Annotated in this window: 56 protein-coding genes (2 of these 56 only partly in view); 29 read left to right on the top strand and 27 right to left on the bottom strand. The window is 36.4% G+C overall.

The genetic code is table 11. From position 1 onward, the window contains the following. Window positions 1-2161, bottom strand: partial view of a bifunctional UDP-N-acetylmuramoyl-tripeptide:D-alanyl-D-alanine ligase/alanine racemase gene (locus B0I22_RS10295; protein WP_133944570.1) — the 5' portion only. It extends 284 nt beyond the left edge of the window; only the first 2161 of its 2445 coding nucleotides appear in the window; the start codon lies at window positions 2159-2161; its stop codon lies off the left edge, out of view. 18 nt (window positions 2162-2179) lie between these two features. Then, complete coding sequence (locus B0I22_RS10290) at window positions 2180-2767, bottom strand: thymidine kinase (RefSeq protein WP_063969741.1); 588 nt, start codon at window positions 2765-2767, stop codon at window positions 2180-2182. A 125-nt stretch (window positions 2768-2892) separates the two neighbouring features. Between B0I22_RS10290 and B0I22_RS10285 the strand changes: the two genes are divergently transcribed. Genes B0I22_RS10285 through fabG form a run of 3 tightly spaced genes read left to right on the top strand, consistent with a single transcriptional unit; the run spans window position 2893 to window position 5720 of the window. Beyond that, complete coding sequence (locus tag B0I22_RS10285) at window positions 2893-4260, top strand: hypothetical protein (RefSeq protein ID WP_133944569.1); 1368 nt, start codon at window positions 2893-2895, stop codon at window positions 4258-4260. Then, complete coding sequence (gene rsmI, locus B0I22_RS10280) at window positions 4261-4932, top strand: 16S rRNA (cytidine(1402)-2'-O)-methyltransferase (RefSeq protein ID WP_133944568.1); 672 nt, start codon at window positions 4261-4263, stop codon at window positions 4930-4932. 44 nt (window positions 4933-4976) lie between these two features. Further along, window positions 4977-5720, top strand: coding sequence for a 3-oxoacyl-[acyl-carrier-protein] reductase (gene fabG / locus B0I22_RS10275; RefSeq protein WP_133944567.1), 744 nt, complete (start codon window positions 4977-4979; stop codon window positions 5718-5720). Between the two features lie 363 nt (window positions 5721-6083). Here the strand turns inward: fabG and B0I22_RS10270 are convergent, their stop codons facing one another. Continuing rightward, on the bottom strand, window positions 6084-8381 hold the full coding sequence (locus B0I22_RS10270; RefSeq protein WP_133944566.1) for a T9SS type A sorting domain-containing protein: 2298 nt from the start codon (window positions 8379-8381) through the stop codon (window positions 6084-6086). 101 nt (window positions 8382-8482) lie between these two features. After that, the gene (locus tag B0I22_RS10265; RefSeq protein ID WP_166668217.1) at window positions 8483-10084 is read right to left on the bottom strand and encodes a tetratricopeptide repeat protein; all 1602 of its coding nucleotides are present in this window, start codon (window positions 10082-10084) and stop codon (window positions 8483-8485) included. A gap of 179 nt (window positions 10085-10263) precedes the next feature. Between B0I22_RS10265 and B0I22_RS10260 the strand changes: the two genes are divergently transcribed. Together B0I22_RS10260 and B0I22_RS10255 are read left to right on the top strand one after the other, a co-directional pair. Continuing rightward, complete coding sequence (locus tag B0I22_RS10260) at window positions 10264-11271, top strand: quinone-dependent dihydroorotate dehydrogenase (RefSeq protein ID WP_133944564.1); 1008 nt, start codon at window positions 10264-10266, stop codon at window positions 11269-11271. Window positions 11272-11361: 90 nt separating this feature from the next. After that, the gene (locus B0I22_RS10255; RefSeq protein ID WP_133944563.1) at window positions 11362-11586 is read left to right on the top strand and encodes a putative signal transducing protein; all 225 of its coding nucleotides are present in this window, start codon (window positions 11362-11364) and stop codon (window positions 11584-11586) included. Window positions 11587-11665: 79 nt separating this feature from the next. Here the strand turns inward: B0I22_RS10255 and B0I22_RS10250 are convergent, their stop codons facing one another. The 5 genes from B0I22_RS10250 to B0I22_RS10230 form a co-directional block, all read right to left on the bottom strand. Further along, window positions 11666-12109: a hypothetical protein gene (locus B0I22_RS10250; protein WP_133944562.1), complete on the bottom strand. Its 444-nt coding sequence runs from the start codon at window positions 12107-12109 to the stop codon at window positions 11666-11668. A 33-nt stretch (window positions 12110-12142) separates the two neighbouring features. Further along, on the bottom strand, window positions 12143-14473 hold the full coding sequence (locus B0I22_RS10245) for a TonB-dependent receptor domain-containing protein (RefSeq protein ID WP_133944561.1): 2331 nt from the start codon (window positions 14471-14473) through the stop codon (window positions 12143-12145). Window positions 14474-14494: 21 nt separating this feature from the next. Next, window positions 14495-14887 carry a heavy-metal-associated domain-containing protein gene (locus B0I22_RS10240; RefSeq protein ID WP_133944560.1) on the bottom strand — a complete coding sequence of 131 codons (393 nt, stop codon included), beginning with the start codon at window positions 14885-14887 and terminating at the stop codon, window positions 14495-14497. A 97-nt stretch (window positions 14888-14984) separates the two neighbouring features. Next, window positions 14985-15329: a hypothetical protein gene (locus tag B0I22_RS10235; protein WP_133944559.1), complete on the bottom strand. Its 345-nt coding sequence runs from the start codon at window positions 15327-15329 to the stop codon at window positions 14985-14987. A 114-nt stretch (window positions 15330-15443) separates the two neighbouring features. Further along, complete coding sequence (locus B0I22_RS10230; RefSeq protein WP_133944558.1) at window positions 15444-16328, bottom strand: DUF4349 domain-containing protein; 885 nt, start codon at window positions 16326-16328, stop codon at window positions 15444-15446. A gap of 345 nt (window positions 16329-16673) precedes the next feature. Here B0I22_RS10230 and B0I22_RS10225 point away from each other — a divergent pair, with 345 nt between their 5' ends. The 5 genes from B0I22_RS10225 (at window position 16674) to tsaB (ending at window position 20663) form a co-directional block, all read left to right on the top strand. Next, window positions 16674-18032 (top strand): acyl-CoA dehydrogenase family protein, encoded by a 1359-nt coding sequence (locus B0I22_RS10225; protein ID WP_133944557.1) that lies wholly within the window; start codon window positions 16674-16676, stop codon window positions 18030-18032. A 144-nt stretch (window positions 18033-18176) separates the two neighbouring features. After that, window positions 18177-18623 (top strand): peptide-methionine (R)-S-oxide reductase MsrB, encoded by a 447-nt coding sequence (gene msrB / locus B0I22_RS10220; RefSeq protein ID WP_246022192.1) that lies wholly within the window; start codon window positions 18177-18179, stop codon window positions 18621-18623. A gap of 137 nt (window positions 18624-18760) precedes the next feature. Beyond that, a complete protein-coding gene (locus tag B0I22_RS10215) occupies window positions 18761-19513 on the top strand; it encodes an SDR family NAD(P)-dependent oxidoreductase (protein ID WP_133944556.1) in 753 nt (250 codons plus the stop codon). A 117-nt stretch (window positions 19514-19630) separates the two neighbouring features. Continuing rightward, window positions 19631-19951, top strand: coding sequence for a nuclear transport factor 2 family protein (locus B0I22_RS10210; protein ID WP_166668216.1), 321 nt, complete (start codon window positions 19631-19633; stop codon window positions 19949-19951). A gap of 25 nt (window positions 19952-19976) precedes the next feature. Continuing rightward, entirely contained in the window at window positions 19977-20663 is a 687-nt protein-coding gene (gene tsaB / locus B0I22_RS10205; RefSeq protein ID WP_133944554.1) for a tRNA (adenosine(37)-N6)-threonylcarbamoyltransferase complex dimerization subunit type 1 TsaB, read from the top strand. A gap of 20 nt (window positions 20664-20683) precedes the next feature. Here tsaB and B0I22_RS10200 read toward each other — a convergent pair whose 3' ends face one another. Further along, window positions 20684-21883 (bottom strand): PQQ-dependent sugar dehydrogenase, encoded by a 1200-nt coding sequence (locus B0I22_RS10200; RefSeq protein WP_133944553.1) that lies wholly within the window; start codon window positions 21881-21883, stop codon window positions 20684-20686. A gap of 100 nt (window positions 21884-21983) precedes the next feature. On the opposite strand from B0I22_RS10200, the gene B0I22_RS10195 reads away from it, so the two are divergent. From B0I22_RS10195 to uvrB, 4 genes are all read left to right on the top strand, one after another. After that, window positions 21984-22355, top strand: a complete 372-nt coding sequence (locus B0I22_RS10195) for a BlaI/MecI/CopY family transcriptional regulator (RefSeq protein ID WP_133944552.1) — start codon at window positions 21984-21986, stop codon at window positions 22353-22355. Between the two features lie 80 nt (window positions 22356-22435). After that, complete coding sequence (locus B0I22_RS10190) at window positions 22436-23716, top strand: M56 family metallopeptidase (RefSeq protein WP_166668215.1); 1281 nt, start codon at window positions 22436-22438, stop codon at window positions 23714-23716. Continuing rightward, a complete protein-coding gene (locus tag B0I22_RS10185; RefSeq protein WP_133944550.1) occupies window positions 23717-24157 on the top strand; it encodes a hypothetical protein in 441 nt (146 codons plus the stop codon). A gap of 60 nt (window positions 24158-24217) precedes the next feature. Next, complete coding sequence (gene uvrB, locus B0I22_RS10180) at window positions 24218-26209, top strand: excinuclease ABC subunit UvrB (RefSeq protein WP_133944549.1); 1992 nt, start codon at window positions 24218-24220, stop codon at window positions 26207-26209. Here uvrB and B0I22_RS10175 read toward each other — a convergent pair. The 6 genes from B0I22_RS10175 to B0I22_RS10150 form a co-directional block, all read right to left on the bottom strand. Beyond that, a complete protein-coding gene (locus B0I22_RS10175; protein WP_133944548.1) occupies window positions 26206-26973 on the bottom strand; it encodes a lipopolysaccharide kinase InaA family protein in 768 nt (255 codons plus the stop codon). The genes uvrB and B0I22_RS10175 overlap by 4 nt on opposite strands. 14 nt (window positions 26974-26987) lie before the next feature. Continuing rightward, window positions 26988-28028 carry a glycosyltransferase family 9 protein gene (locus B0I22_RS10170; RefSeq protein ID WP_133944547.1) on the bottom strand — a complete coding sequence of 347 codons (1041 nt, stop codon included), beginning with the start codon at window positions 28026-28028 and terminating at the stop codon, window positions 26988-26990. 3 nt (window positions 28029-28031) lie between these two features. Continuing rightward, window positions 28032-28286 (bottom strand): DUF3820 family protein, encoded by a 255-nt coding sequence (locus B0I22_RS10165; protein WP_133945161.1) that lies wholly within the window; start codon window positions 28284-28286, stop codon window positions 28032-28034. A gap of 12 nt (window positions 28287-28298) precedes the next feature. Then, a complete protein-coding gene (locus B0I22_RS10160) occupies window positions 28299-29387 on the bottom strand; it encodes an AI-2E family transporter (protein ID WP_133944546.1) in 1089 nt (362 codons plus the stop codon). Window positions 29388-29403: 16 nt separating this feature from the next. Beyond that, on the bottom strand, window positions 29404-30147 hold the full coding sequence (locus tag B0I22_RS10155) for a hypothetical protein (protein WP_133944545.1): 744 nt from the start codon (window positions 30145-30147) through the stop codon (window positions 29404-29406). A 69-nt stretch (window positions 30148-30216) separates the two neighbouring features. Continuing rightward, the gene (locus B0I22_RS10150) at window positions 30217-30924 is read right to left on the bottom strand and encodes a hypothetical protein (RefSeq protein WP_133944544.1); all 708 of its coding nucleotides are present in this window, start codon (window positions 30922-30924) and stop codon (window positions 30217-30219) included. 97 nt (window positions 30925-31021) lie between these two features. Between B0I22_RS10150 and B0I22_RS10145 the strand changes: the two genes are divergently transcribed. After that, entirely contained in the window at window positions 31022-31993 is a 972-nt protein-coding gene (locus B0I22_RS10145) for an aminodeoxychorismate synthase component I (RefSeq protein WP_246022190.1), read from the top strand. Beyond that, a complete protein-coding gene (locus B0I22_RS10140) occupies window positions 31977-32603 on the top strand; it encodes an aminotransferase class IV (protein ID WP_133944543.1) in 627 nt (208 codons plus the stop codon). Before B0I22_RS10145 ends, B0I22_RS10140 begins: the two co-directional genes overlap by 17 nt. A gap of 5 nt (window positions 32604-32608) precedes the next feature. On the opposite strand, the gene B0I22_RS10135 is transcribed toward B0I22_RS10140, so the two are convergent. The 5 genes from B0I22_RS10135 to B0I22_RS10115 form a co-directional block, all read right to left on the bottom strand. Further along, entirely contained in the window at window positions 32609-33049 is a 441-nt protein-coding gene (locus tag B0I22_RS10135; protein ID WP_133944542.1) for a hypothetical protein, read from the bottom strand. Further along, the gene (locus B0I22_RS10130) at window positions 33049-33627 is read right to left on the bottom strand and encodes a Panacea domain-containing protein (RefSeq protein ID WP_246022188.1); all 579 of its coding nucleotides are present in this window, start codon (window positions 33625-33627) and stop codon (window positions 33049-33051) included. The genes B0I22_RS10135 and B0I22_RS10130 overlap by 1 nt, the downstream gene beginning before the upstream one ends. A gap of 83 nt (window positions 33628-33710) precedes the next feature. Beyond that, entirely contained in the window at window positions 33711-35375 is a 1665-nt protein-coding gene (menD, locus tag B0I22_RS10125; RefSeq protein WP_133944541.1) for a 2-succinyl-5-enolpyruvyl-6-hydroxy-3-cyclohexene-1-carboxylic-acid synthase, read from the bottom strand. A 61-nt stretch (window positions 35376-35436) separates the two neighbouring features. After that, window positions 35437-36477 carry a PA0069 family radical SAM protein gene (locus tag B0I22_RS10120; protein ID WP_133944540.1) on the bottom strand — a complete coding sequence of 347 codons (1041 nt, stop codon included), beginning with the start codon at window positions 36475-36477 and terminating at the stop codon, window positions 35437-35439. A 198-nt stretch (window positions 36478-36675) separates the two neighbouring features. Next, complete coding sequence (locus tag B0I22_RS10115; RefSeq protein WP_133944539.1) at window positions 36676-36870, bottom strand: hypothetical protein; 195 nt, start codon at window positions 36868-36870, stop codon at window positions 36676-36678. 188 nt (window positions 36871-37058) lie between these two features. Between B0I22_RS10115 and B0I22_RS10110 the strand changes: the two genes are divergently transcribed. The 5 genes from B0I22_RS10110 to B0I22_RS10090 are packed head-to-tail and all read left to right on the top strand — an operon-like array spanning window position 37059 to window position 40052. Then, window positions 37059-38387, top strand: a complete 1329-nt coding sequence (locus tag B0I22_RS10110) for a 2TM domain-containing protein (RefSeq protein ID WP_133944538.1) — start codon at window positions 37059-37061, stop codon at window positions 38385-38387. Window positions 38388-38394: 7 nt separating this feature from the next. Further along, complete coding sequence (locus B0I22_RS10105) at window positions 38395-38661, top strand: 2TM domain-containing protein (protein WP_133944537.1); 267 nt, start codon at window positions 38395-38397, stop codon at window positions 38659-38661. A gap of 17 nt (window positions 38662-38678) precedes the next feature. Further along, window positions 38679-38978 carry a 2TM domain-containing protein gene (locus tag B0I22_RS10100; protein WP_133944536.1) on the top strand — a complete coding sequence of 100 codons (300 nt, stop codon included), beginning with the start codon at window positions 38679-38681 and terminating at the stop codon, window positions 38976-38978. After that, window positions 38965-39267 (top strand): 2TM domain-containing protein, encoded by a 303-nt coding sequence (locus tag B0I22_RS10095; RefSeq protein ID WP_133944535.1) that lies wholly within the window; start codon window positions 38965-38967, stop codon window positions 39265-39267. Before B0I22_RS10100 ends, B0I22_RS10095 begins: the two co-directional genes overlap by 14 nt. Window positions 39268-39308: 41 nt before the next feature. Continuing rightward, window positions 39309-40052, top strand: a complete 744-nt coding sequence (locus B0I22_RS10090; protein WP_133944534.1) for a LytR/AlgR family response regulator transcription factor — start codon at window positions 39309-39311, stop codon at window positions 40050-40052. A gap of 61 nt (window positions 40053-40113) precedes the next feature. Here B0I22_RS10090 and mnmA read toward each other — a convergent pair whose 3' ends face one another. Beyond that, entirely contained in the window at window positions 40114-41301 is a 1188-nt protein-coding gene (mnmA, locus tag B0I22_RS10085) for a tRNA 2-thiouridine(34) synthase MnmA (RefSeq protein ID WP_133944533.1), read from the bottom strand. Between the two features lie 177 nt (window positions 41302-41478). On the opposite strand from mnmA, the gene B0I22_RS10080 reads away from it, so the two are divergent. Continuing rightward, the gene (locus B0I22_RS10080) at window positions 41479-41940 is read left to right on the top strand and encodes a hypothetical protein (RefSeq protein WP_342772855.1); all 462 of its coding nucleotides are present in this window, start codon (window positions 41479-41481) and stop codon (window positions 41938-41940) included. A 111-nt stretch (window positions 41941-42051) separates the two neighbouring features. Here B0I22_RS10080 and B0I22_RS10075 read toward each other — a convergent pair whose 3' ends face one another. Together B0I22_RS10075 and B0I22_RS10070 are read right to left on the bottom strand one after the other, a co-directional pair. Continuing rightward, window positions 42052-42636 carry a Crp/Fnr family transcriptional regulator gene (locus tag B0I22_RS10075; RefSeq protein WP_133944531.1) on the bottom strand — a complete coding sequence of 195 codons (585 nt, stop codon included), beginning with the start codon at window positions 42634-42636 and terminating at the stop codon, window positions 42052-42054. Between the two features lie 50 nt (window positions 42637-42686). Further along, window positions 42687-45221: an ATP-dependent Clp protease ATP-binding subunit gene (locus B0I22_RS10070; RefSeq protein WP_133944530.1), complete on the bottom strand. Its 2535-nt coding sequence runs from the start codon at window positions 45219-45221 to the stop codon at window positions 42687-42689. Window positions 45222-45387: 166 nt separating this feature from the next. Here B0I22_RS10070 and B0I22_RS10065 point away from each other — a divergent pair, with 166 nt between their 5' ends. The 3 genes from B0I22_RS10065 (at window position 45388) to B0I22_RS10055 (ending at window position 47305) form a co-directional block, all read left to right on the top strand. Then, window positions 45388-45603, top strand: a complete 216-nt coding sequence (locus tag B0I22_RS10065) for a uroporphyrinogen decarboxylase (RefSeq protein WP_133944529.1) — start codon at window positions 45388-45390, stop codon at window positions 45601-45603. Between the two features lies 1 nt (window position 45604). After that, window positions 45605-46711: a glycosyltransferase gene (locus B0I22_RS10060; RefSeq protein WP_133944528.1), complete on the top strand. Its 1107-nt coding sequence runs from the start codon at window positions 45605-45607 to the stop codon at window positions 46709-46711. 69 nt (window positions 46712-46780) lie between these two features. Next, entirely contained in the window at window positions 46781-47305 is a 525-nt protein-coding gene (locus B0I22_RS10055; RefSeq protein ID WP_166668214.1) for a DUF4251 domain-containing protein, read from the top strand. Here B0I22_RS10055 and meaB read toward each other — a convergent pair. Continuing rightward, window positions 47302-48288 carry a methylmalonyl Co-A mutase-associated GTPase MeaB gene (meaB, locus tag B0I22_RS10050; RefSeq protein ID WP_133944526.1) on the bottom strand — a complete coding sequence of 329 codons (987 nt, stop codon included), beginning with the start codon at window positions 48286-48288 and terminating at the stop codon, window positions 47302-47304. The genes B0I22_RS10055 and meaB overlap by 4 nt on opposite strands. Window positions 48289-48379: 91 nt before the next feature. On the opposite strand from meaB, the gene B0I22_RS10045 reads away from it, so the two are divergent. Further along, window positions 48380-48688, top strand: coding sequence for a hypothetical protein (locus tag B0I22_RS10045; protein WP_133944525.1), 309 nt, complete (start codon window positions 48380-48382; stop codon window positions 48686-48688). 247 nt (window positions 48689-48935) lie between these two features. On the opposite strand, the gene scpA is transcribed toward B0I22_RS10045, so the two are convergent. Next, window positions 48936-51056 (bottom strand): methylmalonyl-CoA mutase, encoded by a 2121-nt coding sequence (gene scpA, locus B0I22_RS10040; protein WP_133944524.1) that lies wholly within the window; start codon window positions 51054-51056, stop codon window positions 48936-48938. A 480-nt stretch (window positions 51057-51536) separates the two neighbouring features. Between scpA and htpG the strand changes: the two genes are divergently transcribed. Beyond that, window positions 51537-53426: a molecular chaperone HtpG gene (gene htpG, locus B0I22_RS10035; RefSeq protein WP_133944523.1), complete on the top strand. Its 1890-nt coding sequence runs from the start codon at window positions 51537-51539 to the stop codon at window positions 53424-53426. Between the two features lie 136 nt (window positions 53427-53562). Here htpG and B0I22_RS10030 read toward each other — a convergent pair whose 3' ends face one another. Next, window positions 53563-55683 (bottom strand): carboxy terminal-processing peptidase, encoded by a 2121-nt coding sequence (locus B0I22_RS10030; protein WP_133944522.1) that lies wholly within the window; start codon window positions 55681-55683, stop codon window positions 53563-53565. Window positions 55684-55854: 171 nt separating this feature from the next. Between B0I22_RS10030 and surE the strand changes: the two genes are divergently transcribed. Together surE and B0I22_RS10020 are read left to right on the top strand one after the other, a co-directional pair. After that, window positions 55855-56619: a 5'/3'-nucleotidase SurE gene (gene surE, locus B0I22_RS10025; protein WP_133944521.1), complete on the top strand. Its 765-nt coding sequence runs from the start codon at window positions 55855-55857 to the stop codon at window positions 56617-56619. A gap of 6 nt (window positions 56620-56625) precedes the next feature. After that, a protein-coding gene (locus B0I22_RS10020) for a Crp/Fnr family transcriptional regulator (RefSeq protein ID WP_133944520.1) crosses the window boundary here: on the top strand, window positions 56626-57166 show its 5' portion. 29 nt of this gene lie beyond the right edge of the window; the window shows 541 of its 570 coding nt (coding positions 1-541); its start codon is at window positions 56626-56628; its stop codon lies beyond the right edge, outside the window.

Here is a 57166-nt window from a genome sequence, read left to right as displayed (position 1 = left end):
TTTTTGTATCGTGTTCCGCTTTGAATTTTCTGCTGTAACCAACTGATTCGCCATATTTTACCTCAGATATTTGAGACACGACAGTTTTGAAACTAACAGAATCCTGAAGTTGTTTTTTAATCTTTTTGTTAGAAGATTCACCAATCATTCCGATTCCGATTCTCACCATATCATATTGATAATCAGAATAATTTGAAATTCCTGCTGAATTTAAAATATGTCTTAAGGGTTTGTAACCAAGTTGATTGATGAGAAAACTTGAATTTTTCTCAAAAGTCTCAATCTGGTTTAATGTAAATTCTCTTTCTTCAGGTACATCAGACGAAGATAAATGGCTGAAAATACTTTGAACTTTGACATTCATCGTATTTAATTTTTCATTTAATTCATCCAATTCAAAATCCTTAAAACCAAGCCGATGCATTCCTGTTTCGAGCTTAATGTGAATCGGATATTTCTGCTGATTTCCAGATTTTATCAATTGCTCATTGAATAATTCTAAAACTCTTAAACTGTAAATTTCCGGTTCCAAATTGTACTCAATCACAGCATCATAGCTATGTTGTTCAGGATTCATCACAATAATCGGCGTTGTGATTCCTTTTTTTCTGAGCTCAACACCTTCATCAGCAAATGCAACACCCAGATAATCAATATGATGATGTTGGAGAAATTCTGAAATCTCATAACTTCCTAATCCATAAGCATTTGCTTTTACCATTGCCATCATTTTGGTTTCAGGTTTAAGTAATGATTTATGGAAATTGATGTTATGAAGAATGGCATTCAAGTTAATTTCCAAAACCGTATCGTGCTTCCTCAATTCAAGAATTTCTTTGATTTTTTCAATCTCGAATTTTCTTGCGCCTTTCAAAAGAATAACTTGATTATCAATTTCATTAATGACTTTACTATCAATGAATTGATTTGTATTATTAAAAGTATAAGTTTCAGATGAGAATAATTCGTGGTAATTGCTTATTTCTTCTCCAATCAAGAAAACCTTATCAAATTTTTGTTCATTAACCAATTCAGAAACTTCAGAATAGAGTTCCTCCGAATTCTCATTAGAATCCAAAATATCAGTCAGAATCAAAGATTTTTTAGGCTTATTATATTCGCCGATAAATTGAAAAGCAATTTTCAAAGAATCCAAATCCAAATTATAAGAATCATTGATTATCAGATTATTTCTAATTCCTTCAATACTTTCTAAACGCATTTCAATCGCTTTCAAAGCATCGATTTTTTCTTTGATGTCTGAGTTTGAAATTTTTAGTTCTTTCAAAATTCCAATTAAGGCGAGAACATTTGTCAAAGTCGCTTCGTCTCTTTGGAAAATCGGAAGCGTAATGATTTCATCAAAATATTTTATTTGAATATCCTGAGTTCTGTCATTCACATCAGAAATAATATGAATGTCATTATTAATCTCTAATCCGTATGATATTAATTTTTTACTTGAATATAATTGATTTATAATTTTGACTGTCAGTGAATTATCAGCATTATAAAAAATGATTTCCGAATTTTTGAAAAGCTGTAATTTTTCATTTATCAATTCTTCTCCAGAATTGAAATTCGCCGAATGCGCAGAACCAATATGCGTCAACAATCCAATCTTCGGATGAAAAATATTCTCCTGATTTTGCATTTCCTCCGGTTTGGAAATCCCAACTTCGAAGATTCCCAAATCGTGTTTTTTATCGATTTGAAGTAATGATAACGGCAACCCGATTTGAGAATTAAAACTCTTCGGACTTTTCACAGTCACAAATTCATTCGCCAAACATTGATAAAGCCATTCTTTCAAAATCGTTTTCCCGTTGCTTCCGGTAATTCCAATCGAATTGATGCCAGAATGTTCGAAATGATATTTTGCCAAAGTCTGTAAAAACTCAACCGAATTTTTTGTAATGATTTGATTGATAGAAGGATTATCAATTTGATTTTCAGTAATAATCGTCTCAATTCCTTTTTCAATAACGGAATCAATATATTTTTGACCAGAATTTTTTTTGGAATTGATGGCAAGAAATGCAGTATGCTTCGTAGAATAAATCGTCCTACTGTCAAAAGCAATATTTTTGATTTTGATTTCGCCATTTCCGATGACTTCGGAATTGGTAATGTCTGCAATTTCTTTGATGGTGTAATTCATTGATTTACAAGGAATAAACTATTTATTTTTCTCAATAACTTCTTCTACAAAAACACGTCTGCTCACTGCATCATAAGCTTCGGTTTCTCCCAATTCCACAAGGTCTTGTCCTGCGGAAGTTCGCATAGAATAATTGGCTAAATTCCCTGTTCGTCGGCAAATTGCGTGAACTTTCGTCACATATTCTGCGGTTGCCATTAGATTTGGCATCGGTCCGAACGGTCGTCCAAGAAAATCCATATCCAAACCGGCAATTACGACTCTTATTCCGTTGTTTGCCAATTGATTAGCAACGTCAACAATGCTTTCGTCAAAAAACTGAGCTTCATCAATCGCTACAACGTGACAATTGGAACCGAGCAAAAGTATTTCGGAAGGACTTTCGACGGCCGTACTTCTGATTTTATTTTGGTTGTGAGAAACAACATCTTCATCAGAATATCTGGTGTCGATTTTCGGCTTGAAAATTTCCACAATTTGACCCGCCATTTCTGCACGGCGAAGCCTCCGGATGAGTTCCTCCGTTTTGCCGGAAAACATCGAGCCACAAATAACCTCCATCCAACCACTTTGTTTGGAATGATTGATTGTATTTTCTAAAAACATTATTAATTTAGCAAAAAATTGTTTTAAAATTCAATTAAGAAAAACTTAACGAAATCCTTTTACAGAACAAAATTGTTCTTAAATTTATAAACATCAAATTTAAGTAAAAATTAATAAGATTTATTATGCAAAACTTGCAACATCCATACGAAGAAATTTTCGGTGAAATCCATATTCTATTGGCAGAATTGTCGAATTCCGATTCCTATGAAAATCTTTTGACCAAAGAAAATCAACTAAATGAGCTTTATCAAAAATTCTCTTTTCTGAAAATTTCGAATGAATTTGGTTTTTCGCCAGCTACAAATGAAGTTTTAGAAGTTATTGATAATCAAGAAACAAACCTTGATTCTAATTTGATTTCTGTTGAGGAATTTGAGGATGAAAATAAAGTTGCGGAAATCATAGTGGCAGAAACTGAGGTTCACGATATTTTTGATGATGTTCCGGAAGTTGAGGAAGTTCATTCATTTAAAGAAATTGATGAGCAAGAGCATTCTCAGGAAAATGCGGTCGAGAAAGTTTCAAATTTTGCTGAAATCCAATCTCAAGAAAATGAAGTTGAAGAGGAATTTCAATCTGATGAAATTTCAGTTTTAGAAGATGAATCTATAGATGAAGTTTCCAGTTTTTCAGAAATTGATTCTGAGGAAAATGAATCGGTGGAAGAAGTGTCAAACTTCGCTGAAATCGATTCTGAGGAAGAGGAGATTGAAGAAGAAATTCAAGCTGAAGAGTCTCAATTTGTTGAAAATGAATCTGTTGAATCTGTTTCGAATTTTAATGAAATAAATTCTGAAGATAATAAGGTTGAGGAAAAAATTGAAGAAAATGAATTTGTTTCTGAAATCGAGGAAAATCTACTGCAAGACAGTTCTCAGAAATTAGAACCGATGCAAGACAGTCAGTTTTCTTTTGCGATGAATAGGGAAGAAGTTCAGGCGCCGAAAGAAGATGATTATGAAGCGAGGCTTGCAGAAAAAGAAGCTAAGCTGAAAGAACTGGAGGAAAACAGAAGAAAAATCGTAGAGTTTTCCAAAGAAAATACTCAGCCAAAAGAAAAATCTGAGCAAGTTTATGAATCTTCAAATGATGAGGAACATCACGATAAAAAATTCAAATTAGCAAATATCAAAGGTCTTAAAATCGCAAAATCACTTTTCGATGATGACCATTTGGAAGAAGTTGAAAAACCAGCGCCAGTCCAAACTTCCGGAAGCCTTTTGAAAAATAATGTGCCGACGGATTATATGGAAGCGCCAAAACCAAAACCGGAATTCAAACTCGATTTGAATGATAGAATTGCATTCTCTCAACATCTTTTTGATGGAAGCCAGAGTGAATTGAATCAAGTGGTTACGGTTCTTAATTCTTTCACTTCATTGGATAAGGCTCAGGAGTTTTTGAGTGATATCTATTACGAGAGAGATTGGAAAAAAGTGGATAGTTACGCGCAGAGATTGTGGACTTTGGTTGAAAATAGATTTTTATAAATGAGTGGAATTTTATATTTCGTACCAACGCCAATCGGGAATCTGGAAGATATGACTTTCCGTGCGGTAAAAGTGCTGAAAGAAGTAGATTATATTTTGTGCGAGGACACCAGAACTTCGGGATTTCTCCTGAAGCATTATGAGATTTCAAAACCTTTGAAGTCTTATCACTTGCACAATGAGCACAATATGACAGAGAAAGTCATTAATGATTTGGAAAACGGGCAGACGATTGCAATCATCACAGACGCAGGAACACCGGGAATTTCAGACCCAGGTTATCTTTTGGCGAAAGCTTGTGCAGATAAAGATTTGGAAATGATATGTTTACCTGGAGCAACTGCCTTTGTTCCGGCGCTTGTAGTTTCCGGTTTGCCGAATCACGATTTCTATTTTGCGGGATTTCTTCCTCAGAAAAAGGGAAGACAAACCAAACTGAAACAACTGGCAGAAGAGAAGAAAACCATCATTCTCTACGAAAGTCCTCATAAAATCAACACAACCTTGGAGCAAATCAAAGAATTCTTCGGTGATGAGACCAAAGTAAGCCTGAGCAGAGAGATTTCCAAAAAATTTGAGGAGACAAAACGAGGCAATATTGATGAATTGATTGCATTCTCAAAAAGCAAAACTTTGAAAGGCGAGATTGTTTTGATTGTGAATAATTCTTAAAATACTATTTTTGCCATAACAAATAGAAAATACGATACAACTATATGGGACTATTAGAAGGAAAAGTTGCAATCATCACAGGTGCAACCAGAGGAATCGGAAGAGGAATTGCTGAAGTTTTTGCCAAAGAAGGAGCAAAAATTGCGTTCACTTACGCCGGTTCTGTTGACAAAGCCAAAGAATTGGAAAATGAATTGAGCAAAACGACTCAAATCAAAGGTTATCAGTCAGATGCGTCAGATTATGATGCCGCTCAGAAATTGGTAGATGATGTTTTGGCAGAATTCGGAGCAATTGATATTTTGGTAAATAACGCCGGAATTACGCGCGACAACTTGTTGATGAGAATGTCAAAAGACGATTGGGACACGATTATAAAAGTGAACTTAGATTCAGTTTTCAACCTGACAAAAGCGGTTATTAAACCAATGATGAAAGCAAAATCTGGTTCAATCATCAATATGACTTCCGTGGTTGGCGTGAAAGGAAACGCAGGACAAGCGAATTATGCAGCGTCAAAAGCCGGGGTAATTGGTTTCACAAAATCCATCGCGTTGGAGTTAGGTTCCAGAAACATCCGTTGCAACGCCATCGCACCAGGTTTCATCGAAACTGAAATGACGGCTGCATTAGACGAAAAAACAGTTCAAAATTGGAGAGACGGGATTCCGTTGAAACGTGGCGGACAGCCGGAAGATGTGGCAAATGCGTGCGTTTTCTTCGGTAGCAATATGTCATCCTACATTTCTGGCCAAGTCCTAAATGTGGACGGTGGAATGTTAACTTAAAATATTGATTATTAAGATTTTACAAAGGCTTTTGACTCGTTCAAGAGTCTTTTGTTTTTTAGGAGCAAGACGTGTCATTTTCTTTTCACCATTCCAACCCGCTATCCACTATATCTTTTTTGTAATTGCGAACGGCGAAATTTTTTTTATCCACGCTACCATCGCAATTCCAAAAAAGGATGCCGTTCCTATCGGGGCTATGTTGAGGTTTTCATCATCTTTCAACGATGATTGTGGTAGATATCTTCGAATTTTAAATCCAATATTGACTTGTTTGGAGTTTTAGAAACAGAAAATATCACACATCAAAACAAAAAAGCGTCCCGAAATTTCGAGACGCTTTCCAAATTATGAAGAATAGATTTATTTCTTAATGATTTTCTTGCTTACAATACTATTGTCAGAAGTCACAATTCGAAGAACGTAAACACCTTTTGGAAGTTGAGAAACATTGATTTCAGTTTTGTTGCTTTCCAATAGTTTTTTGCCATTCATATCGTATAACGATGCAGATTTTAGGTTTTTGCTGTCAATTTTTACAATATCCACTGCAGGATTTGGATAAACCAAAACTTTCGCTTTTTCTGCTGGAACTTCATCGTTTGCAAGCACATCCAGATTCAGATTGTAGCCCAAAAGACCGATGTCAAAACTTGGGATGTAGATGTAAGCTTTTTTGTCCGAGAAATCGATGGCGATATTGTTGGTTTCCGCTTGCAAAGTCTCTGCTCGGTCAACTATTTTCCAACTTTCACCATTGTTCACAGAGTAATGAATATTGAAGATATCCAATTGACTCGTATGAGTCGTTGCAATGAGAACACCAGTGTTGACATCAGAATAGAAAACTTGATTAGCCACAAAATCCGAAACATTGGTCCAAGTCAATCCTTTATCAACAGAAGTGAAAACGCCGACAGAAGTTCCTAAAGCCAAACGATTGGTGTTATTTGGATCTTGTGTAATGTCAAAAATTGCAGTTTCTGGCGTGATTTCGTTTCCTACAAAGACCGGAGTCCAGTTTTCGCCACCATCTTTGGTCAAATAAACTTCGTTTCCAATTAAGATTAAGAATTCATTAGAACTATTATTTTGATGTAATATTTTAAAAACTGTATTGGGTGTGGGAAGTTGAATATTAGTCACAATGATGTTATTTTCATCATTGAAATTAATCTTATTCAACTCACCTTGTCCCCAATTGTTAAAAGTTGTCCAAACCTGATTCGTTACCTGAGGATCTGTGATTATGTTTGTAAGTCCATTGGTAAAACTCTCAAAAATCGGTTTGTAAGTCGCTCCAAAATCATCACTCACAGAAAGCGTAGATCCCATAAATCCACCAGCGAAAGAATAAACACGACCTTCTTTTTTCGAATCTGAAATGTAAGCAGGACCACCATCTACACTCACAATGTTTAGCGGACGGATGTTATGAGCCACTTCGCTATTGTCTGCAAGGTTTCTGTGAACAACACCATTTTGAACGTTGTAGAACAAATGTTTTGAAGTCTCATTTTCAAAGAAATTTACGCGTCCGGTGGAACTGTAAAACGGTGTTTGGATTTGCGTCAAAGTTTCTGCATTATCAGAAGAAAACAAAGGTTTGTAATTAGCCGTGATAACCAACTCTCCCGCTTTATAAGGATTGAAACTCGCTTTGATTCCATAATAATAGCTGTCCAGATTGTCATAAGGATATTCTACATTTTGCCAAGTATTTCCACCATCTTTTGTAGTGATGATTTCATCTTCTTCAAGAACGATCACGTGATTGGTATCGTGCGGATTGAATTTGATCGCAATAATGTCATTCAGAATTCCATTGGTTCCAAACGTGATGTTTTTATCTTCCCAAGTTTCGCCACCATCTTTGGAATGATGCACTTTTTCCGGCGCCATTCCGAAACTGATTCCGGTTCCAGCATAGATTTCATTAGGATTGGTTGGATTAATTTCCAAAGTGCTAAGAACGCTTCCAGACAATTTTTCTGTGAAAGTATCTCCAGCGTCATTAGAAATCATCAATCCACCAGAAACACCTTCGCTTCCATTTCCATTGGCAAGGTAGATCTTGTTTTTATCAGTAGGTGCAAATGCGACGTAACTGGTGATAATATTGTTGTTGTCTTCCGCAGAATAATAGATTTCTTTCCAGTTTGTTCCACCGTCGTTGGTTGTGTAAACACGGTTGGCAGTTCCCCAGCCATAAGGAAATTGAGAGCTAATGATCAAATTGTCTTTATCACTCTCGAAAAAATTGTAAGCACTTACGTAAGGAACTTCCGATGAATTGGGTAAAGTGTAAGTCTTTGTTATGGTTTTGGTCGGAATATCCAGAATATACAAAACACCAACACCATTTTTCACCGTGGTGAATGACAGAAAACTTCCGTCTTTGCTGATGTTTAATTTGGAAATACTTACGCCTCCGCCCACTTCCGGAAGAGCGTAGAAAACCTCCCAAGTGTTCCCATTGTCCTTAGAAACCACAATGTGACTTGTAATGGTAATGGCGTAAATCGTGTTTTGTTCTTGTACGCTATAAGTAAGGTCGAAGATTCTCCCGAACTCGTTTTTTCCCAAAACATCAGTTTGGGCGTTGGCATTGGTCGCGAAAAGCGCAAACAAAAGGCCAGCTAAAACAGTAAATTTTCTCATATATCTAATTTTATACTCAAATGTTGTGATAAAAATCAGCAATGCAAAAATTCTGTGCGGAAATAGTAGGACGAGCGTTCAGAAATAGTGTGACAAATTAGCTAAAGACTTGTAATATAATCATATAGATCAAGGTTGTCATCTTGCTCCATTTTCTTGATGATTCGTTCTTTTCGCTTCCTGCAAGCCTCGGTTGTGATGCTCAAAAGCGAAGAAATCTCTTTCATCGACAAGTTCATATAAACATACGAAAGAAACCGAATGTCATTGGAATTCAGATCCGGATGAAGGGTTTTAATTTTCGAAATAAAGCCTTGATTCACCTCTTCGAAATGGATGAAAAAACTTTCTTCTTCCCTGCTTTGTCTCTGGAAAATCTTAAGTTGCTTAATGATATTGCTGACATCTTGATTCTCAAAATCATCCGTTTGACGGGATAGCGTTTTCACCAAATCGTCTATCAATTCTATTTTTGTGGTCAATTGAAGCGCTTTGGTGGTAAGTTTCCGGTTCTTGGCTTCGATTTCATTTTTGTATTTTTCCTCTTCCAACAACGCCAGAACTTCTTTTTCTTTTAATTGATTTTCGAGGATTTCCTTATTTTTCTTCTCTTTTTCGAGTTCCAATTTTGCGATTTCCGCATTGCTTTGTTCGATGATTTTCTGTTGTTTATTTTTAACAATACTATTTCTCAATGCCCAGAAAACAATAATAAATACAAAAATAGCAAGCAAAATTCCTTTGATGAAAAGTGAACGTTCAGTTGTCAATTTCTCCTGACTTTCCGCCAAATTCTTCTGTGAATTTTGAAGCTCAAATTTAATCTTACTATTCTCGAAAAGTTGTCCATTCTTGATTTTGTTCACAGAATCTTTGATTACCATAATGGAATCTTTGTAAGAAACAGCACGTTCAATATTGTTCTTCTGTTTGTATAAATTGCTGAACTTCTCAAAGATATTTTCCTTGAAATCGTAATTCAGATTGCTCGCTTCCGCTAATTTTAAATAATGAAAAGATTTCTGCAAATCATTTTTTTGTTCCGCGATGGTGGAAAGATTGTAGAAAATTTGAGTTTTATATTCCGAATGTTCCACGCCGTTTAGCTTGGGCAAAAGTTCGGTAGAGATTTTCTCAGCTTCATCAAATTGCTTCAGATTGACAAGTGTTTCGACATAAGTCGATCTCGCTAAAAGATAATACGGTGAGTCTAACGTTAGTTTCAAAGCCTCGTCAATATATTTTTTTGCAGTCTTATAATCTTTCTTTTCGTTGGAAACTATGGTAAGATTGATGGCGTATAATCCTTTGGAAATGTTGTTGTTAACTTGTCCAGCGAGTTCATAAGCTTTCAAGAAATAATCCTCGGCTTTTTCAGTTTTTCTGTCTCGGGAATATAGAATCGCAATGTTGTTGAGAACCGTCATTTCCGATTTTTCATCCAAATGAGCAACGGCAATTTTGTAAGCATCAAGATAATTGTTGAGCGCTTCGCCATAATCCAATCGCATATAATAATTGGCGCCAATGTTGTTCGTAGCTAAGAATTCCTCTCGGTACCATTTGTTGTCCTGAGCTATTTTTCGGGTTTTGGTAAGGATTTGAAGAGATTTTGTAAAGTCCTTTTTGTTCATTGCCTCCACGCCTTCAATGATCATTTTCTCGCAATCTTTCTGGTCGATGGCGAAAATCTGGAAAGGCAATAAGAAAAGGAATATTGTAAAAACTAAATTTCTACGAAAACACTTTGAAATCATTTACTTTTTTGGCTAAAAACAAGTAAAGATAATAAAGATTTCCATTTATCATTTCCGAAACGATATCTTTCATAATAATATCGTATTATCATTACAAAAACCTAAATTTGTAAAACTTTTCTCCGATGTATAAAAGCTTAATTCGCCCGATTCTATTCAAATTCGACCCAGAAGAAGTTCATCACTTTACCTTTTCTGCTCTAAAGAATTTTGGATTTTTAGCCAAATTATTTTTACCAAAACCAATTGAAGACAAACGTCTGGAACGTGAAGTTTTTGGGTTGAAATTCAAAAATCCGGTTGGTTTGGCAGCAGGTTTTGATAAAGATGCTAAATTGTTCAATGAACTTTCTGACCTCGGATTTGGCTTCATCGAAATCGGAACTTTGACACCGAAACCTCAGGCTGGAAACGATAAAAAAAGATTGTTCAGACTGAAAGAAGATTCTGCAATCATCAACCGAATGGGTTTCAATAATGGTGGCGTGGACGAAGCTATCGAACGTTTGAAGAAAAACAAAAACGTTCTCATCGGCGGAAACATCGGGAAAAATAAAGTGACACCAAACGAAGAAGCCGTCAACGATTACAAAATCTGTTTCGAAAAATTATTCCCTTACGTTGATTATTTCGTGGTGAATGTCAGCTCGCCAAACACACCAAATCTTCGCGAACTTCAAGACAAAAAACCATTGACAGAATTGCTGTCAACGCTTCAAAACCTCAATCTTAAAAAGCAGAAACAAAAACCAATTCTTCTAAAAATCGCACCAGATTTGACGGATGAGCAACTTTTGGATATTATCGATATAATCAAAGAAACTCAAATTGCAGGCGTTATCGCGACAAATACAACTTTGTCAAGAGAAAATTTAATATCAGAAAACAAAACCGAAACTGGCGGACTTTCCGGAAAACCTTTAACAAAACGCTCGACGGAAGTTATCAGATTTTTATCCGAAAAAAGTGGAAAAGCATTTCCAATCATTGGCGTTGGCGGAATCCATACTGCACAAGATGCGATAGAAAAACTTGATGCTGGCGCAAGCTTGGTTCAGCTTTATACAGGATTCATTTACGAAGGTCCGGAATTGATTAATGAAATAAATCGAGAAATATTGAATCGTGGCTAATTTTTTGGTTTAAGAAACAATGAAATCTGAATTAAATTTTACTTTAAATCAGTTGAATCCAAATCAATCATCATTTATCAATCATCAATTATGGAACTCGTTACACTCAAAATATTCAACACAGAAATAGAAGCGGAAATGCTCAAGATTTTCTTGGAAACCAATGGCGTAGAAACCTTTGTTTTCGGGAATATTTTGGCGAATACTTACAACTTGTTCAACACAACAAGCGGTGGAGTTCAATTGAAAGTCTCGGAAAATGACTTCGAAAAAGCGAATGAATTGATGGAAGGTTTCTATAATCAGGAAGCTTAAATTTTATTCCAAATATTTAAAACAAACAAAAATGCAACTCCTAAAAGTTGCATTTCGTTTATCTGAATTTTCAATAATTCTAAGTCAAAGGCGCACCAACAGCCAATTCACAACGGTGATGAGGTTCGCCGTGAGCTGGGTTCAAAGCTGGTTTTGGTCCGAGTGACTGAGATTGTGGAGCAGGCGCAACATTTGGACTCAAAATCGATGGCGCTGCTTGTTGAGGAGCCGCATTTTGTGTCGGTGCACTGTCTATTGGCGCACCAACTGCGATTTCACAACGATGATATGGTTGCCCGTGTTCCGGATTCAAAGCTGGTTTTCCAGAAGTTGAAGCAATAGGAGAAGCATTCAAAGGAGCTGGAGTTACTGCATTTTCTGTTGCAGAGACGGAAGTTACAGAATCATTTGCAACAATTGCCGAATCACTTTTCGGAGCTTCGGATACGGTTTCACTCGTCTTTGCTTTGTCACACGAATATAAAAGTGCAACGCTTGCTATAAGGATTGTTATTTTTTTCAATTTTCTAATTTTATCAAATTTAACATTTTTAAATTAAAACTTAAAGTCCACACCAACATAGAAATTTTGTTTCATAATTGGTGCATAAACCATTCCACCGTCAAAGTAATTTCCGAAAGAATTCCCTGCATCCAGAATCGCCACTTTCTGCTGATAACCGGTCAAATTTTCTCCGCCCAAATAAACTCTGATTTTTTCAGAAAAGTTTCTTGAAATCTGAGCATTCAAAGTGGAATAGCTTGGTGAATAATCTCCAATCTGGAATTCCGTAGGATTCGATTTTGTGTTTGGAAGTCTTTGTTTTCCAACTAAATTTAACGTCGTGTCAAAGCTCCAAAATCTGCCTTTCTCCGTTTTATTGGTTGAATAAGCCAAATTAGCAAATCCACGATGTTTCGCCATAAACGGTACTTTTTTCAATCCGCTCAAATAATCCAAAGCCACATCATAATATTTGTAAGCCACACGGAATTCCAGATTTTTCACTGGCTGAAAATCCCATTGTGTCTGGAAACTGTTGGCAAAAGATTTTCCTTCAAGATTATAGAATAAGATTTTCTGAGCAGATTCTTCCAAATCTGTAACGACTTGATTTTGGAAATCTGTTCTGAAAAAATCAGCTAAAATGGTTGATTTTCTTCCAAAAAATTTGAATTCCTGCTGAAGACTTACTCCATAATTCCAAGCGATTTCAGGCTTCAAACCGTAGATTTCACCACCATTATTAATAACTTGAATTTCTCGATTCGAAGCAAAATATGACTGGCTTTCTGCAAAGATATTCGCAGTTCTGAAACCTCTTCCTGCCGAAATTCTGAAAATCGTTTTTGGTGTCAAATCATATTTGAAATTCATTCTCGGTGTAAACTGCGTTCCCGCAAGATTGTGAAAATCAACGCGCGCACCCGTCACCAAAGTGAATTTTTCGCCTGTCAAAGTGTATTCAGCGAACAATCCCGGAACCGTTTCAGTTCTTTTGTAATTGTCCAAAAGATAATCCTCATCGTACTTGTCATAAAGGAAACTCGCACCAACTTTATATTTGTTGTTCGTATTTCCGATGATGCTTTCGAAAATCAAATTAGAATAATAAGACGTTTCTTTTCCGAAATAATTTCTCAATCCGAAAAAGCTATCTTGCTGATGATAAGTCAATTGATTCATCCAACCCAAACTTTGATAAGGTTTCCCTTTGAAAATGTAACCCGTTTTGTTCCACAATTGAAACCTTGAAATATCAATCCCAACACCATAAAGCGATTGGTCTTTCTGCGGAATCCTTTTGTTAAATCCAATTTGTCCGGCAGTTCGCTCATCTTTCAAAAAATTAATTCCGAAATGCGAAGCGAATCCAGAGCTTTCCAAATCATTGTAATTCAATAAATAAGCTACATTTAATTGACTTCCTTTTGGTCTGTCCAGAAAGTTATCATAATTCATATCCGTATCTCCAAAAGTTCCGTTTCCGTGAAGCAAAACACTTTGATTCCATTTGTCAGAAATTGGTGAAGTGCTCGTTACATTAGCTTCAACGCGGCCGTTGTTATCAGAAAACAAATTGATTTCCGTTTCCGATTTTTTATCATCGTCGTGAGACTTCAAAAGTTCTGTATTGATTTGTCCTGTAATACTTTCGTAGCCATTGACTACGGTACTTCCGCCTTTCGTCAACTGGATTCCGCCAATCCATTTTCCAGGAATGAAATTCAGTCCATAAGCCGAAGCCAAACCACGGATTTCTGGTAATTGTTCTTTGGTTAGAAGCGTGTATTTTTGGTCCAATCCCAACATTTTCAATTGTTTGGTTCCTGTCACTGCATTGCTGAAAGAAACATCCACAGTCGCGTTGGTTTCAAAACTTTCGGAGAGATTACAACACGCTGCCTTCAATAATTCCTTGGAATTGATATTGAAAATCAAACCTGCTTCCTTTTTGCTGATTGCAGTTGCCTCTTTTTCTCTAACTAATTTCACACCTTCGATTTGTTTTGCATCAGAATCCGAATCTGTGTGAATATTTTCATTTTTACCCGAACCTCTGGTGTACAGACAACAAGCTGGCAAAGATTTGTAAACACTATCCGGCGCTTTGTATTTCTCGTTGTCGTGTCCGGCTTCTGCTACTTGTTTAAGAATCGTGTCGCAAGTGACTTTGGATTCGTCCAAAACCATTGTCAAAGTTTGGTTTTCTGCGCTCCAGTTGGCGGAGATTGCGCCTGCTTTTGTGGCGGTTGTTTCTATTCTGGCCTTGCACATATTGCAATTTCCTTTTACCAAAAACTGTTCTGTAACAGCTTGTGCAAAGAAAAAAACAGACGTCAGCAACAGCACAAAAAACATCAGTTTTTTACTTAAATTGTTCATCGTCAAAAAATTTTGAATGGATTATTTAAGTTCGCAAACTTGTTTTGGGTCGCAATTTTTCGCCAACTTTTTACTGTTGTCCGGACGGTCGTACTGACAACAAACTTCCAAATCTTCATAGACTTTGCTGGACGTACGGTACATTTCGTTGTCGTGACCAACATCGGCTACGCTTTTCAGGATAGATTTTTTGTCTGTTTTGGAAGCGTCATAGCTTACAGTCAAGACTTTTTTGCTCATACTCCAGTTGGCAGAACTTACGTTTTTATTAGCTTTAACAGCCGTTTCGATACGGTCTTTGCACATTCCGCAGTTGCCTTCCACTTTTGCTTTGAAGGTTTTCGTCTGTGCAGAAAAATTTGAAAATAGAAATATAGAAAGGAATATAATCCCTGATTTTATAATAGAATTCATTTTGATTAATTTTAATTTGTTTAATGATAAAGCCTTTTCAAAAATCATCGACAGTATTGTCAGTCTGAGGTTCTCGAAGACATTTAAATAAAAAAAATTAACCAAGCTTCGGCGGTTGCCAAATAATGAATGCTCGCGCTAATGGCGATTGAGAATAATAAGAATATTGATTTTCGATTTGGAAAATTGGCGTTCTCAGTTTGTTGTCGAAGTTATTCAAAACAACAGAAAACACGAATCCGGAACTGCAGGTTTTGCAAGTCGTGCAATTGTCTTTGCAATCTTTTTCCTTTTTCGAATCGTGATTGCAAGATTTGGAAGACGCATCTTCTTTCTCGCAACAGTCAGAATTATTGGATTGAGATTCACAACAAGAACTCTGAGCAACTTGCGCATTGAAACTCTGCTTCGGAAATACAAAAATTCCCAAACAGAAAATCATAAAAAAAAGTTGCAGTTTTCTCAACATCGTTTTGCAAAATTAGGAAATTTAAATTAACCACAAAAGGCACAAAAGTTTTGTCATTTTTCTTTTATGCCTTTTGCGGTTCAAAAATTACTTCTCAAAATCGGTTTTAGCAAGTGGTTTTCTCCTTCTCCAAAAATAAAACACCAAACCTCCAAGCAAAACAATTGGCCAAATGGAAATTAGAAAAACAAAAATCTGCTGAATCAGATAAAAGCCTTCCACAAAAGCATTTTTTACATCAAAGAAGAAATTGTATTTGTACTCGTTATCAATATTTTTGGTATTGACAATCGGGATTTTCGCAACACTCGTGCTTGGTTCTTTGATGTAAATATCTACAGTAGAATATTTCAGTTGGTCGACCAGAATTTCATCAGAATATTTTTGAGAATTCGCTTGAGACATATTTTCATCATCAAGTTTCACTTTATCTTTTCCAACTTTCAATTGAGAAATGTTCGAACTGGTTTTCGCTTGTCTTTCCGCTTCCATTTTAGACAATTTGATATTTGCAGTCATATCTTCAGCAGAAATAATTCTGGAATTCAAAAACACTTTTTTATCATTAATGAAATCCAAAAAATCACCCAATTTCTCAGTCGGAACTCTCACTTGCATTCTATTCTTATTCTGAAATTTCCTAATCAACATCGATGATTCATCAGAAATATTATAAGTGTTTTCAGACAAAGTCTGTGCTTCCATTCGGCTTCGCGTCACAAATCCACCAAGAGAAATCAAATGTTTCTCGATTGATATCGTCGCGCCATACACATCCTTCACTTCCATATCCACTTCCGCCGTTTTCACAAATTGTTTGCCTTCGATTTGTTGAGTCGCAGCCACAGAAACATTGTCAGAAACAACCGCCACGCTATCTGCAGTTGCATAAGCAGATTCCGCGTATTCTCCCTTTTTACATCCAATTAAAAGTAAAGTAAGTAAACTGATTGATAAGATTTTGGTTTTCATAATAGATTATTTTTAGAGATTAAATTTTAAATTTTGGGCAGCTATTTCCGTCTTCCGTTCCCAATTTGTCACTCTGAGGTTCTCGAAGAGTCCACTCAAGCCGGGCTGCGGGATTCGTTTCCAAATCAAGTTTTGTCAATTATTTGAAACCTTCTTTACCAAAATTGATAATTAAAATGAAAGTAATTCCGCAAATCAATCCGAAACTAATTGTAAATCAGCTACGATTTTAAAATATTGAAAATGAGTGTTTTGTAAAATAGATTTTCAAAGAAAAAGTGATAAAAACAGAATTGTAAGTTCTTTTTAGGAATATTAATTGCATTAATTAGAAAAACAAAATCTATGAACAGTACAATCTCCAAGATTAAAGGCGTTTTCAACCTTTTAAAAAATATCGACATAGACCAACTGTCCCAAATCTCACAAAAAGTCGACCTTCCAAAATTGATGCATCAGTTTTCAAAACTCGATAAAAATCAATTGAACAGTTTGACCAAAATGCTGGACTCATCAGGAAAGAAAAGAGAATTACCACCAATCAACGGTGACTTTTATGAACTGCATTTGAAACTGACAGACGAGCAAAGAGCGATTCAACTAAAAGTACGTGAGTTTATGGAAAAAGAAGCCAAACCTTTGGTCAACAGATATTGGCTGACAGACGATTTCCCGCACGAGCTTATCCCAAAATTCAAAAAACTAAATCTCTGTGGTGTCACTTATGAAGGTTATGGTTGCCCGAATTTACCTTTCTTGATGGAAGGCGTTATAGCAATGGAAATTGCCAGAGTCGATGCGTCATTGGCAACATTTTTCGGTGTTCAATCCGGATTATCGATGGGTTCAATTTATATGTGCGGTTCCGAAGAACAGAAACAAAAATACCTTCCCGGAATGCAACAATTCGATTTGATTGGCGCATTTGGATTGACGGAGCCTGAAGTTGGTTCGGGCGCAGCAGGTGGATTGACAACAACTTGTAAAAAAGTAAAAGGTGGTTGGATTCTGAACGGACAGAAAAAATGGATTGGAAATGCAACTTTTGCTGATGTGATTATTATTTGGGCAAGAGATTTAGATGACAATCAGGTCAAAGGTTTCATTGTTGAAAAAGACACCGCTGGATTCTCCGTTGAAAAAATCCGAGGGAAAATGGCGCTCAGAATTGTGCAAAACGGATTGATTACGATGAAGGATTGCTTCGTTGCCGATTCTCAAAAAATGGAGCACGCCAACAGTTTCAAAGACACCGCAAAAGTGCTTCAAATGACGAGAGCTGGAGTTGCCTGGATGGCGACAGGCTGTGCGAGAGGTGCTTATGAAAGCGCTTTGGATTACACCAGAAAACGTGAACAATTCGGAAAACCAATTGCTTCTTTCCAATTAATTCAAGGACATTTGGTGGAAATGTTGTCCAATCTGACGGCGATGCAGACTTTGGTTTTCAGGCTTTCGGAAATGCAAGACCAAGATATTTTGAAAGACGAACACGCTTCTTTGGCAAAAGTATTTTGTAGCCTTAGAACGCGTGATGTTGTTGCACAAGCGAGAGAAGTGATGGGCGGAAACGGAATTCTGCTCGAACACGATGTTGCCAGATTTGTAGCCGATGCGGAAGCTATTTATTCTTATGAAGGAACCAAAGAAATCAATTCGTTGATTGTCGGCCGTTCGATTACGGGAATGAGTGCGTTTGTTTAATACCTTATGATAATGGAATCTTCTAATAGATTTCGTAAATTTACAATAATGAAAAATGTATTTTTTTTAATATTAATGACCTCATTTTTGCAACAATGCACGCAGAAAAAAGTTGATTTAACCAAACAACCACAACAAAAGACAATGGAAGATAATACACACGCCAACAATCCTTACTATTCAAGAACCGATAGAACTAAATTGAATGTTTCCAACGAAGAATGGAAAAAAATCCTTCCCGCCGAGGTTTACGCCATCGCAAGAGAAGCCAATACAGAATATCCTTTCACCGGAAAATACAATGAATTTGATGAACTCGGCGAATATTACTGCGCAGTTTGTGGCAATCATTTGTTCCGTTCAAGTTCCAAATTTGCAAGCACTTGTGGCTGGCCAAGTTTCTTCGAAGCTGACAAAGAAGGCGTGAGCTACAAACGAGATTCCACCCACGGAATGGAAAGAATCGAAGTTCTTTGCAAACGATGCGACTCGCATTTGGGTCACGTTTTTAATGATGGTCCGCCACCGACTGGAACACGATATTGTATGAATTCTGTAAGTTTGGATTTTCAAGCTGACAGCAAAAAATAGGATTTATCGCAAAGGCACAAAAAGTCTTTAAAAAATATTGTTAAAAGTCGCAAAGTTTTATTTGCGACTTTTTTTAGGTTCAGATTCAAAAATACTTGGGACTTTGCGTTAATTTTGTTCTTTAAATCTAAAGTAATTTGAAAACAATATTCATCACCGGAGCTACTTCCGGCATAGGAAAAGCTACTGCAATTCTTTTAGCAAATCAAAAAAATAGAATCATTCTCTGCGGAAGAAATAAAACCGTTCTTGAAGAATTGAAGTTAGAATTGTCTAAGGAAACCGAAGTTTTCACATTAAGTTTTGATGTCCGAAATTCTGACGAAGTTTTTGAAGCCATCAATTCACTTCCAGAAAATTGGAAAAATACCGATGTTCTAATTAATAACGCTGGAAATGCCCACGGATTAGATTCTATCGCAGACGGAAATCCGGATGACTGGAACGCAATGATGGACGGCAATATAAAGGGTTTGCTTTACGTTTCTCAGCCAATCATCAAATTGATGAAAGAAAAACATAACGGACAAATCATCAATATCAGCTCAGTTGCTGCTAGGCAAACTTATGCAAACGGTGTCGTTTATTGTGCTTCCAAAAAAGCGGTTGATGTGATTTCTGAAGGAATGAGAATTGAGCTGACAGAATTCGGAATCCGTGTCACGACTATTCAGCCTGGTGCCGTTGCAACGGATTTCTCTAAAATAAGATTTAAAGGTGATGCAGAAAGAGCTTCAACAGTTTACGCTGGTTATGAAGCTTTGAAGGCAGAGGATATTGCTGATGCGATTGCTTATTGTATCAATGTTCCAGAGCGTGTTTCCATTGCTGAATTCACAATTTATCCAAAAGCGCAGGCAGAACCTAGAACGATTTACCGAAATGTTTAGTTTAAGATGAAATTGTTGTCATTTTTATTTTTATTCACTTTTGTTTTTGGATTTTCACAGAGTTATTCAAAACAAGAAAATGCGTTAATCTCTCAAATTTTAAAGCTTGATTCTTTGATGCAGAAAAACGATTCAAAAATTCTGACTTTGTTTTCTGATGATGTTTCGTTTGGACATTCAAACGGTTGGGTTCAGAATTATCAGGATTTCAAAAAAGATTTCGAGTCCGGAAAAGTGAAATATCAATCCGTCAATCAAACCGAATTGAAAGAAATTAAAGTCACAAGTAAATTCGCAAATATCAGAAGAATCATTGCTGTGAAAGGACTTTACAAAAATGAAATCTTCGAAATGAAACTTTCCGTCCTCGAAATCTGGATTCGACAAAAAGGGAGTTGGAAATTGTGGAGTAGGCAGAGTGTGACTTTGAAATCGTAATTCTCTAAATTCTTACATTTGCAGAATGAAAATCCTCCACATAGAAACCTCGTCCAAAAACTGTTCTGTTGCCATTTCTGATGGCGAAGAAATCCTTTGTCTTTGCGAAGAAGTTTCCGATAATTACAAACAGTCCGAAAGCCTTCACAGTTTTGTAGAATGGGCTTTGGAAGGCGCAGAAATTTCTTTGAAAGATTTGGATGCGATTTCTCTGGGAAAAGGTCCCGGTTCTTACACGGGTCTTAGAATTGGGTCGGCTTCTGCCAAAGGTTTTTGCTATGGTTTGAAACTTCCTTTGATTGCCATCAATTCGTTAGATTCTATGGTGGAAGAATTTTTAAATCAAGGTTTTGAATTAATTATTCCATTGATTGACGCCAGAAGAATGGAAGTTTACACCGCACTTTTTGATGGGACTTCCGGCGAAATGATTAAGGAAACTGAAGCTAAAATTCTCGATGAAAATTCCTTTTCTGAATTAGCGGATAAGAAAGTTTTGTTCATTGGCGACGGCGCAAAAAAAGCGCAGGAAATTCTCAGTCTTCCAAATGCAGAATTCAAGTCTGATATTTATCCATCAGCAAAAGGCTTGATTAAAAAATCTGTTGAAAAATTCAATCAAAAAGATTTTGAAGATGTGGCGTATTTCGAACCTTTTTATCTGAAAGATTTCCAAGGTATTAAGAAAGCAGACCGCATAAAAAAATCCTGAACGAATCAGGATTTTTAGGTTTATTTTTTAGATACTTTGTAAAGTTTTCCGCTATCGGTTATTCCGTAGAGATTACCGTCCATTCCGTTCAGAACATCTCGGAATCTTTCTTTTTGATCGAGCAATAAGCGTTCTTCACCAACCACTTTATTATCTTTGATAACAATTCGGTTAATGTGCTGTCCGCTCAAACACGCGATGAATAGATTGTTTTTCCACTCGTCGATATTTCCTGTGTAGAAAGTCACGCCACTTGGCGAAACCACTGGATCCCAATAGTAAACGGGCTGTTCTGTTCCAGCTTTTTGCGTAGTTCCATTGTTGATTTTTGCGCCTGTATATTCGATTCCATAAGTGACATCGCCCCAACCATAGTTTTTTCCAGCTTGGATAAGGTTGATTTCGTCACCACCTCTTGGTCCCATTTCAATGTCCCAAAGTTGTCCTTTTTCATCCAAAGCCAAACCTTGCGGACTGCGGATTCCATAAGCAAAAATCTCAGGTTTGTAACCCGCTTTTCCAATGAAAGGATTTCCAGGTGCTGGTTTTCCGTCTTTCGTAATTTTTAAAATTTTACCTAAATAATTATCCGGTTTGATAGCGTGAACTCTCATTTCTTTATCAGATCTTTCGCCCGTGCTTACGAACAAATTTGCGTCTTTGTCAAAAACCAATCGGCTTCCGAAGTGTTTGTCGCCATCGTAAGAAGGTGTTGCTCGGAAAATTACTTTCACACCAGAAATTGATTTCAAATCTGCGGACAATTTTCCTTTTGCGATAGAGGTTAGATTTCCGTTTTCAAATGGCTCTGAGAAAACGAAGAAAATTATATTATTTGTCTTAAAATCTGGATCCAACGCCACGTCCAGCATTCCGCCTTGTCCTTTGTCATCCACTTTTGGGAAACCTTCAACTTTCGAAACTTGCTTTCCATCTGCAGAAACGACATTCATAAATCCAGATTTCTCGGTAATTAAGAATTTTCCGTCGGGCAAATTGACAATTCCCCAAGGTTTTCCGAGTGAAGTATTGAGCACTTCTACATTGAAAGCTGTTTTGGTTTTTATAGGTGTAATTCTGGTTTGTCCTGCGAAAGCGGGTTTGTAGTCGGTGTTTGCTTTTTCTTCGAGAGAAGTGGGTTTGCTTGGTTGTCCTTTCCAATTGCAAGAGTATAAAAGAAAGAACGAACAAAAAAGAGTTGGTAATGTGGATTTTAACATAAGATTTATTTTGATGACTTCAATGAAAAAATAATGCCACCAAAATTTGTCGGTTTGAAATTTAATTCTACATTTGTAGAACATAATTTGATTTTGTAGAATGAACGAACAAAAATTAACTGAAACCGAAATGACATTAATGGAAATCCTTTGGCAAAAAGAAAAGGTTTTTATGAAAGATATTTTGGAAGATTATGCCGATCCGAAACCTGCGTCAACCACGATTGCAACGCTGTTGAAGAGAATGCAGAACAAAGATTTGGTAGGCTACAAACTTTTTGGAAACTCACGTCAGTATTTTCCAAAAGTGAAAAAAGAAGATTATTTCCAAGGCGAAATGACTTCTATGATTGACCGTTTTTTTAATAATTCTGTGAGTCAATTTGCATCATTTTTTACCTCGAATGCAAAGCTTTCTCAGAAACAATTGAAAGAACTTCGAGATATTATTGATAAAGAAATCACGGACTGATGATTACAATTATTCTTAAAATAATCCTTTGTTCATCGTTGATGATAGCGATTTACTATTTGTTTTTGCAAAGAGAAAAGATGTTCCGTTTCAACAGATTTTTCTTGCTTTTTGCTTTGGTTTTTTCTTATGCGATTCCTTTTGTTCAGATTAATTTACCAGCAATTTCTGAGCAGAAAAACCAATTGATTTTTGAAGAAATCAAAACGCAACAACTCATTCAAAACACGGCTCAAACTTCAGAATTTGATTGGATGAATTTCATTTTAATGATTTACAGTTTGGTTTCTGTTGTTTTGATTATCAAAATGTTGATTTCAATTTTTAAAATTACAAACTTAAAAGGAATTGATTTAATTTATCAAAATCAAAACATAAAACTGATAGAAAAAGATTTGCCTCCTTTTAGTTTTTGGAACAAGATTTATCTCAACAAATCTTACTTCGAAAATGAAAAGATTGACCGTAGAATTTTCCTCCACGAAAAAACCCATTTGACTCAAAAACATTCTCTAGACTTGATTTTTGTTGAATTTCTAAAAGCAATTTCCTGGTTCAATCCTGCGATTTATTTTTATAAAAAAGCGATCACAGACAACCACGAATTTTTGGCGGATGAAGAAATTATTAACCAAGAATTTAATATCAAAGATTATCAAAAATTGATTTTGACAGAAGTTTTACAGGTTCAGAATCTGTCAGTTATCAATCAATTTAATTTTAATAACACCAAACAACGATTTATTATGATGACGACCAAAAAATCAAAACTCGAAAACTTCAAAAAGCTTTTTGCAGTTTCAGTAATCGCAGGATCCAGCTTTTTCTTTGTTCAAAAAGTCTATGCTTCGGGAACCAATGAAAATGTCAATCTGAATCCGGAATTTCAAATTGACAGTTCTTTAAAAACCGATACAGTCGTAGTTGTGAAGGATTTTAAGACTGAAAATTCCAAAGTCAAAAAATCAAAAAGATCTGAAAAGCACAACTCGAAAAAACAATTTGAAGATCACGAACTTCCAATTCCTCCGCCACCTCCACCGCCACCAGCAGTCAATTTCAGTAATGCAGAATTTCCGGAAGGGTTGAATGAATTGAGGAAAGGAATTGCGGACGCTTTCGATTCTTCATTCATAGGAAAAAATGAAAAAGTAACGTTGAAAACAATGCTTTATGTGACGATCAACAAAAATGGAGAAGCTGTTGAGGTAAAGCCAGATGGCGCTCATCAGAAATTCAATGAGGAAGCTGTAAAAGCATTCAAGACTGCTACAAAAGGTAAAACTTGGAAACCCGCAACCGAAGAAGGAAATCCAACAGCGACTGTTTTCCAACTTCCAATCACAATGCAGTTTCAATAAATGATGGGAAAATATATTGGAATTATTTTGTTGATTTTAATTGGTTTTTGCTTTAATTCTTGTACAGCTTTTAATCAATATTCCAAATTCAACAAAGTTCAAAACTGTGGAGAAGACAATATTTTTCTTTGTATTACCAACGATAGTTTGAAAATTAAATATCAATCTTTCGGCGGTTTCGATTTTGCAAATGATTCCAAGGAATACAAAAAATTGAAAGTTGGAAAAAAACCAAAATTCAAAAATATTTTGCTCTACGGAAAGTCGAAAGTCATTGATACAGATTATTATATTTTGATTGATAACCAAGAGAAAAAGCCAGGTTTTGTTTATAAGGATACGATTATCAACAAGATTCCGATAACAGTTGCAGTGAGTGATTCTTCTAATAAAATCAACAAAGAATTCTTGCTCCAAGGACTTCAAATATCGGAAGAATAATTTCCAAAAAATGTCAAACGTTCCAAAATTGGGACGTTTTTTATTTTGTATTTTTGTTATATGGATTTTAAACTTCACTCAGAATATAAACCCACTGGAGATCAGCCACAAGCCATCGAGAAATTGGTAGAAGGCATCAATATCGGCGAAAAGTATCAGACGCTTCTCGGCGTTACGGGTTCTGGAAAAACTTTTACGGTTGCCAATGTTGTGGAAAGTGTGCAACGTCCCACGATTGTGATGGCGCACAACAAGACTTTGGCGGCCCAGCTTTTTATGGAGTTCAAGGAGTTTTTTCCGGATAATGCGGTAGAATATTTTGTGAGTTACTACGATTATTATCAGCCAGAAGCGTTCATTGCATCCACAAATACTTACATCGAGAAAGATTTGAGCATCAATGAAGAAGTGGAAAAATTGAGACTTTCTGCCATCGCAAGTTTGCTTTCTGGGCGACGAGATATTTTGATCGTGGCTTCGGTTTCTTGTATTTATGGTGTGGGAAATCCGAGTGAGTTTCATAAGTCATTGATTACCATTGAAAAAAATGAAAAGCTTTCCAGGACCAGATTGCTTCATCAATTAGTCAGTGCATTATATTCCAGAGCGTTGAATGAGTTTCAAAGAGGAACGTTTCGTGTGAAAGGTGATGTGATTGATATTTATCCGGCTTATGCTGATACGGCAATTAGGATTCAGTTTTTTGGCGATGATGTGGAGAAAATCCAAAGTTTTGACCCCGTTTCTGGAAGTGTGATTTCGAATTTTGACATTATCAATATTTATCCCGCCAATCTTTTCGTAACCACAGCTGAGACAATGCAAGGTGCGATTCGTCAAATCCAGGATGATATGGTGAAGCAAGTTGATTTCTTCCGAGAAATCGAAAAACCTTTGGAAGCCAAACGTCTGGAGGAGAGAACAGAACTGGATCTCGAAATGATTCGTGAACTTGGATATTGTTCCGGAATTGAAAATTATTCCCGATATATGGATGGTCGTTTGCCTGGCTCAAGACCTTTTTGTTTATTAGATTATTTCCCGAAAGATTTCTTGATGGTCATCGATGAAAGTCACGTGACTGTTCCACAGGTTCACGCGATGTACGGTGGAGATAGAAGCCGAAAAGAAGTTCTGGTAGAACACGGTTTCCGTTTGCCAGCGGCGATGGACAATAGACCTTTGAAATTCAATGAGTTTGAGGATATGCAGAATCAAGTCATTTATGTTTCGGCAACGCCAGCAGATTATGAATTGGAGAAATCTGGCGGAACTTATATCGAGCAAATTATCCGTCCGACTGGGCTTTTGGATCCAATAATTGATGTTCGTCCGACGATGAATCAAATTGATGATCTCATCGAAGAAATCCATAAAAGAGAAGAAGCCGACGAAAGAGTTTTGGTGACAACATTAACCAAAAAAATGGCGGAAGAACTCACGAAATATTTTACAAAAGTGGGCATCAGAACAAGATATATTCATTCCGATGTGGAGACTTTGGAAAGGATTCAGATTATGCAGGATTTGCGTCTTGGTTTGTTTGATGTTTTGGTGGGTGTCAATCTTTTGAGAGAAGGTTTGGATTTGCCAGAAGTTTCACTTGTTGCAATTTTGGATGCTGATAAAGAAGGAATGTTGCGTTCCCGAAGATCGATGATCCAAACCGTTGGTAGAGCGGCGAGAAACCTGAATGGTCGCGCGATAATGTACGCGGACAAGATGACAAAATCGATGCAGGCAACCATTGATGAAACCAATTATCGTCGTGAAAAACAGATGAAATATAATGCGGATCACGGTAAAGTTCCTCAAGCTTTGAACAAAAAAATCAGTGAAAACTTGGTGGGAAGAAGCAAAGATTTCCCAGATGCAAAATACACTCACAAAGAAATTCTACAAGAAGTTGCCGAAACCAAAGCCAATTATGGAAGCGAAGATATTGAGAAAATCGTGGCTCAGAAACAGAAAGAAATGGAAAATGCAGCCAAGAGTCTAGACTTCATAAAAGCGGCAAAACTGAGAGATGAAATTGCAGCGTTGAAAGCTTAATTCTTCAAAAAATATTTATAAAACTTAAGGACTTTCTTTATTTTCAATTTTCGAATACGCTTGTTTGATGCTTCTGCAATGGTTTTTTCACAAAAATCATAAGAATTTCCTGACAGCAAAGCGTATTCTGATGCAATGATTTTCTGGATTTCCAAATTCTCAGATATTCGCGAAAAATTTTTGAGCCTTTTTTGGATGTCGATTTCTTCGTGGAAATTCATTCGGTTGAGATCTACGAGGAAAATCTGGTAGGAATCATCAATCTTTTTAATGAGAAAATTTCCGGGCGCATTATCGATGAACTCAATTCCATTTTCGTGCAATTGGTGGATTAACAGAGTGTAAGATCTGATAATGTCATTTCTATCAGTGAAATTTTCATCATCAAAAACTGTTTTCAAAGTGAAAGAATCTTCCAATTGCTCGCTCACGTAATAGCTGGAAGTCACGCCAATGAAATCGTGATTTTCTATAAAAGCGATTGGCTGAGGTGTGTAAAAATTCTTGCTGAGAAGCAGATTTGCATATTCGTAGGAACGTCTGGCTTTGGATTTTCGGTAATGTTTGTAAACATGCCGATTGATGATATTATGCTGTTTGAAAGATTTGAAATTAAAGCTTAAGTCGTTGATATGGAAGAACTTAATAGTGTTTCTTTTTTTGTTGTCATTAAGAATCAAAACACCTTCATTTTTAAAATTCTTTAAAATGTTGAGGATGTCATTTCGGTAATGCGAATAATTTTCGGACAGGACAAAGTTCATAATTCACTGCTGTACTATTCTAGAGACGTTTTGATGAGGTCTATTACTTTATCCAAATCCATATTGTTGGTATTGATGGAAAAACTTCTGTCGTTGTAAGGTTGATATTTTGCTTCATCGGTCACCTTGAAAAGTCCAATAGTTGGAACATTTACAGAACTTGCGAGGTGCATCACGCCATTGTCTGCGGCTATGAAAAGTGCACAATTTGCTAGAAATCCACCCATTTCCCGAATGTCTTTGCTGTAGAAATTTGGGATATTGAAATTCAACTTCGAAATATTTTCTACAGGCAACAATTCTATAATGTTATAGTCTGGAAATGTAGATTTTAGCCTGTTGTAAAAAGCTTCCCACCATTCTTCAGAATATATTTTTTCACCGGTTGCATTGGTAAAAAGGCAGATGGTTTTTTTATCGTTTTGGACCAGTTTTTCAAGATTAATTTTTCCTATTTCTATCTCTTCAGGATCTAATTTTAATTTCAATGAAGGCGCTTTTTCGATATTTTCATTAATGCCAAAATCCTTTAGATATTTTCTCAGATTATAGATTGTTTTCTTGGCGTCGTGCTGGTAATCAGAGTATTTTAAATTCAGCGCTTCATCTTCTTCTCCAAAAAATTTGTAGGTAGAATTCGCAAGTTGGATAGATAATTTTCCGGAAGACGAACCTTGATTTGCATTAATGGCCAAGTCATATTTCCGTGATTTCAACTGAAACCACGCTTGGATGTATTGAAACAAATGGCTGAAAGGTTTCTTTGGAAGTTGGATAAAGTGGTCTATGTTTTCGTAATTCTTGTAGATAATTGGAGAAATGCCACCTTTTACAAACAAGTCGATTTTGCTATCGGGAAAAATTCTGCTCACTTCCTGAACCAAAGGTGTTAATAAAAGTAAGTTCCCTAATCTGTGATTGGGTCGGGAGATGAGAATCCGTTTTATTTCAATCTCTTTTTGAAGCTGCGGAATTGCTTGTGATTTACCGATATTTTTGGTAAGGCTTTGCATCACGCGCTTTCTGAGAAGATTTGTCCGTTTCGAAACTTTCATTAATTAAAACTTATAAGTCGTCTTTTTATCTTTAGAATGGCTGACGTTTCCACGGATTGGAATTAATAAATCCATCAATCCATTCAGTTTAATTTCATAGATAGTGGACAGTTGCATTCCCAATTTTCCTTTGGGAAAACCGCCGTTTCTCAAAAACCATTCCAGATAAGATATGGGTAAGTCGGCAAGAATAGTTTCTTTATATTTTCCGAAAGGCATTCTGACTTCGCAGATTTCTTTTAAGATTTGAGGATTGATTCCTTCCATTTTTTAAATAATAAGATCGGTTTTATTCTCTATTTCGATGTCTTGATTGGGAAGTTCCAGTGCTGGAATTTCTTCTTCTGAGAATTCGTCTCTGTAAACCTGAATCAGTAAAACCGTGATGGACATCATAATGGGTCCGAAAACCAATCCCATAAATCCAAATAAATTAATCCCCAAAATAATTCCGAAAACTGTTACTAACGGATGGATGTCTTCTAGTCTCTTTAATAGTGTGAATCTCAGCAAGTTATCTGTGAGTCCCACGACCACAAGTCCGTAAATCAAAACGCCGACACCGCCGCCTGTGTTGCCTTCTGCAATCATGAAAATTCCAACGGGAACATAAATAATAGCCGCACCCACAACAGGAAGCATAGATGCCACAGCCGTTAATGCAAATAGAAGAATCGCACTTGGGGCTCCAAAAATCCAATATCCAATAAGCGCAACCACGCCTTGACCAATGGCTACAACAGGAATCCCAATGGCATTTGCCATCACCAGTTTTGTGAATTTATCACCCAAGAGTTGCGTGTTGGCACGTTTGAATGGCATTGCTTTGGAAACAATTCTTTCAAAAACTTTGGCGCGTACAAACATAAAATACAGGATAAAGTACATCGACATAATGACTGTAAAAGTGTTGACCGTTGTACTCAAAGCCTTTGTAGAAAAGGAACTGGCAAAATTAGTGACTTTGTTGATATTCTCTTTGCTGAGAATATCAAACCCAACTTTTTCCAATACAAAATGATGAATCTTTTCCAGGAATACATTGAATTTCTCCATATAAACCTGAGCATTCCCAATCTTCGCCACCAACATATCGATGATAAAATAAACGGGAAGAATCAAAATGATTAAAGATGCCAACATTATAAAACTAGCAGCCAGCCAAGGTTTCCAGTTTTTTTCTTCTACGAGATAATTATTGTACTTTCTACAGACGATATAGAGTGTCAATGCACCTAAAAATGAGGGAATAAACAATGCCAGATTCCAGCAAATGAGTCCAACTAAAACACAAATTAAAAGAATTAATGCAATCTGCTTTATCACAACAGATTCTATTGGTTTACCGAAGTCTGACATAGTTTTTTTGTTTAATTTAGTCTAATTGTCTTGGCAATGCAACATAAGCACAATAAGCAGAGTACATTGTAGAGTAGTAAAACATATAAGTAAGTATTATGCCAATACAACATCCAATCAATCCTAAATAGGAGCACAGAAAAGCTAAGAGATTGAGTAGTAAGAAATTTCCGTAATTATTTTTCACAATTTCAAAAGAATTCTTTAAGGCTTCAATTGCAGAAACATTCTGAAACAGTAAGAATGGGTAACCTAAAAATAAGAAAGGCATCACAAAAATTGCTGGAACATAACAAAGATTAGTACAGATGATAGATGCGATGGAAAATATCAAACCGTACAAAACGATGTGTAGGAAATTTTGTCTGTATCCAATGAAAAGATCGGAGAAATCTATTTTTTGATTCAGATTTTTCTTGTGTGCAATGTAAATTGTTCCGACAATTAGCGGAGAAAACAGCAAGATGTTGATGATAGAAAAACCACCCATAAAAGTCAGGAATGGCGTACTACGATAGATGTCATTGTACATTTCTGGATCATAACTTCCCATAGATTGAGAGTTTTGACCCATTTCCATAAACAGTGCTCCTAGTCCCGTGATCGATGCAATCACAGATAAAGCGATAAAATAAAGGATACCGGCAACCAAGGGATACATAAAGATGCCCTTATAAATCTCGAAAGCGTGAGAGATAATATTTCCTGTGTCTCTGTCAGGGACTGTGCCTGTGTTTTCGAATTCATTAAAATTTTCCATGTAGTTAAGTTTGAAGTTTATTATCAAATCTACATAAAAATTTCCTGAAAAGAATGAACTCAGAAACAATTATTCCTCAAATTCACCAATCAGATTTTTGTAAAGGACATAAATCATCGCATTCCAAAACGGAAAAGTCAGAAAAAGTCCAAAAAAGAAAGCTATAATTCCGCTGTACGAAAATACAATCGCAACCAAACTTGCGACCAAAATCAAAATCGGATTTTTCTGAAATGTCAAAATACTGATTTTAAAAGCCTCAAAAAAATTGTAATTCTTAAAGAAAATCAAGGAAGGAACCAGCAACATCATCGGAATCCACAACAGAGTGAAAAACGACAAATAGCTGTTGACAACACTCCAAAACAAAGAGTAAATCGCAAAAATGAAAAAGTAATGTCCTCGAAAACCTGTGAAAAGATCACTTGTTTCTGGAACTTCGCCTAAATCCAATTTTCTGTAAACTTTCAAAAAACCCAGATTCAAAGGAAAAACAATCGCTTTGATTACCAAAACAGCCATCGTAAAAGACATCGCATTTTCGGTCTGCATCAGCACCTCATATTTTTTCAGAAATGCGCCACTGTCAGTGTAGAGCAAATTTTGAAATTTCTGCATTTCGTCAAAAAGTCCGTAGTAGCGGTAAGCGTACATTGCTGCAAACATAAAAATGGCGAAATAAATCACACAGAATATAAACTGCATCGGTAGTGTTTTCATCCAATATTGATACGCCTCTGTCAGCACTTTTCCAATTTCCGGTTTTTGCGTCGTCATTCTCAAAATTTTTGCAAAAATACTCGTTAGGAATTGATAAACCATATTTTAAGTCTTTTATCTTTTCTCTATCATCTTTTCTCTTATTTTTGTTTTTATGTTTCAGAATCCTCAGTTTCTAAGAATGGACGAATTGTCAGAAAGAAAAGAGCCTTTTTTTTTCTTGATTAATTTTTTGATGGATGATGTCAAGATTTTCACTCAAAAAGAAATTAAAAATAACAGTTTGTTAATTGATTTTCCGTATGTTACAAACGTAGATGAGGAACACGCGACCATCCCAAACTTCGAATGGAAATCTTTTCCCGAAACTCTTGAAGATTATCAAAAAGGATTTGAAATTGTCCAAGAAAATTTGAAGAAAGGAAATTCTTATCTCACCAATTACACCAGAAAAACCGAAATTGAAACCAACTTGACGTTAGAAGATATTTTCACATTCTCAAAAGCAAAATATAAAATCCTTGTTCTTGACGAATTTGTCTGTTTTTCCCCAGAAACTTTCATCGAAATTGTTGATAACAAGATTTTTACGCATCCAATGAAAGGAACTATCGATGCGGAAATAGAAGATGCAAAAAATATTCTGAAAAACGACCCGAAAGAAAAAGCGGAACATTACACCGTTGTCGATTTGTTGAGAAATGATTTGAGTATAGTTGCCAATAATGTTCGTGTTAAGGATTTTCAAAGAATAGATTTAATCAAGACAAAACAAAAAAATCTCCTCGCAATGAGTTCCGAAATCGAAGGCGAAATAAAACCTGAATTTCAAAACAAGATTGGTTCGATTCTTCAAAAATTGTTGCCAGCTGGTTCTATTCTCGGCGCTCCAAAACCAAAAACTTTGGAAATCATCCTGGAAGCTGAAAAATATGACCGCGGTTTTTATACAGGAATTGCAGGTTATTTTGATGGAAAAAATCTCGATTCTTGTGTGATGATTAGATTTATTGAAAAAGAAAACGGAAAACTCTTTTTCAAAAGCGGTGGCGGAATCACGCACCAAAGCGACTTGACCAGCGAATACGAAGAAATGAAAAACAAAATCTATGTCCCGATTTATTGAAAGCATCAAAGTAGAAGACCAGAAAATATTCTTGGTAGATCTTCATCAAAAAAGAATGAATGAGACATTTTCCAATTTCGGGAAAGAGTGTAAAATCGATATCAAAACTTTATTCTTAAATCTCGAACACGATGAAGACGGCCTTTACAAATTCCGAATCGAATATGATTTGGAAAACAATTTCAAAACTCAAATTGTACCACACGCGATTTCGGAACACGATGATTTCGAATTGGTTATTGATAATGAACTTGATTATCACTTTAAGTTTGCGGACAGAACTCAATTTCAAAAATTAAAAGAAAAAAGTGACGCCGAAGAAATCATCATCATCAAAGAAAATCAAATCACAGACACGTCCTATTCCAATCTTCTTTTCCTGAAAGATAAAACTTGGTTCACGCCGAAAACTTATCTTCTGAATGGCGTAATGCGACAAAGTTTATTAGCCTCGAAAAAAATAAAAGAAACCGAAATTACAATTGATAATATCAAAGAATATTCTCATTTTCAATTGATTAATGCTTTGAACGATTTTGATGAAATGTTCATTTATCCGATTGAGAAAATAATCAATTTGCCGAAAGAGGAAACGGATTTGGAGTTTTGATGGCTTTACAAAAGTTTTTTATACTTTCTTTTAACCGATTTGGAATTTTTGAAACAATTGATTAATTCTTCAAATAAATTTGATTTCATTTTGCCCCAAAGTGAATAATCTGTTCCTTCGTTTGGATATAATTCTTGTAATGACTCAATAGTATAATCATCTATCTGGTGACCATACAAATGGGTTGGAAAATCAAAAAACTTATTGCAGTTTGTAATGATTTGCGAAGGAGCAAAAACAAAGCAATTGAGATTGATAGACGGGATTTCTACACATCCACTTTCAATTGTATCTTTTTGTGGGATTGAATCTGTTCTTGTTGGCAATGATGCGACAATGTTTTGATAACCATCATTTTTTAGTACAACAAAATATTTAGGCTTCGCAGGATTTCCATTTTTGAAATAAAATGGGTCAAAATAGATGATGTTGCCTTCTTCAAACATTAATGTGACTCAAGAAATTCGGTATAGATACTTTTTTTTCTTTCGTCGTGCGAAATCAGTTGACTCATATCGATTACATATTCTGTATTGTTGATTATTTCCTTTTCCAACAATTCCAACACTTCGCTTTGTTTAGCCGTATTGTGCCAAGGCGAGTTGGTTCTATGTGTGTATGAAATTAATTCCTTCGCTGATTTATTTCCAAAATTAGCAATGGTGTAATCCATTAATTCTATATCATTGTCGGAAAACTCATCGTCATTGAAAACAGATTTTGACACAACGAAGTTCACGCCGTCTTCACTATTTTTCTCAATATAACCTTCCAATAGTTTTGGTTCTGAAGACAAATCGATGAACAGTTCTTCCGAAACAGGACCAAATTTCCAAACTTTATACTTCAGATTTAAAAAAGGAATCCCAGTTTTTTTAATTGAAATCTCGTCTAAAATATATAAAAGTTTTAGGAGTTTAGTTTTTGAAAGTTGAGGAATATTATCACTTAGGTACACAACAGTATTCCCGATTTTTTCTAATTGGGTTTTGTTATATTTTGTGTAAGGAACATTACTCATCATTTTGCAAAGTTACAAATTTATTATTTATCAAATATTGTAATTGATGTAAAGTCTTATATTTTAATATTTTACAAAATTGGTTTTCACTTCAACTCCACAAAATACTGCTTCAAAATATCCGCATTATTACACTCAGAAGTCATTACTTCCAAAATCTTTGGTTTCGGATTGGGTTTGAAGAAGTTTGGTAAAACTCTGTCCAATGTGATTTCGTCTTCCACTTTCGTATAATCAAAACCGAAATTTTTTGCTAATAATTCTGCGTTTCTATTATGTTTGGTGGCAATAAATTCGTCCAAAGCGTTGGTTCCGCTTGGTCCAGGAATGATTTTGAAAATGTTTCCCTCACCATTGTTGAAAATTACAATCCTCGTGTATGGCGGGATATATTGGTTCCAAAGTCCGTTGATGTCATAGAAAAATGACAAATCTCCGGTAATCAAAATCGTAGGTGCATCTTCCATCATCGCAAATCCCATTGCGGTAGAAGTGCAACCGTCGATTCCGCTGGTTCCTCGGTTGCAATACACGTCGTGCTTCTGATAATCAAACAATTGTGCATATCGAATCGCTGAACTATTGGAGAAATGAATTTTATAATTTTCAGGAATTTGAGTAGCCAAAAGCTTAAACAAATAAAAATCCGAGAAAGGTGCTTTGTTCAAAAACTCCTCGTGTTTTGCATCTTTTTTGTCCTTCAAAACGTCCCAAAGATTGAAGAAAGGTCTTGGCTCAAGATTAATCGATTTCAACAATTTGGAAAAGAAAATCTCTGCTTTCGTTTCAATTTTTTGAGTTAATGCGTAGTAAGTATCAGGTTGCCAATATTCATCGATGTGCCAATGTTGAAGTGGTTTCGCTTTTCGAAGGAATTGTTTTACCCGTTTTGAAACTACATTTTGCCCGATTGTAATTAACAAATCTGGCGCATAAGTCCTGAAATCTTCTTCAGTAAAATCTGTGATATATCGGTCGATATGTGCAAAAAATTTCTCGTGCTGAAGATTGGAATTCATTTCCGTTAAAACTACAACGGTGTGATTTTTAACCAATTGTGAAAGTTGCGCTTGCAATTCTGGATTTGGTGCTAATGTTCCGGCAAGAATCAAAATTCGTTTTGAAGTGTGCCAATCCGCAATCAGACTTGACGGAATCTCATAAGTCTTTTTCTGTATCGTTTTTTCTACAATTGGCAAAACTGGCAATTCATCTACCAGATTGTAAAGAGGTTCATTCAAAGGAATGTTGATGTGAACCGGACCGCTTTTCTCGATGCAAAGTTCCACTGCTTTTTTGATGGTTTCGAAGTTGTAATCTTCTGCGCCGTCTTTCTCATCTTCCAACAATTCGAAATCGCCGTAAGAATGTTGCTGGAAAATATTTTTCTGTCTAATTGTTTGACCGTCAAATAAATCCACAAAATCCGAAGGTCTGTCTGCGCTAAGAATCAAAAGTGGAATGTTCTGATAAAAAGCTTCCACCACTGCAGGATAATAATTTGCAACCGCAGAACCGCTCGTACAAGTGAGTGCAACAGGTTTTTTAATAGATTTCGCAATACCCAAACCAACGAATCCAGCCGACCTTTCGTCCACAATACTGTAACATTGAAACGCATCAATCTCAGAAAAATGAATCGACAAAGGCGCATTTCTGGAACCTGGAGAAATGATGATTTTATCGATGCCGTATTGTTCAAGAATATGTGCGAGAATTTGGATGCTTCGTTTTGCGGAATATTGCTTCATTTGTGAAATTTACTGAAAATTAATTCTGATTGCAAATTTAATCAAAAGCTTTCAAACTCCCTTAAAACAATCGCAATTGTTGCGTTCTGCTTCCCGTGAAATGTTCAGTTGTGAGACTTGCTCTTTCCTGATTTGCGAAAAACTTCCTCTTCCCAATTTCAAAGGTTTTATGAATCATCTCTGCAATATTTCCTTCACCTTGATAACGTTGGAAAAATCGTTTTTCACCAAGATTTCCACCTCGCATTGAGCGGATTAAATTTAGGACTTTGTCTTTTCTATCAGGGAAATGCGTTTCCAGCCATTGGATGAAAACAGGTTCCACGGTGTCATTTAATCTGACCAAAGTGTAACCGCAACTTCTCGCGCCGGCTTCGGAAACAGCCTTCATTATGCCAAGACTTTCGTCGCTCGTCAATCCTGGAATGACTGGCGCAATCATCACATTCACGGGAATATTTTTCGATGATAAAACCTCAATGGCTTTCAGTTTATTTTTTGCGGTTGAAGTTCGTGGTTCCATCACGCGTCGCAAATCTTCATTGATAGTTGGAATGCTGAGCGAAACGGAAATCAGATTTTTCTCCGCCATTTTTTCGAGAATGTCAATATCTCTCAGAACCAAAGCGTTTTTGGTAATGATAGAAACCGGATGTCTGTAATCCAAACAAACTTTAAGCAAATTTCTCGTGATTTCGAATTGTCTTTCAATCGGCTGATAACAATCTGTGTTGCCAGAGAGCATAATCGTTTTTGGAACGTAAGATTTCTTCTGAAACGTTTTCTCCAAAAGTTCTGGTGCATTTTTCTTAACCATTAATTTTCTTTCGAAATCTACGCCTGCGCTGTAACCCCAAAATTCGTGTGTTGGTCTGGCGAAACAGTAGGAACAGCCGTGTTCGCAACCTTGGTACGGATTCATCGAATAATCCATCATCAGGTCTGGACTTTTGATGATATTGATGATGCTTTTCGGGAAAACTTCTGTAACTTGTGTTTTGATTAAATCCAATTCAAAATCTTCCGGTTCGTGGGTGAATCGGTCAAATTTGTTGATGACATTTCGTTGAGCGCCTTGCCCTTTTGGAATTTGAGAGTTCAATGTTTGGGGTTTGAAGTTTGGAATCTGTTAACCAAGGTTTCATTATTTCATAAAAACTTTGAACATGAAACCTTAAATTTTGAACTATAAAATTATCATTAGAAAAATAAAATCTCTCTTAAAATTTCGGAAAGTTTTCCACAAAAAAATCCGGCTCTTGCGAACCGGAAATCTGTATAATTTAAATAGTGTGTGTTTCTATAAGAATGCGTCCAATTCTACACCATCATTGGGATTTGCATAGGATTTCTTTTGATTTCCAAATAGCAAATGATGGTCAGAATAGTCGCTGTTGTAAATTCTGTTTTTTAAATATTTTCTTGCTACCAAAATGCCAAGAACAGTCGCTGTTCCAAAGATTCCGGCAAGAACTATTTCTACATTTCTGTTCATACTATATTGATTTGTGGTTTTTTGAAAAGCAAAAGATGTTCCTTTTTGAATTTTTGTTTCAAATCTTTAAGATAATTTAAGATTTCAACTGTGATTTTTACAGTTCAGCCGGTTTTTTTAACAATTCGGTCATATATAATTGCTCAACTTTCTTTTCTATCCTAATTTTGAACCAAGAAATTAAAATAATGAATAGAAAAAGTATCATATCACTGCTTTGGGTAGGTTTTGGAGTTAACCTCTTTTTCTTCATCATAGATACGGATGAGAAAACTGTAGAGAACTTCTTCTACGGGCTTTTGGTTTGTTTGATGTACTCAGTTTTCATCGGTGTTAGTAATGGTTTGACTAATGAATTTCTGAACAGAAAATTTCCTTGGGCAGAGCAGACCAGAACTCGAACCATTATTGGTATTGTTGCATTGGTCATCGTGAATGTTGTGGTGAGTTATTTGTGTGGCTATCTCAATTTTGTGGTCATTCAAAAAACAGCAACTTTCGAAACTTTTTTCTCTGCGAAGTATAGTTTTATCAATTGGTTTACCATTAATATTGCCTTGATGATTTCGGCTTTCCTTCACGCCAAAGGTTTTATGGAAGAATTGAAGAAGAATACCAAAAAAGAAGTTGTAGAACAAAAACTGATTGCAAAATCTGCCAACGCCCAATTCGAATCTTTGAAGAATCAATTGGACCCTCATTTTCTTTTTAATTCGTTAAATGTCTTAACAGCTTTAATTGATGAAAACCCGGAGCAGGCGCAGAAATTCACCACATCGATGTCGAAAGTTTACCGATATGTTTTGGAGCAAAAGGACAAAGAATTGGTAAAAATCGAAAACGAAATTGAATTTGCAAAAATATATTGCAACCTTCTGAAAACCAGATTCGAAGACAGCGTGAATTTCACTTTTGATCTTAATGATGACGATTTGCAAAAATTGGTAGTTCCACTTTCGTTGCAATTATTACTGGAGAATTGCATCAAACATAATTTCGCAACGTCATCCAAACCGTTGAACATCAGAATCTTTACAGAAGGAAAATTTCTCTGCATAGAAAATAATCTCCAAGTGAGAGAACAATTGACGGAAAGCGCGGGAATTGGTTTGGCAAACATCGTTCAGCGTTACGCACTTCTTACCAAAGAAAATGTTTTTATCGAAAAATCAGAACAAAATTTTAAAGTTAAAGTACCAATATTAATCGAAAAAAATACACATCAAATGACAACTTACACATCACAATCCACAGAAAATTTAGCTTACGAAAAAGCGGTAAAAAGAGTAAAAGAACTGAAAGGATTCTACGGAAACTTGATTTCTTACTGCATCGTGATTCCATTTTTGATCATCGTCAATCTTATCACTTCACCCAAATATTTATGGTTCTATTGGCCAATGTTGGGTTGGGGAATTGGAGTTATATCACACGCAATGCAGGTTTTCGCAGTCGGTAAAAACTGGGAAGAGAAAAAAATCCAGGAGATAATGAACAACGAAAAATTTAGCAAATAATTGAACTATGGAAAATCAAATGGAAACCCGAAAGTACAAACGTGCTAAAGAAAGAATGGAAGAAGAGAAGGCATTTTACATAATGCTTACAGGATATTTTCTGCTGATGCCTTTTCTTATTTTCATCAATTTGAAAACGGATCCACAAACGCAATGGTTTTGGTTCCCACTGATTGGATGCGGACTCAGTGTGTTGGGATATGGACTGTACCTTTTTGCAGGAAAAAGCTGGGAAGAAAGGAAGATTAGACAAATAATGAACAATAAAAAATAATTCTAAAATTAATCAAAATGGAAAATATAAACAGAGAAAATCCACGTTATGCCACAGCTGTGGAAAGAGTTCAGAAAATCAAAAAATTCTACACAGGCGTTTTGGTTTTCGCAATCGTATTTGGGATTATTTATGGAATCAAATTCTTCAAGCACGGTTTTCCTCAAAACCTCGGAGAGATGCAGGTTTCTTGGATATTTATCATTTGGGGATTGATTCTGGCAATCAAAGGAATAAAATTATTTTTTTTCAATTCTGATTGGGAAAATGATATGATCAACAAAGAAATGAAAAAACAAAGCAATGGAAACTATTAATAATCAAGACAATATCAAATATCTTGAAGCCAAAAAAAGAGTGAAAAAACTCAAAAGTTTTTATTCACATTTGACGATTTATGTTCTTGTAAATTTGTTGATTGTGTTTATTAATATTCAAGATTTGAAATCTGGTGAAAGTTATTTTCAGTATAAGAATTTCATCACATTATTTTTCTGGGGAATTGGTTTGGCAGTTCACGGATTGAGTGTTTTTTTTCCACAATTTGTGCTTGGAAAAAATTGGGAAGAGCGAAAGATTCGGGAATTAATGGATAAGGAAAAATAATATTTTGCTAATTTCGAATGATAAAAAAATAAACTACAAAAATGATAAGAACGATAATCATCGAAGACGAAAAACCAGCAGTCAGAAGACTTGAAAAATTATTAGGTTTGTTTTCTGATTTACAAGTTGTTGCAAGCCTCAATTCTGTGGAGGAAGCAGTCGATTGGTTTCAGAATAATGAACATCCACAACTGATTTTTTCGGACATTGTTTTGGGCGATGGATTGTCGTTTGATATTTTTGATAAAGTCTCAACCAAAGCTTTTATCATTTACACAACGGCGTTTGACCAATACACTCTGAAAGCCTTCAAACTCAACAGCATCGATTATCTTTTGAAGCCGATTGAGGAAGAAGATTTGGCAAAAGCAATTGAGAAATTCAAATCGTTTTTACCAGAACAAGGTGCTGTTAATTCTCAGGAAATCAGACAAATCGTTAAAAAAGAACAAGCGACACTTTCAAGAATTTTGGTTAAGATTGGTTACAATCTGAAAGTCGTTTCCATCAATGAAGTCAGTTGTTTCTACAGCGAGAACAAAATCGTCTATCTTCAAACCAAAGAACGAAATTTCCCAACGGATTTTACTTTGGATGAATTGGAAAATGTTCTGGAGCCATCCAAATTTTTCCGTGTCAACAGACAGTTTATCATCAGTTCAGATTACATCAAAAATATTCATACTTCCCCGAATTACAAAGTTGATTTGGAATTCCAGCCGGAAGAAGAAATTACGGTGAGTAGAGAACGTGTGAAGGATTTTAAAGATTGGTTGGCTGGATAATGAAAAACCCTTTCAGCGTTTCAAACTTTGAAAGGGTTTTTGAAAAATATTTTTTTAATTTTTAGCTAATAACGCCACTTCCAATCAATTCATCCTCTAAATACCAACTAGCAAACTGACCTTCCGCAATCGCAGACTGAGGATTTTCAAAGTCCATATAAAATCCATCTTCGAATTGATAAATCGTAGCCTTTTCCAAAGTTTGACGATAACGGATTCTTGCCAAAACGTCCATAGATTCGCCGTTTTTCAACTTCAAATCTTCTCGAACCCAATGCAGTTCGTCGTTTTCAATTTTCAAAGCTTTGCGAAAAAGTCCGGGGAAATTTTTCCCTTCACCTACGAAGATAATGTTGTTTTCCATTTCTCGCTGGATGATAAAACAAGATTCCTTGTGTCCACCAATTCCCAAACCTTTACTTTGTCCGATGGTGAAAAACTGCGCACCTTGATGCTTGCCAATCACTTTTCCGTCCTCTTTTTTATAATTGATTTTCGCCGACAGATATTCCAATTCTTCTAATTTCGAATTAAAAGTTGGAACTTCTTTATGGAATTCAGCAAAATCATTGAAAATTTCCACAATTTCGCCTTCCTTTGGAACCAATTGTTGCTGAAGAAAAGTCGGTAAGCTCACTTTCCCGATGAAGCAAAGTCCCTGAGAATCTTTCTTATCCGCCGTTACCAATCCAATTTCTTTAGCGATTTCACGTACTTCCGGTTTCGTTAATTCTCCAATTGGGAACAGCGCTTTTGATAATTGGTCTTGACTCAATTGACAAAGAAAATAACTTTGGTCTTTGTTATTATCTTTCCCTGCAAGCAAGTGGAAAATTTCCTTCCCGTTTTCATCAAAAGTAGAAGTCACGCGCGCATAATGTCCTGTTGCGACTTTCTCAGCACCAAGCGATAAAGCCGTTTTCATAAACACATCGAATTTCACTTCGCGATTGCAGAGAACATCAGGATTTGGCGTTCTGCCTTTCTGATATTCTTCAAACATATAATCCACAATTCGCTCCTTGTAGAGCTCGCTCATATCGATGACCTGATAAGGAATTCCTAATTTTTGAGCGACGAGAAGCGCATCATTGCTGTCTTCAATCCACGGACATTCATCTTCCAATGTTACCGATGCATCGTTCCAGTTTCGCATAAAAAGTGCGATAACTTCGTGACCTTGCTGTTGCAAAAGATAAGCTGTCACGCTAGAATCTACGCCTCCAGAGAGGCCAACGACTATTTTCATTTGATTTCAATTTTACGAAACTCTTGACGGGAGTTCTTAGTTTGAGATTGCAAAAATACAATTAAAACTTTCGCAAAAAAAACCATAATTTTAAGGATTGATAAAAACAATCTTATGAAGAAAATTTTGACATTAAGTTTTATAGCAATTAGCATTTTTTGCTTTTCCCAAATCGCAATGAGTCCACAAACATCAGCCAACCGCTGGACTTTTGGTGGCGGATTGGGTTTGGGTTTTGGAAGTAACAGCTCGTTTAATCTCCAGGTTTCGCCGAGAGTTGGTTACAAAATCACCGATCAGTTGGAAGGCGGAATGATTGGAAATGTCTCGTGGCAAACCTCGGATTTTTACAAATCGACGATGTTTGGGATTGGTCCGTTTGCGAATTATTACTTTGCACGATCGTTTTTCGTTGGCGCCAATCTCCAGCAATATTTCATTAATTCAACAGAAAAGTATAACAATTACAAATATTCTACCGACGAAACTGCGCTTTATCTCGGTGGCGGTTATATGCAGAGTATGGGGAATAATGCGTTTATGCAATTGGGAATAATGTACAATGTGCTTTGGAAAGAGAACAACAGTATCTTCAGTACGGGATTTGTTCCAACAGTGGGCTTTGTGGTAGGCTTATAAAAAAATAAAACCCTCCTGTATATTCATCATTTGTGTTTGTTTGAATTTTTCAGAGGGCTTTATTGAGGATGCAAAAATAAAGAGTTATTTTCGAATAAAAATTAACGTTTGTTAATTTCCTTTAAAAATCCGTTTTTTTATTCTGCTGAGAGATACTGGCGTGATTCCCAGTAGAGAAGCGATATATTTTGATGGTACTTTTTGCAGAACTTGAGCGTTTTCTTCTAAGTGTTTCTGGTATCTTTCTTCGGGTTTCAGAAGTACAAAATCTTCAATATTGTTTAACAAAATCCCTATCATCATCAAAAACATATTTCCACGCAAATTATTAAGTGAAATGCTTTTCTGCGCGCCTTTGTCTATGGCATCGTAAGTCAATTCAAACACTTCTGTTTCGCCCACCGCTTGATAAAAAAATCTTGAAGGACGTTTAAAAATAATCCCGCCATAATTACCAACAAAGCTTTTTTTATTGTGAAAAAGCATTGTCTTTTCTGTGCCATTTTCCAAAAGATGATACACACGGATGATCCCACTTTTAATGTAAAAAACTTTGGTGTTGTTGTCGCCAGGAGAGATGAAAATATCGCCCGATTTATATTTTTTGAAGCTGATGGATGGTAAAAGTATTTCTAAATCCTCCGGAGTGAGTCCGGGAACGTTTCTTAATAGATAATCTTTTAATTCGGTTGTCATAGCTGTATAAAATGACCACCTAAATTTTTAGGTGGTCATATTGTTTTGGTTTATTCTTTAATGCTTTCTTTAGAGCTTTTCTCTTTCACCGTTTCTCCTTCCAGTCCGTCTTTCGCTTCGTTGACTTTCAGAATCACCGTTTCTCCTTCACTGAATTGTTTGTTGACAAGCATTTCCGCCAACAGATCTTCGATGTATTTTTGAATTGCTCTTTTCAATGGTCTTGCTCCAAAATCTTTGTCCCAACCTTTTTCTGAGATGAAATCTTTGGCTTCATCTGTCAATTCTACGTGGTATCCTAATTTTTCTAATCTTCCGTAAAGTTTAGACAATTCCAGATCAATGATTTTCTTGATGTCTTTTTGCTCTAGTGAGTTGAAGATTACAATGTCATCAATTCTGTTTAGGAATTCCGGCGCAAATGCTTTCTTCAAAGCACTTTCGATGGTAGATCTTGCTCTTGCATCGGTATTGGTTTTCTTCGCATTGGTTCCGAATCCTACACCATCACCGAAATCTTTCAAGTCTCTGGTTCCGATATTGGAAGTTAGAATAATGATTGTATTTCTGAAATCAATTTTTCTTCCAAGAGAATCAGTCACAAAACCTTCGTCCAAAATCTGCAACAAAATATTGAAAACATCTGGATGCGCTTTTTCGATCTCATCAAGCAAAACAACAGCGTAAGGCTTTCTACGAACCGCTTCCGTCAATTGTCCGCCTTCCTCGTATCCAACGTATCCCGGAGGCGCACCAACCAATCTGGAAACCGCAAATTTCTCCATATATTCGCTCATATCGATTCTGACCAATGATTCATCTGATTCGAATAATTCGCGCGCCATTACTTTGGCTAATTCCGTTTTACCAACACCAGTTGTTCCAAGGAAAATGAAGGTTCCAATCGGACGGTTTGGATCTTTCAATCCAGCTCTGTTTCTTTGGATGGCTTTCACCACTTTTTTCACAGCGTCTTCTTGTCCGATTACTTTTCCATTCAATTTTTCGTCCATTTGAGCCAATTTATCAAGCTCATTTTTACCAACTTTGGTTACAGGAACGCCACTCATCATAGAAACCACTTCGGCTACACTTTCCTCCGTAACTTCTTCTTTTTTCTCTTTGACATCTTTGTCCCATTGTTCTTGGGCAAGATTCAATTCGATTTGAAGTCTTTCTTCCTCATCTTTCAGTTTTCTGGCTTCAAGATAATCTTGGGCTTTCACCGCTTTTTGTTTCAATTCCTTCACTTCTTCGATACGAGCTTCGTGATCGATGATTTCTGTAGGAACTTTCATATTCTTGATATAAACTCTGGATCCAGCTTCGTCCATCGCATCAATGGCTTTGTCCGGAAGGAATCTGTCTGTGATATATCTTGATGTTAAATTCACACAAGCATTGATGGCTTCATCAGAATAATGAACATTGTGATGATCCTCGTATTTATCTTTGATCTGATGAAGGATTTGAATGGTTTCTTCAACCGTAGTTGGCTCTACCATTACCTTTTGGAAACGACGTTCCAAAGCGCCATCTTTCTCGATATATTGTCTGTATTCGTCCAAAGTTGTTGCTCCGATGCATTGGATTTCTCCTCGTGCCAAAGCTGGTTTGAACATATTGGAAGCATCTAAACTTCCTGTAGAACTTCCTGCGCCGACAATCGTGTGTAGCTCATCAATGAAAAGGATGACGTCACGGTTTTTTTCCAATTCGGTCATTATCGCTTTCATTCTTTCCTCGAATTGTCCACGATATTTTGTCCCGGCAACTAAACTTGCTAAGTCCAAAGTAATTACACGTTTTCCATAAAGAACGCGAGAAACTTTTTTCTGTTGAATTCTCAAAGCCAAACCTTCTGCAATTGCTGATTTACCAACGCCTGGTTCACCAATCAAAAGTGGGTTGTTCTTTTTTCTTCTTGATAAAATCTGAGAAACTCTTTCGATTTCTTTTTCGCGACCGATTACTGGATCCAATTTTCCGTCTCTGGCAAGCGAAGTCAAATCACGACCAAAGTTGTCCAACGTTGGTGTTTTACTTTTCTGTGCGCCAAGATTTCCAGTTGGTTTTTTCATTTGGCTGTACGGCTCGTCTTTCTCATCATCATCGTCATACGCGCTGTTTTGAGGAAGTTGGTCTGTATTTTTCAACATTGTTCTGTACGCTTTTTGCACGGCATCATAATCGATGTCATAAGCCTGAAGAATGCTGGAACTTGGATCTTCCTGTTTGTACAAAATGCCCAAAAGCAAATGCACCGTATTGATGTCCGCCGATTGATATTGGCGACATTCCAGCTCAGATCTTTTTACAGCCTGATCTGCCATTTTTGTAAAAGAAATACTTCCCATATTGGCTGTAAACGGATTTGAGTTTACGGCGCTCAGGGTTTCTATTTTTCGCTTTATCTGGGTGAGGTCTACGCTAAGACTTTCAAGAATCTCTTTCGCAGAATTTTCAGTTTTGATAATTCCTAAAAGGAAATGTTCAGTATTCAGAAACTCACTCTGCAAACGTCTTGCTTCATTTTTGCTTTGCTTGAACACGCGGTTCAAACCGTCTGAAAATTTATAATCCATAATTAAAATTATACACTAAGTTATGTTTTTTATAATCAATCCTACAATTATTTATTGTAAAATTTAAATATTTGGTTGCAAATAGATTGCCATTAGAAAAAAACGGACTTTATGACCATATTATTTTAAAAAATGTTTTAGGTTTGTAAACCTTAATAGATGGTTTATGGAGAACTGGTCGCAATACGTTGGTTATCTGGCTTCGGTTTTTATCGTTGCGAGTTTTCTGATGAGAGATATCAAAGCCATTAGAACTGTCAATTTGTTGGGTTGCATTTGTTTCGTGATTTACGGTATTTACAGCGGTATGCTTTGGCCGGTCATCATTCCGAATGGGATTCTTGCCTTTATTCAGATTTATAATATTATTAAAAAAGATTAGGATGAAAGTGATCGTGAGTGTTTTTAATAATCTGTACACAGATCAACGTGTAGAGAAGGTCTGCAAAACACTTTATGACAATGGATATCAGCCGATTTTGATTGGAAACGATTGGTTGGGAGCGCCAGAAATGCAAAGGCCTTATCCGTTTATTAGAATTCCTTTAAAATCAAAAAAACTAAGATTTGCTTATATAGAATTTCAGAGAAAATTGTTTCAAGAAATTAAAAAAAATGCTGACAATAAGACCATTTTATTAGCGAACGATCTGGAGACAATAATGCCAAATTATCTCATTTCCAAATCTCTCCATCTTCCAATTGTTTTTGATAGCCACGAGATTTTTACAGAAATGCCAACCATCCAAGGCCGTTGGGTAAAACATGTTTGGAAGAAAATTGAGAAAAGTTTTGTCCCGAAAATTTCGAAAATGATCACAGCCAGCGACAGTTACGCCAATTGGTTTGTGAAGGAATATAAAATTAATAAACCAATCATTGTCCGAAATCTTCCAAGAAAAATAGCTTTCCATGGGACGAATGAAAATCAAACCAAAATAATACTCTATCAAGGTTGGCTCAACTATTCACGTGGAATTGATAAAGCCATTCTTGCAATGCAATCGATTGAAAATGCGGAACTTTGGATTGCAGGCGGAGGACCAATGGAAGATGAGTTTAGACAAATTGCAAAAGACGCTAGAGTAGAAGACAAAGTCAAATTTCTTGGAAAATTAAACCCTGAAGATTTAAGAAAAATAACGCCAAAAGCGGATGTGGGAATTAGCATTGAGGAGAATAATGGACTTAGTTATTTCTATTCTTTGCCAAATAAAATTTCCGATTACATCCAATCTCGCGTTCCAGTTGTGGTGTCGGATTTTCCGGAGATGAGGAATATTATCAAGACCTTTGAAGTGGGAGAGATCATCGAAAATCACTCGCCGGAACATCTTGCTGAAAAACTGAATGCCGTTTTGAAAAACGGAAAAGCAACCTATCTTCACAATCTGAATGTTGCCGCAGATGAGCTGTGCTGGGAAAATGAGGAAGAGAAAATTCTGAAACTTTTCAGCGAAGCACGAAAAGAATTGGAAATGGGTCATTAACCTTTTGCTTTTTTTATCATCTAAAGTTTGTACGATTTTTGATTATTAATTTTCCTTAAATAAATGAATATGAGAGCTTTTGTTTTAATAATAAGTTTTGCCTTGATGACCATCAGCTGTGGAAGTCAGATTTATATGAATCCGACGAATCTGAAATCGGCAATCGATAATAAAGAATTTGATTACAACGCCACCAGAGCTTTTCCGCTGGATAATAATGGCGTGAATAATATTCTAAACTCATTCCCTGGAGGAGGCGCTGCTGGAAGACTTCTGAATTTGGATCCCGGCTATGGATTCAATTTGAAAAAAGATTTGTTCAGCGTTTACTTGCCTTATTTTGGACGCGCTTTTAGTGCCAATCCTGCTGACACGAGTAATGGCGGAATCCGTTTTGAATCGAAAGAATTTACAGTAAAACAATCTGTTACTAAAAAAGGAAATACACTTTTGGTCATCACACCAAGAGATGCAAAAGAGAACTATGTTTTCAATCTGGAGATTTTTAAAAATGGAAGTGGATTTTTATCAATCAATTCCAATAACAGACAACCGATAAGTTTTGACGGAAATATTTCAGCAGCAAAAAATTAATTTCCTAATAATTTCTTTACAAAATCACTCGCTTCGGAACTTGGATTGGACAAGAGTTCTGAAGCGTTTTTTTTGTGTTTCTGGAAAGAATTTTCGAGCAAATGGTCATTCTTAGCTTTCTCAAGGATGTATTCTCTCACCCAAAATTCAAATCGTTTTTGAGCCTGATTTTTTCTGGTTTCGAGAAAAGTTCCATTTTTGGTTTTCAAAGAAATGTAATCCTCAATTTTATTATAAATTTCATCAAGACCAGTTTTTTCCAAAGCAGAACCAATCAGCACAGGGATTTTCCAATCTTTTTCTTTCGGAGTTATGAATTGCAAAGCTCTTGTCAATTCGGTTTTCGTCATTTTGGCTTTCGAAAGATTCTCGGAATTCACTTTATTAATGAAAATCAAATCTGCCATCTCCATTATTCCACGTTTGATGCCTTGCAGTTCGTCACCCGTTCCGATGACTTTTAGAAAAAGAAAAACATCTGTAATATCATTCACCAAAGTTTCGCTTTGTCCCACACCAACCGTTTCTATCAAAATATAATCAAAACCAGCCGCTTCACAAATTAACAAACTTTCAAACGTTGTGTTCGCAATGCCACCCAAAAATCCGGAACTCGGACTTGGCCGGATGAAAGCATTTGGATCTTTTGCCAATTCTTCCATTCTAGTTTTATCGCCAAGAATACTTCCTTTGTTGATAGACGAGCTGGGATCGATTGCCAAAACAGCGACTTTTTTTCCTTTTTCAATCGCTAGTTTTCCAAAAGTTTCTATGAAAGTTGATTTTCCAGCGCCGGGAACTCCGGTAATTCCAATTCGGATAGATTTTCCGGTAAATGGTAAGATTTCTTTCAGCAATTGATCTGCAATTTCCCGATGTTCAGGCTTCTTACTTTCGACGAGCGTGATGGCTTTTCCCAAAATCCTTTTGTCAGAAGATTTGATTCCGTGGATGTAATCCGGTAAACTGAGTGTTCTGGTCATTTTGGAAATTTGGAATTGTTACAAATTAGGACAGATTGTGAGAAGCTGTGTTCAAATTAATTATTTTTGATGGAAATCAAATTCAAAAATAATGAAAAAATACTTATACAGTGTTTGTCTTGTCGGTGTGATCGTCTATTCTTGTAAAACACAGCAAACAACCACTACCACAACTGAAACATCTACCATAACAGCCAATCTTACCAAAGAAGAAATGCTGAAAAAAGGAGAGGATTTATTTAATCTGAGATGCGGAAGATGTCACGATTTACCAAAACCGTCTGACTTTACCGTAGAAGATTGGAAACCAATTATGGCATCAATGGCGCCAAAAGCAAAACTGAATGCGGAGGAAACCAACTGGGTTTTGGCGTATGTGAATGCTAATGCGAAGAAATAATTTTAATTAATAAAGGAAGCTTATTGGGCTTCCTTTTTTTTGTTTTATGAAATTAATGATTAATAATATAATTGTTATAATTCCTATCAAGCTCGAGAATAAATTGAGAATCATTCCGCTCCAAAAGTAAATGTTAGGTGGATCGATACCGTAGATTTTTGTTAAATATTTTCCTAAAATTAATCCTAATAAACTTAGAAATATAATGATGAGAAGGCTTTTGGTTTTAGGCATTCAATAAATTTTATCAAAGCATTTTCTCCAAAATCTCCATCGCACTTTTCGGTAAATTCGTTCCCGGTCCAAAAATATGATGTGCGCCGTTTGCGTATAAAAATTCGTAATCTTGTTGAGGAATTACGCCGCCGACAACGATTGTAATATCATCAGCTCCAAGTTTTTTAAGTTCTTCCACCACTTGCGGAACCAAAGTTTTGTGACCTGCGGCCAAAGACGAAACGCCCAAAATGTGAATGTCATTTTCCACGGCTTGTTTCGCAACTTCTTCTGGCGTTTGAAACAAAGGTGCAACATCGACATCAAATCCCATATCTGCAAATGCGGTTGCTACGACTTTTGCGCCACGGTCGTGACCGTCTTGTCCCATTTTGGCAACCATAATTCTTGGTCGTCGTCCTTCTTTGTCTTCGAACTTTTGACTTAAAGCAACCGCTTTTTCAAAGTATTCATTTTTGCTTGCATTCATTGCGTAAACTCCTGATATGGTTCTGATATTAGCTTTGTAACGCCCGAAACTTTCTTCCATTGCATCGCTCATTTCACCAAGTGTGACTCTTCTGCGAGCGGCTTCAATGCAAAGTTCCAGAAGATTTCCGTTTCCGGTTTTGGCAGTTTCTCGGATTTTATTTAAAATTCCTGACACTTTTTCTGAATCTCTTTCAGATTTAATTATGTCTAATCTTTCGATTTGTTTTCTGCGAACTTCCGTATTATCGATGTCGAGAATTTCGATTTCGGTTTGTTTTAAATCTGATTTGAAGGAATTGATGCCGATGATAAATTCTTCTCCGCTGTCAATTTTTGCCTGTTTGATTGCCGACGCTTCCTCGATTCTCATTTTTGGGATTCCCGCTTCGATGGCTTTGGTCATTCCGCCTTCTTTCTCTACTTCATCGATGAATTTCATTGCTTCTTCGATCATTTGTTGGGTTAAAGTCTCAATCAAATGACTTCCGCCCATTGGGTCAACGACGTCGCAAATTCCACTTTCCTGCTGAAGAATAATCTGCGTATTTCTCGCGATTTTCGCTGAATAATCTGTTGGTAAAGCAATCGCTTCGTCTAAAGCGTTCGTGTGCAAAGATTGAGTTCCGCCTAAAGCTGAAGACAACGCTTCAATTGTTGTTCGAGTGATATTATTAAAAGGTTCTTGCTCTGTCAAACTCCAGCCAGAAGTTTGAGAATGTGTTCTTAAAGCCAAAGATTTTTGATTCTGAGGATTGAATTGTTTCAGAAGATTCGCCCAAATGTATCTTGCAGCTCGCATTTTAGCGATTTCCATAAAATGATTCATTCCGATTGCCCAGAAAAATGATAATCTTGGCGCGAAATCATCTACGTTCATTCCGGCCTTGATTCCGGTTCGAACGTATTCCAAACCGTCGGCTAAGGTGTAGGCCATTTCCAAAACCGGTGTTGCACCAGCTTCCTGCATATGATAACCTGAGATTGAAATCGAATTAAATTTCGGAATATTTTTGGAAGTGTATTCGAAAATGTCGGCGATGATTTTCATTGAAGGTGTTGGCGGATAGATGTAAGTATTTCGCACCATAAATTCCTTCAGAATATCATTTTGAATAGTTCCGGAAAGCTTATCCATCGAGATTCCTTGTTCTTCTGCTGAAACAATATAAAAAGACAAAATCGGCAAAACTGCGCCGTTCATTGTCATCGAAACTGAAATTTCGTCTAACGGAATTTGGTCGAACAAAATCTTCATATCCTCAACAGAATCTATAGCAACGCCTGCTTTTCCAACGTCGCCAACGACTCTTGCGTGGTCTGAATCATAGCCTCTGTGTGTTGCCAAATCGAACGCTACAGAAAGTCCTTTTTGTCCGGCTTGGAGATTTCTTCTGTAAAAAGCATTCGATTCTTCGGCTGTGGAAAATCCTGCGTATTGACGAATGGTCCAAGGTTTCTGAACATACATTGTAGAATACGGACCACGGAGAAAAGGCGCAATTCCTGCAGAGCCAGCTTTGATGTCTTTGTTTTTGACGTCTTCGCTGGTGTATTTTGATTTCAGTTCCAAGCCGTCTTTTTCAAAAGTGTAATTTTCTGAATTGGAATCGAATGTAATGTTCTTAAAATCAGGGTTTTGGTTTTGGATTTTGTGACGCATTTTACTTTCTTGTTGTGGAAAGTAAATGTAAGGAATTTTGGGAAAGTGAAAATCTTAATTTTTGTTTTAAACGCAAAGCCCGCAAAGATTTTTTTCCCAATATTGAAAACATTTTAAAGTCGCAAAGACGTAAAACTCATCAATGAACGCAAAGTCTTAATGTTCTTTGTGAAAGCATTGTGTCTTTGTGGTTTCGGCAAGCGACAATTTGTCATTAATTGTTGGATGGTCTTTTTTTTGTGAAATGTTGTTTGATTGCGAAAGCACGCGACAGGGATAGAAGTGGAAATCCTTTTGCTTGGGAAATGTGTCAACTGATAACAAATCGTGAAAAGCAAAAGATTGTAGCGGATAGCCCGGTGACAAAATAGCGTGGGATTTAGCTTTGGCTTTTGGCAGTCGCCCGAAGTGACGTTTGAGAGTTTTAGGGTTTGAGAGTTCGGGTGTTTGGAAATAAAAATTAACAAAAAATAATATAATATGTCAACAGGAAGTATTAATGTGTCGGTGGAGAATATTTTTCCGCTGATCAAGAAGTTTCTTTACAGCGATCACGAGATCTTTCTTCGTGAATTGATCTCCAACGCAACGGATGCAACGACGAAGTTGAAACATCTGACCGTGATTGGTGAAGCGAAAGTGGATTATGGCAATCCGATCATCGAGGTTAAAATTGATAAAGAGGCGAAAACGCTGACGATCAAGGATCAAGGTCTTGGGATGACGGGTGAGGAAGTTGAAAAATATATCAACCAAGTGGCGTTTTCCGGCGCGGAGGAATTCCTTGAAAAATATAAGGATTCTGCGAAAGATGCGGGAATTATCGGACATTTTGGTCTTGGATTTTATTCGGCATTTATGGTGGCGGAGAAGGTGGAAATCTTTACGAAATCTTACAAAGAAGATAATAAAGCAGTTCGTTGGATATGCGATGGAAGTCCGGAATATACTTTGGAAGAAACGGAAAAATCTGACAGAGGAACGGAGATCGTGCTTCATATTGCAGAGGATTCTTTGGAGTTTTTGGAGGAATCCAAGATCCGTGAGCTTTTGACGAAGTATAACAAATTCAATCAAATTCCAATTAAATTTGGAACGAAAACCGAGACTTTGCCTTTACCAGAAGGTTCTGCGGAAGATGCAAAACCTGAATCGGTTGAGGTAGATAACATCATCAATAATCCAAATCCAGCTTGGACAAAAGCGCCGAGTGAACTGAAAGCTGAGGATTACAACAATTTCTATAGGGAATTGTACCCAATGCAGTTTGAGGATCCGTTGTTCCATATCCATTTGAACGTGGATTATCCATTCAATTTGACGGGCGTTTTGTTCTTTCCGAAATTAGCGAATAACCTTAATATTGAGAAAGATAAAATTCAGTTGTACCAAAATCAGGTCTATGTGACGGATGAGGTGAAAGGAATTGTTCCGGATTTCTTGATGTTGCTGAGAGGCGTGATCGATTCTCCGGATATTCCGTTGAACGTTTCCCGTTCTTACTTGCAGGCTGACGGCGCAGTGAAGAAAATCTCTTCTTACATCACGAAGAAAGTGGCGGACAAAATGGTTTCATTATTCAATGAAAATCGTGAAGATTACGAGAAAAAATGGAATGACATCAAGATCGTTATCGAGTACGGAATGATCTCTGAAGATAAATTCTATGAGAAATCTGACAAGTTTGCACTTTATCCAACGACGGAAGGTCAATATTATCTTTGGAATGAATTGGTGGAGAAAATCAAACCGACTCAAACGGACAAAGACGGAAAAACAGTGATCCTTTACGCAACCAATGCTGATGAACAACACAGCTACATCTCGTCTGCGAGAGATAAAGGTTATGAAGTTTTGTTGCTTGATTCTCCAATCGTTCCACACTTGATTCAGAAATTGGAAAGTTCTAAAGAGAATGTTTCTTTTGCTAGAGTGGATGCGGATCACATCAATAACTTAATCAAAAAAGATGAACCAGTTATTTCTAAATTGAATGATACAGACAAGGAGACTTTGAAGAAAGAAATCGAGGAATCTATCAATGACACGAAGTTTACGGTTCAATTAGAAGATTTAGATTCTACCGATGCACCGTTTACTTTGACTCAGCCGGAGTTCATCAGAAGAATGAAAGATATGCAAGCAACTGGCGGAGGCGGAATGTTCGCAATGGGCGGTTTCCCAGAAATGTATAATTTGGTTGTGAATTCTAACTCAGATTTTGCTGGAGAATTATTGAAGAAAGAGAATGCGGAAGAGAAAAGTGCGATGATTAATCAAGCTTTGGATCTTGCGAAATTGTCTCAGAATCTTTTGAAAGGGAAGGAGCTGACAGATTTTATCAAGCGTAGTTTTGAGAGTTTGAAGTAATATAAAAATCAATTTATTCCCCCAACCCTAAAGGGAGTAAATTGATTTTTCTTTGCTCCCTTTAGAGCTGGGGGAAACAAAGAAAAATTAATAAAGCACAAAAAAGCGGAACTAAAATTTAGTTCCGCTTTTCTTTTTATTTAATCTTCGAAAGTGCATCCACCGTTTCTTCCAGATAGAAATCTCGTTCAAGATTTTTTCTCCAGTTTTCTGTTTTTTTGGCAAATGCTTCGTCTTTTTTGATTCTTTCCGCTTCGTCCGGATGAAGGGTGAATTTCAATCCATTATTGAATTTATCCAAACCTTTGAACTTCTCGATTTGTGCTTTACGCGTTTTCATCAACTCATTGAATTTGGTTTGATTCAACGTAATCGTTTCTTCTTTGTCCAAAGCTTCCTTCCATTCTGCAGATTGTTGCAACAATTTGTAACTTGGGCTTTCAGCGATTTGTTTTTCTACTTCGGTTTTCAGTTGAGCAATATTGAGTCCTGTCAGTTTTTTGTAAGACGTTGCTTCGATTTTGTCCCAAGGCAAAGCATATTGGTCAAATCTTTCGCCCACTTCTGCGTAGGAGAAGAAGTCTTTCATTTTAATGTCTGCTTCAATTCCTTTTCTCTGAGTTGATTCTCCGGAAACTCTATAGAATTTTTGAATCGTCAATTTCAAAGCACCAAAATCGTCATTGGTATTAAGGAATCTGTTAAGTTCCACAAAAGTCTGAACCGTTCCTTTTCCGAAAGAACTTGGCGAACCAATCACCACTGCTCTACCATAATCTTGGAACGCACCAGCAAGGATTTCTGATGCCGATGCAGACAATTCGTTTTGCATCACAACCAATGGTCCTGTCCAGATTGGCTCGTTCATTTTATTACTTAGAACTTGGATTTTTCCTCGGCTGTCTTTCACCTGAACATACGGTCCAGCATTCATAAACAAACCCATAATATCACCAACTTCGGTAAGAGATCCACCGCCGTTGCTTCTAAGGTCCAGGATGATTCCTTCTACATTTTCTTTTTTAAGCTTGATCAATTCTGCTTTGATATCGTCAGAAGCATTTCTGCCTTTCGGATTTTCAAAATCTACGTTGAAACTTGGCAAATAGATGAATCCATATTTTTTACCATTTTTGGAATTAACTGTAATGCTTCTCGCAAATGTGTCTTCAATAGCCACTTCTTCGCGGATCATCGTCACTTCTCTGATGGTCTTGTCTTTTTTCTCAACCGTCAAAGTGACCGGCGTTCCTTTTTCACCACGGATTAGTCTTACAGCTTCATCAGACAACATTCCGACAACGTTTACCGCTTCTTCTTTCGGTTTGGATTTGACTTTCAGGATTTTGTCGCCTTCTGTCAATTGTTTGGATTTCCACGCTGGTGCACCAATCGTCAACGCGCCAAGATATAAGAATCCTCTCTTTTCTTGGATGATTGCGCCAATGCCAATTACCTTTCCGGTGAAATTCATATCGAATTCCTCCTTGTTTTGTGGCGAGAAATAATTGGTGTGAGGATCAAAAACTTCTGTGTAAGCATTCATATAGACAGAGAACCAATCCATTTTCTTTCTTTTCTTGAATCTTCTGAAAGAGTCGGTAATCAAATCTTTTACTTCTGCAGTCGCTTTTACACGCTTCTGTTCCATAGAAGTTGGCGCATATTTTATTGTATCCTGTAGTTTGTTGTTCACAACAGAATCTTTTTTCTTTTTCTGAGCTTCTTCTTTGCTGGAAAGGGTTTCAATCTCCTGAAGGATGTTGTACTTGATGTACTTTTTCCATTCTTCACGCTGTTGTTTTGCATCAGCAGGATTGATTCTTTTTTTAGGCTCGAGGATCAATTCGTCATTTTCTTCCAAACTAATTGGCTTGGAAAGAATATCTTGAGTCATTTTATCAATCTCATCCACACGTTGGTAAAGACGGTCGATTGTCAATTTATAGAAAACGAGATTTCCGTTGTTGAGGTAATCATCCAGCTTTGTATTGTGCTTTTTGAACTCATCCATATCGGATTGTAAAAAGTAACGCTTAGACGCATCTACACTTTCAAAATATTTTTCATAAACATCTTGAGAGTAAGCATCATTGATAGGTTTTGGGTTATAATGAAGATAGGAAAGTGTATTTTTCACGCTTACCATTATGGTCTGCATTTTTTCATCATCATTTTGAGGGGAGTTGAAACAGAACATCAGCGTCATAAGAGGCGCAAACATCAGTAGTTTCCGGAACTTGATTTTTTTGAACATAAATTTTTAATCTGTACTTAAATTAGTCAAAATTTTCTTTTGAATGTTACTTGCTTATTCAAAAACGAAACCAAATTTAACACCTTATTTTTATTAAAGTATTATAAATTGGTTATTTTTGAAAGAATTATGAAAATATCGCAAAAAGCGGAAAAAATTAAAGAAAAATTTATGAGTAAACCATTGATACTGGTAACCAATGACGATGGAATCACAGCGCCAGGAATTAGAAAATTAATCAGCATAGTCAACCAAATTGGAGATGTCATCGTAGTTGCTCCAAATTCACCTCAAAGTGGAAAAGGTCACGCCATCACCATCAACTCCACTTTAAGCTTCGAAGAATTGAATCTGGACGGACCTCAGAAAGATTTCTCTTGCTCCGGAACACCTGTTGATTGCGTGAAAATGGCCTTAGACAAAATCCTTCCAAGAAAACCAGATTTGGTTGTTTCTGGAATCAATCACGGAGCGAATTCTTCCATTAATGTTATCTATTCCGGAACGATGAGTGCGGCCGTGGAAGCTGGTGTAGAAGGTTTGCAAGCGATTGGATTTTCTTTGGGAGATTTGAAATGGGAAGCCGATTTTGATCAAGCCGAAGATTTTATCAAAGATATTATTCTGAAAACTTTGGAAAACCCAATGCCGAAAGGTGTTGTGTTAAATGTCAACATTCCAAATCTTAAAAAAGAGGAAATCAAAGGCGTTAAAGTCTGCAAGCAAGCGAATGCAAAATGGGAAGAAAGCTTCGACGAAAGAACCAATCCGCACGGAAAAAAATACTATTGGCTTTCTGGCTATTTCAACAATATGGATCAGTCTGAAGATGCAGACGAAACAGCTCTGACAAACGGTTACATCAGCATTGTTCCAGTGAAATTTGATATGACAGCTTATGAATATATGAACGAACTCAATTCAATTTATAAATAAAAATGAATGGAGTTTGTAAAACAGTATTTGCTTTCGAAAAATATTCCGCTTAATGACAACGATTGGAATGAGTTTTCTGCTAAACATACAAGAACAGAGTATAAAAAGAAAGATGTTATTCTAAAAGTTGGAGAGGTAGAAAATTATCTATCCGTAGTGGAAGAAGGTGTCGCGAGACTTTTTTTTGAGAGGGAAAGTAAAGAATTGACCATACGTTTTGTATTCAAATATCAACATCTGACTGCTTATGATTCTTTCACACAAAGAACGCCTTCCCGATGTAATGTAGAAGCACTCACGGATATGGTTGTTTGGAGGGTTCATTATGATAATTTGCAGGATCTTTACAGAAGACACGTCGTTGGAAATCTGATTGGGAGGCTGACTGTGGAACAATTATATGTGGAGAAACTGAACCGGGAATTTTCTTTTCTAAGTGAGACGGCGGAAGAAAGATATCTTAAATTATTAAAAGAGCAACCCAATCTTTTCCAATTGATTCCGCTGAAACATATTGCTTCTTATATGGGAATTACGCCACAAGCAT

Source organism: Epilithonimonas xixisoli (assembly GCF_004365655.1).
Taxonomy (GTDB): Bacteria; Bacteroidota; Bacteroidia; order Flavobacteriales; family Weeksellaceae; genus Epilithonimonas; species Epilithonimonas xixisoli.
Note: the sequence above shows the minus strand (reverse complement) of the source record. Positions and strands in the feature narration are given on the sequence as shown.

What these genes read in the sequence shown, in the direction of transcription:
- B0I22_RS10290 (WP_063969741.1), bottom strand. Translation starts at nt 2,767, where the DNA reads ATGTTTTTAGAAAATACAATCAATCATTCCAAACAAAGTGGTTGGATG.
- B0I22_RS10285 (WP_133944569.1), top strand. Translation starts at nt 2,893, where the DNA reads ATGCAAAACTTGCAACATCCATACGAAGAAATTTTCGGTGAAATCCAT.
- rsmI (WP_133944568.1), top strand. Translation starts at nt 4,261, where the DNA reads ATGAGTGGAATTTTATATTTCGTACCAACGCCAATCGGGAATCTGGAA.
- fabG (WP_133944567.1), top strand. Translation starts at nt 4,977, where the DNA reads ATGGGACTATTAGAAGGAAAAGTTGCAATCATCACAGGTGCAACCAGA.
- B0I22_RS10270 (WP_133944566.1), bottom strand. Translation starts at nt 8,381, where the DNA reads ATGAGAAAATTTACTGTTTTAGCTGGCCTTTTGTTTGCGCTTTTCGCG.
- B0I22_RS10260 (WP_133944564.1), top strand. Translation starts at nt 10,264, where the DNA reads ATGTATAAAAGCTTAATTCGCCCGATTCTATTCAAATTCGACCCAGAA.
- B0I22_RS10255 (WP_133944563.1), top strand. Translation starts at nt 11,362, where the DNA reads ATGGAACTCGTTACACTCAAAATATTCAACACAGAAATAGAAGCGGAA.
- B0I22_RS10245 (WP_133944561.1), bottom strand. Translation starts at nt 14,473, where the DNA reads ATGAACAATTTAAGTAAAAAACTGATGTTTTTTGTGCTGTTGCTGACG.
- B0I22_RS10240 (WP_133944560.1), bottom strand. Translation starts at nt 14,887, where the DNA reads ATGAATTCTATTATAAAATCAGGGATTATATTCCTTTCTATATTTCTA.
- B0I22_RS10235 (WP_133944559.1), bottom strand. Translation starts at nt 15,329, where the DNA reads ATGATTTTCTGTTTGGGAATTTTTGTATTTCCGAAGCAGAGTTTCAAT.
- B0I22_RS10230 (WP_133944558.1), bottom strand. Translation starts at nt 16,328, where the DNA reads ATGAAAACCAAAATCTTATCAATCAGTTTACTTACTTTACTTTTAATT.
- B0I22_RS10225 (WP_133944557.1), top strand. Translation starts at nt 16,674, where the DNA reads ATGAACAGTACAATCTCCAAGATTAAAGGCGTTTTCAACCTTTTAAAA.
- msrB (WP_246022192.1), top strand. Translation starts at nt 18,177, where the DNA reads ATGGAAGATAATACACACGCCAACAATCCTTACTATTCAAGAACCGAT.
- B0I22_RS10210 (WP_166668216.1), top strand. Translation starts at nt 19,631, where the DNA reads ATGCAGAAAAACGATTCAAAAATTCTGACTTTGTTTTCTGATGATGTT.
- tsaB (WP_133944554.1), top strand. Translation starts at nt 19,977, where the DNA reads ATGAAAATCCTCCACATAGAAACCTCGTCCAAAAACTGTTCTGTTGCC.
- B0I22_RS10200 (WP_133944553.1), bottom strand. Translation starts at nt 21,883, where the DNA reads ATGTTAAAATCCACATTACCAACTCTTTTTTGTTCGTTCTTTCTTTTA.
- B0I22_RS10195 (WP_133944552.1), top strand. Translation starts at nt 21,984, where the DNA reads ATGAACGAACAAAAATTAACTGAAACCGAAATGACATTAATGGAAATC.
- B0I22_RS10190 (WP_166668215.1), top strand. Translation starts at nt 22,436, where the DNA reads ATGTTCCGTTTCAACAGATTTTTCTTGCTTTTTGCTTTGGTTTTTTCT.
- B0I22_RS10185 (WP_133944550.1), top strand. Translation starts at nt 23,717, where the DNA reads ATGATGGGAAAATATATTGGAATTATTTTGTTGATTTTAATTGGTTTT.
- uvrB (WP_133944549.1), top strand. Translation starts at nt 24,218, where the DNA reads ATGGATTTTAAACTTCACTCAGAATATAAACCCACTGGAGATCAGCCA.
- B0I22_RS10175 (WP_133944548.1), bottom strand. Translation starts at nt 26,973, where the DNA reads ATGAACTTTGTCCTGTCCGAAAATTATTCGCATTACCGAAATGACATC.
- B0I22_RS10170 (WP_133944547.1), bottom strand. Translation starts at nt 28,028, where the DNA reads ATGAAAGTTTCGAAACGGACAAATCTTCTCAGAAAGCGCGTGATGCAA.
- B0I22_RS10160 (WP_133944546.1), bottom strand. Translation starts at nt 29,387, where the DNA reads ATGTCAGACTTCGGTAAACCAATAGAATCTGTTGTGATAAAGCAGATT.
- B0I22_RS10155 (WP_133944545.1), bottom strand. Translation starts at nt 30,147, where the DNA reads ATGGAAAATTTTAATGAATTCGAAAACACAGGCACAGTCCCTGACAGA.
- B0I22_RS10150 (WP_133944544.1), bottom strand. Translation starts at nt 30,924, where the DNA reads ATGACGACGCAAAAACCGGAAATTGGAAAAGTGCTGACAGAGGCGTAT.
- B0I22_RS10145 (WP_246022190.1), top strand. Translation starts at nt 31,022, where the DNA reads ATGTTTCAGAATCCTCAGTTTCTAAGAATGGACGAATTGTCAGAAAGA.
- B0I22_RS10140 (WP_133944543.1), top strand. Translation starts at nt 31,977, where the DNA reads ATGTCCCGATTTATTGAAAGCATCAAAGTAGAAGACCAGAAAATATTC.
- B0I22_RS10135 (WP_133944542.1), bottom strand. Translation starts at nt 33,049, where the DNA reads ATGTTTGAAGAAGGCAACATCATCTATTTTGACCCATTTTATTTCAAA.
- B0I22_RS10130 (WP_246022188.1), bottom strand. Translation starts at nt 33,627, where the DNA reads ATGATGAGTAATGTTCCTTACACAAAATATAACAAAACCCAATTAGAA.
- menD (WP_133944541.1), bottom strand. Translation starts at nt 35,375, where the DNA reads ATGAAGCAATATTCCGCAAAACGAAGCATCCAAATTCTCGCACATATT.
- B0I22_RS10115 (WP_133944539.1), bottom strand. Translation starts at nt 36,870, where the DNA reads ATGAACAGAAATGTAGAAATAGTTCTTGCCGGAATCTTTGGAACAGCG.
- B0I22_RS10110 (WP_133944538.1), top strand. Translation starts at nt 37,059, where the DNA reads ATGAATAGAAAAAGTATCATATCACTGCTTTGGGTAGGTTTTGGAGTT.
- B0I22_RS10105 (WP_133944537.1), top strand. Translation starts at nt 38,395, where the DNA reads ATGGAAAATCAAATGGAAACCCGAAAGTACAAACGTGCTAAAGAAAGA.
- B0I22_RS10100 (WP_133944536.1), top strand. Translation starts at nt 38,679, where the DNA reads ATGGAAAATATAAACAGAGAAAATCCACGTTATGCCACAGCTGTGGAA.
- B0I22_RS10095 (WP_133944535.1), top strand. Translation starts at nt 38,965, where the DNA reads ATGGAAACTATTAATAATCAAGACAATATCAAATATCTTGAAGCCAAA.
- B0I22_RS10090 (WP_133944534.1), top strand. Translation starts at nt 39,309, where the DNA reads ATGATAAGAACGATAATCATCGAAGACGAAAAACCAGCAGTCAGAAGA.
- mnmA (WP_133944533.1), bottom strand. Translation starts at nt 41,301, where the DNA reads ATGAAAATAGTCGTTGGCCTCTCTGGAGGCGTAGATTCTAGCGTGACA.
- B0I22_RS10080 (WP_342772855.1), top strand. Translation starts at nt 41,479, where the DNA reads ATGAGTCCACAAACATCAGCCAACCGCTGGACTTTTGGTGGCGGATTG.
- B0I22_RS10075 (WP_133944531.1), bottom strand. Translation starts at nt 42,636, where the DNA reads ATGACAACCGAATTAAAAGATTATCTATTAAGAAACGTTCCCGGACTC.
- B0I22_RS10070 (WP_133944530.1), bottom strand. Translation starts at nt 45,221, where the DNA reads ATGGATTATAAATTTTCAGACGGTTTGAACCGCGTGTTCAAGCAAAGC.
- B0I22_RS10065 (WP_133944529.1), top strand. Translation starts at nt 45,388, where the DNA reads ATGGAGAACTGGTCGCAATACGTTGGTTATCTGGCTTCGGTTTTTATC.
- B0I22_RS10060 (WP_133944528.1), top strand. Translation starts at nt 45,605, where the DNA reads ATGAAAGTGATCGTGAGTGTTTTTAATAATCTGTACACAGATCAACGT.
- B0I22_RS10055 (WP_166668214.1), top strand. Translation starts at nt 46,781, where the DNA reads ATGAGAGCTTTTGTTTTAATAATAAGTTTTGCCTTGATGACCATCAGC.
- meaB (WP_133944526.1), bottom strand. Translation starts at nt 48,288, where the DNA reads ATGACCAGAACACTCAGTTTACCGGATTACATCCACGGAATCAAATCT.
- B0I22_RS10045 (WP_133944525.1), top strand. Translation starts at nt 48,380, where the DNA reads ATGAAAAAATACTTATACAGTGTTTGTCTTGTCGGTGTGATCGTCTAT.
- scpA (WP_133944524.1), bottom strand. Translation starts at nt 51,056, where the DNA reads ATGCGTCACAAAATCCAAAACCAAAACCCTGATTTTAAGAACATTACA.
- htpG (WP_133944523.1), top strand. Translation starts at nt 51,537, where the DNA reads ATGTCAACAGGAAGTATTAATGTGTCGGTGGAGAATATTTTTCCGCTG.
- B0I22_RS10030 (WP_133944522.1), bottom strand. Translation starts at nt 55,683, where the DNA reads ATGTTCAAAAAAATCAAGTTCCGGAAACTACTGATGTTTGCGCCTCTT.
- surE (WP_133944521.1), top strand. Translation starts at nt 55,855, where the DNA reads ATGAGTAAACCATTGATACTGGTAACCAATGACGATGGAATCACAGCG.